This window comes from Pseudomonas sp. B21-047, assembly GCF_024748775.1.
GTDB classification, from domain to species: Bacteria; Pseudomonadota; Gammaproteobacteria; order Pseudomonadales; family Pseudomonadaceae; genus Aquipseudomonas; species Aquipseudomonas capeferrum.
Map to the genome: position 1 here is coordinate 412898 of NZ_CP087169.1, position 57671 is coordinate 470568.

48 protein-coding genes and 1 tRNA gene (2 of these 49 running past the window's edge) are annotated in these 57671 nt (G+C 59.5%); 12 read left to right on the top strand and 37 right to left on the bottom strand.

Annotated features, from left to right (window positions below):
- Positions 1–999, top strand: the 3' portion of a protein-coding gene (locus LOY26_RS01800) for a diguanylate cyclase (RefSeq protein WP_033703085.1). 285 nt of this gene lie to the left of the window's left edge; only the last 999 of its 1284 coding nucleotides appear in the window; the start codon falls outside the window, past its left edge; it ends in the stop codon at positions 997–999.
- A 123-nt stretch (positions 1000–1122) separates the two neighbouring features.
- Complete coding sequence (locus tag LOY26_RS01805; RefSeq protein ID WP_033703084.1) at positions 1123–2901, top strand: acyl-CoA dehydrogenase C-terminal domain-containing protein; 1779 nt, start codon at positions 1123–1125, stop codon at positions 2899–2901.
- A 300-nt stretch (positions 2902–3201) separates the two neighbouring features.
- Here the strand turns inward: LOY26_RS01805 and LOY26_RS01810 are convergent, their stop codons facing one another.
- Positions 3202–4125 (bottom strand): LysR family transcriptional regulator, encoded by a 924-nt coding sequence (locus tag LOY26_RS01810; protein WP_033703083.1) that lies wholly within the window; start codon positions 4123–4125, stop codon positions 3202–3204.
- A 209-nt stretch (positions 4126–4334) separates the two neighbouring features.
- Here LOY26_RS01810 and LOY26_RS01815 point away from each other — a divergent pair, with 209 nt between their 5' ends.
- Positions 4335–5615: an aspartate aminotransferase family protein gene (locus LOY26_RS01815; RefSeq protein WP_258714329.1), complete on the top strand. Its 1281-nt coding sequence runs from the start codon at positions 4335–4337 to the stop codon at positions 5613–5615.
- A gap of 151 nt (positions 5616–5766) precedes the next feature.
- Entirely contained in the window at positions 5767–5925 is a 159-nt protein-coding gene (locus LOY26_RS01820; protein ID WP_003177654.1) for a YqaE/Pmp3 family membrane protein, read from the top strand.
- A gap of 47 nt (positions 5926–5972) precedes the next feature.
- Here LOY26_RS01820 and LOY26_RS01825 read toward each other — a convergent pair whose 3' ends face one another.
- From LOY26_RS01825 to LOY26_RS01870, 10 genes are all read right to left on the bottom strand, one after another.
- Positions 5973–7805 (bottom strand): S9 family peptidase, encoded by a 1833-nt coding sequence (locus LOY26_RS01825; RefSeq protein WP_186658642.1) that lies wholly within the window; start codon positions 7803–7805, stop codon positions 5973–5975.
- Positions 7771–8931: a pyrroloquinoline quinone biosynthesis protein PqqE gene (gene pqqE, locus LOY26_RS01830; protein WP_033703079.1), complete on the bottom strand. Its 1161-nt coding sequence runs from the start codon at positions 8929–8931 to the stop codon at positions 7771–7773. The genes LOY26_RS01825 and pqqE overlap by 35 nt, the downstream gene beginning before the upstream one ends.
- Positions 8903–9178, bottom strand: a complete 276-nt coding sequence (pqqD, locus tag LOY26_RS01835) for a pyrroloquinoline quinone biosynthesis peptide chaperone PqqD (protein ID WP_033703078.1) — start codon at positions 9176–9178, stop codon at positions 8903–8905. Before pqqD ends, pqqE begins: the two co-directional genes overlap by 29 nt.
- On the bottom strand, positions 9175–9930 hold the full coding sequence (gene pqqC, locus LOY26_RS01840) for a pyrroloquinoline-quinone synthase PqqC (RefSeq protein ID WP_047583697.1): 756 nt from the start codon (positions 9928–9930) through the stop codon (positions 9175–9177). The genes pqqD and pqqC overlap by 4 nt, the downstream gene beginning before the upstream one ends.
- A gap of 9 nt (positions 9931–9939) precedes the next feature.
- Positions 9940–10851 carry a pyrroloquinoline quinone biosynthesis protein PqqB gene (gene pqqB / locus LOY26_RS01845; protein WP_258714330.1) on the bottom strand — a complete coding sequence of 304 codons (912 nt, stop codon included), beginning with the start codon at positions 10849–10851 and terminating at the stop codon, positions 9940–9942.
- Between the two features lie 78 nt (positions 10852–10929).
- The gene (pqqA, locus tag LOY26_RS01850) at positions 10930–11001 is read right to left on the bottom strand and encodes a pyrroloquinoline quinone precursor peptide PqqA (protein ID WP_003243383.1); all 72 of its coding nucleotides are present in this window, start codon (positions 10999–11001) and stop codon (positions 10930–10932) included.
- A 170-nt stretch (positions 11002–11171) separates the two neighbouring features.
- Complete coding sequence (pqqF, locus tag LOY26_RS01855; protein WP_258714331.1) at positions 11172–13448, bottom strand: pyrroloquinoline quinone biosynthesis protein PqqF; 2277 nt, start codon at positions 13446–13448, stop codon at positions 11172–11174.
- Positions 13449–13460: 12 nt separating this feature from the next.
- Positions 13461–14255: a carbon-nitrogen hydrolase family protein gene (locus tag LOY26_RS01860; protein ID WP_186658681.1), complete on the bottom strand. Its 795-nt coding sequence runs from the start codon at positions 14253–14255 to the stop codon at positions 13461–13463.
- Between the two features lie 14 nt (positions 14256–14269).
- Positions 14270–15952: an NAD(P)/FAD-dependent oxidoreductase gene (locus LOY26_RS01865; RefSeq protein WP_047583699.1), complete on the bottom strand. Its 1683-nt coding sequence runs from the start codon at positions 15950–15952 to the stop codon at positions 14270–14272.
- A 237-nt stretch (positions 15953–16189) separates the two neighbouring features.
- The gene (locus tag LOY26_RS01870; RefSeq protein ID WP_033703070.1) at positions 16190–16651 is read right to left on the bottom strand and encodes an Lrp/AsnC family transcriptional regulator; all 462 of its coding nucleotides are present in this window, start codon (positions 16649–16651) and stop codon (positions 16190–16192) included.
- Between the two features lie 114 nt (positions 16652–16765).
- Here LOY26_RS01870 and LOY26_RS01875 point away from each other — a divergent pair, with 114 nt between their 5' ends.
- The 5 genes from LOY26_RS01875 to LOY26_RS01895 all read left to right on the top strand — a co-directional run bounded on the left by LOY26_RS01875 (position 16766) and on the right by LOY26_RS01895 (position 24635).
- Complete coding sequence (locus tag LOY26_RS01875) at positions 16766–17320, top strand: serine acetyltransferase (protein ID WP_186658684.1); 555 nt, start codon at positions 16766–16768, stop codon at positions 17318–17320.
- Between the two features lie 128 nt (positions 17321–17448).
- Positions 17449–18120, top strand: coding sequence for a hypothetical protein (locus tag LOY26_RS01880; protein WP_033703068.1), 672 nt, complete (start codon positions 17449–17451; stop codon positions 18118–18120).
- A 350-nt stretch (positions 18121–18470) separates the two neighbouring features.
- The gene (locus tag LOY26_RS01885) at positions 18471–20903 is read left to right on the top strand and encodes a membrane-bound PQQ-dependent dehydrogenase, glucose/quinate/shikimate family (protein ID WP_186658756.1); all 2433 of its coding nucleotides are present in this window, start codon (positions 18471–18473) and stop codon (positions 20901–20903) included.
- Positions 20904–21020: 117 nt separating this feature from the next.
- On the top strand, positions 21021–22313 hold the full coding sequence (locus LOY26_RS01890; protein WP_186658687.1) for a carbohydrate porin: 1293 nt from the start codon (positions 21021–21023) through the stop codon (positions 22311–22313).
- 495 nt (positions 22314–22808) lie between these two features.
- Complete coding sequence (locus LOY26_RS01895; protein WP_258714332.1) at positions 22809–24635, top strand: retron Ec67 family RNA-directed DNA polymerase/endonuclease; 1827 nt, start codon at positions 22809–22811, stop codon at positions 24633–24635.
- A 143-nt stretch (positions 24636–24778) separates the two neighbouring features.
- On the opposite strand, the gene LOY26_RS01900 is transcribed toward LOY26_RS01895, so the two are convergent.
- From LOY26_RS01900 to rpsU, 14 genes are all read right to left on the bottom strand, one after another.
- Entirely contained in the window at positions 24779–26110 is a 1332-nt protein-coding gene (locus tag LOY26_RS01900) for a hypothetical protein (RefSeq protein WP_258714333.1), read from the bottom strand.
- Positions 26103–27161 carry a nucleoid-associated protein gene (locus LOY26_RS01905; protein WP_258714334.1) on the bottom strand — a complete coding sequence of 353 codons (1059 nt, stop codon included), beginning with the start codon at positions 27159–27161 and terminating at the stop codon, positions 26103–26105. Before LOY26_RS01905 ends, LOY26_RS01900 begins: the two co-directional genes overlap by 8 nt.
- 626 nt (positions 27162–27787) lie before the next feature.
- The gene (gene tnpC, locus LOY26_RS01910; RefSeq protein WP_258713658.1) at positions 27788–29344 is read right to left on the bottom strand and encodes an IS66 family transposase; all 1557 of its coding nucleotides are present in this window, start codon (positions 29342–29344) and stop codon (positions 27788–27790) included.
- 18 nt (positions 29345–29362) lie between these two features.
- Positions 29363–29722 (bottom strand): IS66 family insertion sequence element accessory protein TnpB, encoded by a 360-nt coding sequence (gene tnpB, locus LOY26_RS01915; RefSeq protein WP_009687920.1) that lies wholly within the window; start codon positions 29720–29722, stop codon positions 29363–29365.
- 618 nt (positions 29723–30340) lie between these two features.
- A complete protein-coding gene (locus LOY26_RS01920) occupies positions 30341–30646 on the bottom strand; it encodes a plasmid mobilization protein (protein WP_258714335.1) in 306 nt (101 codons plus the stop codon).
- 303 nt (positions 30647–30949) lie between these two features.
- Positions 30950–31192 carry a TraK family protein gene (locus LOY26_RS01925; protein WP_133214206.1) on the bottom strand — a complete coding sequence of 81 codons (243 nt, stop codon included), beginning with the start codon at positions 31190–31192 and terminating at the stop codon, positions 30950–30952.
- 17 nt (positions 31193–31209) lie between these two features.
- Positions 31210–31995, bottom strand: coding sequence for a helix-turn-helix domain-containing protein (locus LOY26_RS01930; protein ID WP_258714336.1), 786 nt, complete (start codon positions 31993–31995; stop codon positions 31210–31212).
- 113 nt (positions 31996–32108) lie between these two features.
- A complete protein-coding gene (locus tag LOY26_RS01935) occupies positions 32109–32327 on the bottom strand; it encodes a hypothetical protein (protein ID WP_028633554.1) in 219 nt (72 codons plus the stop codon).
- A gap of 206 nt (positions 32328–32533) precedes the next feature.
- Positions 32534–33625: a site-specific integrase gene (locus LOY26_RS01940; RefSeq protein WP_258714337.1), complete on the bottom strand. Its 1092-nt coding sequence runs from the start codon at positions 33623–33625 to the stop codon at positions 32534–32536.
- A gap of 126 nt (positions 33626–33751) precedes the next feature.
- Positions 33752–33828, bottom strand: a tRNA-Ile gene (locus tag LOY26_RS01945).
- Positions 33829–33843: 15 nt separating this feature from the next.
- The gene (locus LOY26_RS01950; protein WP_258714338.1) at positions 33844–37587 is read right to left on the bottom strand and encodes an EAL domain-containing protein; all 3744 of its coding nucleotides are present in this window, start codon (positions 37585–37587) and stop codon (positions 33844–33846) included.
- A 131-nt stretch (positions 37588–37718) separates the two neighbouring features.
- The gene (rpoD, locus tag LOY26_RS01955; RefSeq protein ID WP_033703065.1) at positions 37719–39566 is read right to left on the bottom strand and encodes an RNA polymerase sigma factor RpoD; all 1848 of its coding nucleotides are present in this window, start codon (positions 39564–39566) and stop codon (positions 37719–37721) included.
- A 67-nt stretch (positions 39567–39633) separates the two neighbouring features.
- The gene (dnaG, locus tag LOY26_RS01960; RefSeq protein ID WP_186658693.1) at positions 39634–41616 is read right to left on the bottom strand and encodes a DNA primase; all 1983 of its coding nucleotides are present in this window, start codon (positions 41614–41616) and stop codon (positions 39634–39636) included.
- Between the two features lie 310 nt (positions 41617–41926).
- A complete protein-coding gene (rpsU, locus tag LOY26_RS01965) occupies positions 41927–42142 on the bottom strand; it encodes a 30S ribosomal protein S21 (RefSeq protein ID WP_003255575.1) in 216 nt (71 codons plus the stop codon).
- A gap of 204 nt (positions 42143–42346) precedes the next feature.
- Here rpsU and tsaD point away from each other — a divergent pair, with 204 nt between their 5' ends.
- Entirely contained in the window at positions 42347–43372 is a 1026-nt protein-coding gene (gene tsaD / locus LOY26_RS01970; RefSeq protein ID WP_047583864.1) for a tRNA (adenosine(37)-N6)-threonylcarbamoyltransferase complex transferase subunit TsaD, read from the top strand.
- A gap of 6 nt (positions 43373–43378) precedes the next feature.
- Here tsaD and plsY read toward each other — a convergent pair whose 3' ends face one another.
- Entirely contained in the window at positions 43379–43948 is a 570-nt protein-coding gene (plsY, locus tag LOY26_RS01975; RefSeq protein WP_033703062.1) for a glycerol-3-phosphate 1-O-acyltransferase PlsY, read from the bottom strand.
- Positions 43949–44022: 74 nt separating this feature from the next.
- On the opposite strand from plsY, the gene folB reads away from it, so the two are divergent.
- On the top strand, positions 44023–44379 hold the full coding sequence (gene folB / locus LOY26_RS01980; RefSeq protein WP_033703061.1) for a dihydroneopterin aldolase: 357 nt from the start codon (positions 44023–44025) through the stop codon (positions 44377–44379).
- Positions 44370–44879 carry a 2-amino-4-hydroxy-6-hydroxymethyldihydropteridine diphosphokinase gene (gene folK, locus LOY26_RS01985; protein WP_033703059.1) on the top strand — a complete coding sequence of 170 codons (510 nt, stop codon included), beginning with the start codon at positions 44370–44372 and terminating at the stop codon, positions 44877–44879. The genes folB and folK overlap by 10 nt, the downstream gene beginning before the upstream one ends.
- Before the next feature lie 56 nt (positions 44880–44935).
- Here the strand turns inward: folK and LOY26_RS01990 are convergent, their stop codons facing one another.
- The 11 genes from LOY26_RS01990 to LOY26_RS02040 form a co-directional block, all read right to left on the bottom strand.
- The gene (locus tag LOY26_RS01990) at positions 44936–46054 is read right to left on the bottom strand and encodes a multifunctional CCA addition/repair protein (RefSeq protein WP_258714339.1); all 1119 of its coding nucleotides are present in this window, start codon (positions 46052–46054) and stop codon (positions 44936–44938) included.
- 60 nt (positions 46055–46114) lie between these two features.
- On the bottom strand, positions 46115–47683 hold the full coding sequence (locus LOY26_RS01995) for a SpoVR family protein (protein WP_033703057.1): 1569 nt from the start codon (positions 47681–47683) through the stop codon (positions 46115–46117).
- On the bottom strand, positions 47680–48951 hold the full coding sequence (locus LOY26_RS02000) for a YeaH/YhbH family protein (RefSeq protein WP_033703056.1): 1272 nt from the start codon (positions 48949–48951) through the stop codon (positions 47680–47682). Before LOY26_RS02000 ends, LOY26_RS01995 begins: the two co-directional genes overlap by 4 nt.
- Positions 48952–49092: 141 nt before the next feature.
- A complete protein-coding gene (locus LOY26_RS02005; protein ID WP_027594382.1) occupies positions 49093–51015 on the bottom strand; it encodes a PrkA family serine protein kinase in 1923 nt (640 codons plus the stop codon).
- Positions 51016–51298: 283 nt separating this feature from the next.
- Entirely contained in the window at positions 51299–51628 is a 330-nt protein-coding gene (gene glpE, locus LOY26_RS02010) for a thiosulfate sulfurtransferase GlpE (protein WP_047583863.1), read from the bottom strand.
- A gap of 14 nt (positions 51629–51642) precedes the next feature.
- Positions 51643–52509, bottom strand: coding sequence for a symmetrical bis(5'-nucleosyl)-tetraphosphatase (locus LOY26_RS02015; RefSeq protein ID WP_258714340.1), 867 nt, complete (start codon positions 52507–52509; stop codon positions 51643–51645).
- Positions 52509–52889 (bottom strand): Co2+/Mg2+ efflux protein ApaG, encoded by a 381-nt coding sequence (apaG, locus tag LOY26_RS02020; RefSeq protein ID WP_033703052.1) that lies wholly within the window; start codon positions 52887–52889, stop codon positions 52509–52511. Before apaG ends, LOY26_RS02015 begins: the two co-directional genes overlap by 1 nt.
- Positions 52890–53043: 154 nt before the next feature.
- A complete protein-coding gene (gene rsmA / locus LOY26_RS02025; protein WP_033703051.1) occupies positions 53044–53844 on the bottom strand; it encodes a 16S rRNA (adenine(1518)-N(6)/adenine(1519)-N(6))-dimethyltransferase RsmA in 801 nt (266 codons plus the stop codon).
- Positions 53841–54830 (bottom strand): 4-hydroxythreonine-4-phosphate dehydrogenase PdxA, encoded by a 990-nt coding sequence (gene pdxA, locus LOY26_RS02030; RefSeq protein WP_033703049.1) that lies wholly within the window; start codon positions 54828–54830, stop codon positions 53841–53843. Before pdxA ends, rsmA begins: the two co-directional genes overlap by 4 nt.
- On the bottom strand, positions 54827–56146 hold the full coding sequence (gene surA / locus LOY26_RS02035; RefSeq protein WP_033703048.1) for a peptidylprolyl isomerase SurA: 1320 nt from the start codon (positions 56144–56146) through the stop codon (positions 54827–54829). The genes pdxA and surA overlap by 4 nt, the downstream gene beginning before the upstream one ends.
- On the bottom strand, positions 56127–57671 hold the 3' portion of the coding sequence (locus tag LOY26_RS02040; RefSeq protein WP_186658704.1) for an LPS-assembly protein LptD. It continues 1296 nt past the right edge of the window; the window shows 1545 of its 2841 coding nt (coding positions 1297–2841); its start codon lies off the right edge, out of view; it ends in the stop codon at positions 56127–56129. The genes surA and LOY26_RS02040 overlap by 20 nt, the downstream gene beginning before the upstream one ends.

A 57671-nucleotide genomic window follows, 5' to 3' on the forward strand; every position in this document is an offset into this window, starting at 1 on the left:
ATCTTCCATCTGGTGTGCCTGCTGCTACCAGCCCTGTTCGCGCTGTATGGCGCCTGGCAGGAGCGCACCCACCTGCTGCAGGACCTGGTCGCGCGCTTCGCGGTGCTGTTTGCCGTTGCCAGCGTCGCTGTGGCCCTCGAGCAAAGCTACCCCGATACGCTGCTGACGTGGCTGGCGGAGATCCGCTGGCCGTCCTTGCATGGCCAGTGGATGAGCCTGATCCAGATGGCCTACCCGTTGTTCCTCGCGGTGTTCATCCTGCTGGTGGTGCAGTACCTGCGCGAGCCCAGGCCCTTGCACGCGGCGCAGGTGATTGGCCTGATCGGCGTCTTCTGGATGCTGCCGCAAACGTTCATCCTGCCCTTCACCCTGAACATCATGTGCAGCCAGGTGATGTTGATGATCGCCGCTGCCGTCGCGCACGAGGCTTATCAGATGGCCTTTCGCGATGAGCTTACCGGCCTGCCGGGGCGCCGCGCCTTGAACGAGCGCATGCAACGGCTGGGGCGCAACTATGTGATCGCCATGACCGACGTCGACCACTTCAAGAAATTCAACGATACCCACGGCCACGATGTCGGCGACCAGGTGCTACGGCTGGTGGCCAGCCGGTTGTCCAAGATCACCGGCGGCGGTAGGGCCTATCGCTATGGCGGCGAGGAATTTGCACTGGTCTTCGCGGGCAAGACGGCAGAAGAATGTGTGCCACACGTGCAAGCCGTGCGCGAGATGATTGCCAACTACGCCATGCAACTGCGTGACCCGAACAGCCGCCCGCAGGACGATTCGGCAGGGCGACAGCGCCGCGGTGGCAGCGGCGCCGGTACGGTTTCGGTAACCATCAGCATCGGCGTTGCCGAGCGCCAGGCCGATCACCGCAACCCGGAGGCCGTGCTCAAGTCTGCCGATCAGGCGCTGTATAGCGCCAAAGAGGCGGGGCGCAATTGTGTCATGGTGCATGGGCAACAATCGCAACGTGGAGCGGTGCGAATGGCATGACCAGATTAGACCATACGGTCAACTGATGACCCTATGTCTCGTAAAAGTTGTTCGGTTACACTGCCAGCAACCCAGTGTCGCGGTTCTCCGAGACCGCCCCGACCCTACTAGCGAGAGGTTGTCATGGCCGACTATAAAGCGCCCCTGCGCGACATGCGCTTCGTTCTGAATGAAGTCTTCAACGTGGCCGAGCAATGGGCACAGTTGCCCGCGCTGGCCGACGTGGTCGATGCCGAAACCGCCCTGGCTGTGCTGGAGGAGGCCGGCAAGGTCACCGCGCGGACCATCGCCCCGCTCAGCCGCGCCGCCGATGAAGAGGGCTGCCGCTGGGACAACGGTGCGGTGAGCACGCCCGCTGGCTTCATCGACGCTTACAACACTTATGCCGAAGGCGGCTGGGTGGGTGTGGGCGGTGACCCGCTGTTCGGCGGCATGGGTATGCCCAAGGTCATCTCGGCCCAGGTCGAGGAAATGGTCAACGCGTCGAGCCTGGCCTTCGGCCTGTACCCGATGCTGACTGCCGGCGCCTGCCTGTCGATCAATGCCCACGCCAGTGAAGCACTCAAGGCAGCCTACCTGCCCAACATGTACGCTGGCGTCTGGGCGGGCTCCATGTGCCTGACCGAGCCCCATGCCGGTACCGACCTCGGCATCATCCGCACCAAGGCGGAGCCCCAGGCCGATGGCAGCTACAAGGTCAGTGGCACCAAGATCTTCATCACCGGTGGCGAGCATGACCTGACCGAGAACATCATCCACCTGGTGCTGGCCAAGTTGCCGGATGCCCCGGCCGGGCCCAAAGGTATTTCGTTGTTCCTGGTGCCCAAGTTCCTGGTCAACCCGGACGGCAGCCTGGGCGCACGCAACCCCGCCACCTGTGGCTCGATCGAACACAAGATGGGTATCCAGGCATCAGCCACCTGCGTGATGAACTTCGACGAAGCGGTCGGTTACATTGTCGGTGAGCCGAACAAGGGTTTGGCGGCCATGTTCACCATGATGAACTATGAGCGCCTGGGCGTAGGCATCCAAGGCCTGGCATCGGCCGAACGTTCCTACCAGAACGCCGTGGAGTATGCCCGTGACCGCCTGCAGAGCCGCGCCCCGACCGGCCCGCAAGCCAAGGACAAGGCCGCAGACCCGATCATCGTCCACCCGGACGTACGGCGCATGCTGTTGACCATGAAGGCCTTGATCGAAGGCGGACGCGCCTTCTCCAGCTACGTGGCGATGCAGCTCGACAGTGCCAAGTACAGCGAAGACCCGACCACCCGCAAGCGCAGTGAAGAACTGGTGGCGCTGTTGACCCCGGTTGCCAAGGCCTTCCTCACCGACCTTGGCCTTGAGTGCACCGTGCATGGCCAGCAGGTGTTCGGCGGGCATGGCTACATCAGGGAGTGGGGGCAGGAGCAATTGGTACGTGATGTGCGGATTACGCAGATCTACGAAGGCACCAACGGCATCCAGGCCCTCGACCTGATGGGGCGCAAGGTGGTGGCCAGTGGGGGTGCGTACTACAAGCTGTTCTCCGACGAGATACGCCGGTTTGTCGCCGGTGCCGACAGTGAACTGGATGAGTTTGCCAAACCCTTGGGTGCTTACCTTGACCAGCTGGACGGGCTGACCGAGTGGGTACTGGAGCAGGCCAAGGGTAACCCCAATGAAATTGGCGCCGCTTCGGTCGAGTACCTGCAGGCGTTTGGTTACGTCGCCTATGGCTACATGTGGGCGTTGATGGCGCGGGCGGCCAAGGCTGGCGAGGGGGATGAAGCCTTCTACTCCGGCAAACTGGGGACGGCGCGGTTCTACTTTGCGCGTCTGTTGCCGCGGGTGCAGTCATTGGTGGCCTCGGTCAAGGCGGGGAGCGAGGCGCTGTATCTGCTGGAGGCTGAGCAGTTCTGATCGGTTGATGCTGGGGGGCGAAGCGCTCCCAATCTCCGGTATGACTAGCAATGAATCCTCTTTGTAAGCTTTTTCCTACACAACGTGGTGACTTTTCACCACTGTTCTCAGATTGGATCCACAGGTAATCTTTACCACATGGACGTTGCGCAGGAAGCGCAAAGGACAGATCAAGGAAGACGACGAAGGACTTCCTGCCAGGATGGCGGGGCGATACGGATGTCACAGGGAAACAGTCTGGGAAACCCCGCTTCGGCGGGGTTTTCTTTGTGCGCGTGTTTTGCAGCCGAGCACATCCTTTCAGCCGAGCACATCCAGTGGCGAGCCTCCCAGGTGGCGCGCGTCTGTCTCTTCTTCCAGCAATGTACGCAGCAGCTCGACCGACGCCTGCTGGCGCTGTGCATCGCGGAACACCAGCCCAACCTTGAGCGGCACCCGCGGCTCGCTCAATGGCTTCCACAGCAGGCCCTGGTCATCCTCGGCCGCGTCCTTGGCCCGGCCAGGCAGGATGGTGGCCAGCGCCGTGTGCGCCAGGCTGTCGAGAATCCCGGCCATGTTGTTCATTTCTGCCTGCACCTGCGGCCGACGCCCCTGGCTGGCCAACTGCGCCTGCCAGATCTGGCGAATCTGAAACTCCTCGCCCAGCATCAGCATGGGTAGCTCGGCTGCCTGACGGATCGACACCTTCTTGAAATCCTTCAAGGGGTGGGTATCGGGGATGACAAGCTGCAGTTCATCTTCGTACAGCAGCAGGCCATGCAGCCCAGGTTGGCGCGGCGGCAGGTAGCTGATGCCGATGTCCAGGCTGCCATTGAGCAAACGCCGTTCGATTTCCAGCCCCGACAGCTCGTAGATCTGCACCACAAGGTGCGGCTGTGCCTTGCGCAAGCGTTCGAGCAGCTGCGGCACCAGGCTTGGCCGCACGGTCTGCAGCACGCCGATGGCCAAGGTGCGCAGGGACTGGCCCTTGAAGTTGCGCATGGCCTCATGGGCCCGTTGCAAGCCATCGAGCAACGGCAGGGCATGGTTGTACAGCGTGTGTGCGGCCAAGGTCGGCAGCAGGCGCTTGTTGCTGCGCTCGAACAGGTTCAGGTCGAGGCTGTGTTCCAGTTGGCGTATCTGTTGGGAAAGCGCTGGCTGGGACAGTGACAGACGCTCGGCGGCGCGGCCTACGTGGCCTTCTTCGTACACCGCGACGAAATAACGCAGTTGGCGGAAATCCATAAGTAACACTTATCGAAAATGCTGGAAAAACGAAATGGTCGAAAACCGTTGCGAAGCCTAGTCTATCGCCGTATTCCAGAGGGTTACAGCGGTCATTGAGCTGATTGTTACCCCAGATGAAAAACACTTTTGATAGGCAAGGCTAAATATCAAGTGCCGGCATTCAGACCGCACATAGCCGCCCTTTACCGTGATTGGTTGGAGCCCTGATGAACCTGTTCAACCTGCGCCGGTCGGCAGCCGCCGCTGTCGCCGAGCCCAAGCGTGCGCCGGTGACCGTGGTGGATGCGCCGCAGTTGTCCCGCGAGCGCCTGATGCCGAGCACCGAACGCGCGCCGCAGATGTTCGTGCGTGGTCAGGGTTCGTGGTTGTGGGACAGCGAAGGGCATGCCTACCTGGATTTCACCCAGGGTGGTGCGGTAAACAGCCTTGGCCACAGCCCCAGCGTGCTGGTCAAGGCACTGGGTAACCAGGCCCAGGCACTGATCAACCCAGGTTCCGGTTATCACAGCCGCGCGCTGCTGGCACTGGTCGAACGCCTGTGCCAGAGCACCGGCAGCGACCAGGCCTACCTGCTCAACAGCGGCGCCGAAGCCTGCGAAGGGGCGATCAAGCTGGCGCGCAAATGGGGCCAGCTACACCGTAACGGCGCCTATCACATCATCACTGCCAGCCAGGCTTGCCATGGCCGCAGCCTGGGCGCGTTGTCGGCCTCCGACCCACTGCCGTGCAATCGTTGCGAACCGGGCCTGCCGGGTTTCAGCAAGGTGCCGTTCAATGACCTGGCGGCGCTGCATGCAGCAGTGGATTCGCGCACCGTCGCGATCATGCTCGAACCGATCCAGGGCGAGGCAGGTGTTATTCCGGCCACGCAGGCGTACCTGAAGGGCGTCGAAACACTGTGCCGCGAGCTGGGCATCCTGTTGATCCTCGATGAGGTGCAGACCGGCATCGGCCGTTGTGGCGCCCTGCTCGCCGAGCAGAGCTACGGCGTGCGGGCCGACATCATCACCCTGGGCAAGGGCCTGGGTGGTGGTGTGCCGCTGGCGGCCTTGCTGGCGCGCGGTAGCGCTTGCTGCGCCGAGCCGGGTGAGCTGGAAGGCAGCCACCATGGCAACGCGCTGATGAGCGCTGCGGGCCTGGCAGTGCTCGATACCGTGCTGGAGCCTGGCTTTTTCGAGCATGTACAGGACAGCGGTCGCCACCTGCGCGATGGCCTTTGCCGCTTGGCGGGGCGATATGGCCAGGGCGAGGCGCGCGGCCAAGGCCTGCTGTGGGCCTTGCAACTGCAGGAGCGCGTCGCTCAGGACTTGGTCAAGGCTGCTCTGCATGAAGGCCTGCTGCTCAATGCCCCGCAGGCCGATGTGGTGCGCTTCTCGCCCGCGCTGACCGTGAGCAAGGGCAACATCGACGAAATGCTCCTGCGCCTGGCCCGCGCCTTTGCTCGTCTGCATGCACAGCAGCAGGCCCGCCGGGAAATGCCGGCATAACCGAATTCAACGAACCGTCTGGCGTTTCTGCGCATCGCCCTTGGCCTGTTTCATTTGGCCAGGGGCGTTTTTTTTTGCCCGGTATTGCAGGGGTGTGGAACCTCTGCGAAGCGCGGCTAGTCTTTGTTGAGACCCTTCAGGAGAGACTCGCATGGACTTCATTCGTATCATCATCGCCATCCTGCTGCCGCCACTTGGGGTGTTTCTGCAGGTGGGCTTCGGCGGGGCATTCTGGCTGAATATTCTGCTGACCCTGCTGGGGTACATTCCGGGGATCGTGCATGCGGTGTATATCATCGCCAAGCGATGAGCGCATTGGGGCCGCGTTGCGGCCCTTTTCGCGACGAAAGGCCAGATTCAGTGAGGGACCTGGCCTAACACCCGGCAATAGAACTTCCACTCCTCTTCCAGCGCATGCGCCAGGTTCTCTGCCTGGCGGAACCCGTGTCGCTCCCCCGCATAAAAGTGCCCTTCGGCTTCTATGCCATTTGCCTTCAGTGCATCGAGCATCAGGCGCGTCTGCTCCGGCACCACCACAGCATCCAGTTCACCCTGGAAGAAAATCACCGGCACCTTGATCTGCGCGGCATGCAGCAGTGGCGTGCGTGCGTGATAGCGCTCGGCATCTTGCAGTGGGTCGCCGATCAACCAGTCCAGGTAATCCCCTTCGAACTTGTGCGTGGCGCGGCTCAGGGCAATAGGGTCACTGACCCCGTAGAGGCTGGCCCCCGCTCGGAACACGTCGTGGAACGCCAGGGCGCACAGCGTGGTGTAACCGCCCGCGCTGCCACCGCGGATGAAGGCCTTGTGCGGGTCGATCAGCCCCAGCCCGGCCAGGTGCGTGACCGCTGCGCAAGCATCCTCGACATCCCGCTCGCCCCAGTGCAGGTGCAGGGCCTGGCGATAGTCCCGGCCATAGCCGGTACTGCCCCGGTAATTCAGGTCGGCGACGGCGAAGCCGCGCTGGGTCCAGTACTGGATGCGGGGGTCGAGCGCCGGGTAGCAGGCCGACGTCGGCCCGCCATGGATAAACACCACCAGGGGCGCGGGCGCCTTGGCGTGCATGGCCGGGTAGAAGAAGCCATGGGCGAGGCCGTTGCCACTGGTGTAGCGAATGGACTGCGGCATGCTGATGGCTTCGGCGGGCAGTACCTCGGCCCCCCCTGCCAGCACGCGTACCTCGTGATTGCTGCGGTCGATGGCAATGACTGCCGCCGGGCTGACGGGGGATGCGGCGATGGCATAGAGGTGCCCGTCATCCATGGCCAGGCTGCGAAAGCGCGTGTAGGCACTGGCGAAACGTTCTACCGGTTGCTCGGTGGTGCGCAGCCCCAACTGCCCAAAACCGCCCTCGAACCAACTGGCCACATAGCTTTGCGGCCCCAGGGCCAGCCAACTGCTGGCGCCAAGTTGCCAGGGCGCCGAGGCATGGTCGGCGGGTTCGGCGGGCAGGGCCTGCCAGTGCCCGTTGACTTCCCCCCAGGGCTGCCAGAAACCGTCGTGATCAGACAGGCAATACAAGCGGCCCTGCGCGTCGAAACGCGGTTGTTGCAGAGACTCGTCCTGGCCTGCCACGCAACACGCAGGCCCCCATGCGCCGCTGCTGTCGCGTTGGCGAAGTAGCAGGCGCGTGTGTGTCCAGGGTTGTGCCGGGCGGTCCCATTCGACCCACGCCAGGCGCTGCCCATCACTGCTCACGGTGGGTGATGCGTAGAAGTCGGCGCCTTCAGCCAGCACCTCGCGCGAGCCTTCGCGCAGGGCAACCAGGCGATGCTCCACGGTTTGCCCATGGCGCTCTTCGACCGCCAGCACTTGGCCGTCGTGCCAGTGCACATCGCCGTAGCGGCACTGCTGGTCGTCGGTAAGCCGCTTGGGTACGGCGCCGTCCAGCGTCTGGGTATAGAGCTGCTGATCGTTCTCGTTGACGAAGACCAGCCCTTCACCGCCGAGGCAAAAGCTGCCCCCGCCATATTCGTAAACCCGGCTGCGCACGCTGAAACCATCCGGCGTCAGGCACTGGGCCTGGTGTTGATGCCAGTGCCAGATTCGGCAGGCACCGTCGGCCGGGCGAAACTCGTTCCAGAACAACCCGGTGGGGCCGACCTTGAGCTCGGCGAAGTCGGTACCAGCGGCGACGGCCTGGGCTGCGCTGAATTCAGCCGCGGGCGATGACACGGGAGTTTCGATCATTGCGGAAGGTCATCTCTTCAATGGCGAGTTGGGCGGTTTCTGCCTCCTCGCGGGCCTTGAGGATGATGCCGTGATCCGCCGATTTTGCGCACACCGGGTCGGCGTTGCTGGCATCGCCGGTGAGCATGAAGGCCTGGCAACGGCAGCCGCCGAAGTCCTTTTCCTTCTCGTCGCAGGAGCGGCAGGGCTCAGGCATCCATTGGTAACCGCGAAAGCGGTTGAAACCGAACGAGTCGTACCAGATGTGGTGCAGGTCGTGGTCACGCACGTTGGGGAACTGCACCGGCAGTTGGCGGGCGCCGTGGCAGGGCAGGGCGGTGCCGTCCGGGGTGATGGTGAGGAACAGGTTGCCCCAGCCATTCATGCAGGCCTTGGGGCGTTCTTCGTAGTAGTCAGGGGTGACGAAGATCAGCTTGCACGGGTTGCCTTCGGCCTTGAGCTTGTCACGGTATTCATTGGTGATGCGTTCGGCCCGCTGCAGCTGTGCGCGAGTCGGCAGCAGGCCCAGGCGGTTGAGGTGCGCCCAGCCATAGAACTGGCAAGTGGCAAGCTCGACGAAGTCGGCCTCGAGCGCGATGCACAGCTCGATGATGCGGTCGATCTTGTCGATGTTGTGCCGATGGGTAACGAAGTTGAGCACCATCGGGTAGCCGTGGGCTTTTACGGCACGGGCCATCTCCAGCTTCTGCGCGAAGGCCTTCTTCGAGCCGGCCAGCAGGTTGTTGACCTGCTCGTCGCTGGCCTGGAAGCTGATCTGGATGTGGTCCAGGCCGGCGGTCTTGAACTCGGCGATGCGCGCTTCGGTGAGGCCAATGCCCGAGGTGATCAGGTTGGTGTAGTAGCCCAGCCGGCGCGCCTCGCCGATCAGCGCGGCGAGGTCCTGGCGCACCAGCGGTTCGCCACCGGAAAAACCGATCTGCGCGGCGCCCATTTCGCGCGCCTCGGCCATCACCTTGAACCACTGCGCGGTGCTCAGCTCCTGGCCCTGGGCTGCGAAGTCCAGCGGGTTGGAGCAGTACGGGCATTGCAGCGGGCAGCGGTAGGTCAGCTCGGCCAGCAACCACAGCGGCAGGCCGACCTCGGGCGTGGCCGGCAGGTCAGGCGAGGACGATCCAGTGTTCGCCACGGGCCACCTCCATGAACTGCTCGATGTCGTCGGCCACTTCCGGGACATCCGGGAACTGCTGGGCCAGTACGGCAATGATCGCCGCGACGTCGCGTTGGCCGTCGATCAGGCCGCCGATCAGCGCGGCGCTGTCGTTGAGCTTGATCATGCCCTCGGGGTACAGCAGCACATGGCCTTTCTGGGCCGGCTCGTACTGGAAGCGGTAGCCGGGGCGCCAGTTCGGCACCTGCTTGCGATCGAAACTCATAGGGCGATCCCCTTGTGCCAGACCCGTTCCTGGGTGACCGAATGATAAGGCGGGCGGTTCAGCTCGTAGGCCATGCTCATGGCATCGAGCATGCTCCAGAGGATATCCAGCTTGAACTGCAGGATCTCCAGCATACGCTCCTGGCCCGCGCGGGTGGTGTAGTGCTGCAAGGTAATCGCCAGCCCGTGCTCGACATCACGCCGGGCCTGGCCCAGGCGGGTGCGGAAGTATTCGTAGCCGGCCGGGTCGATCCAGGGGTAGTGCTGTGGCCAGCTGTCCAGGCGCGACTGGTGGATCTGCGGGGCGAACAGCTCGGTCAGCGAGCTGCTGGCCGCCTCTTGCCAGCTGGCGCGACGGGCAAAATTGACGTAGGCGTCTACGGCAAAGCGCACGCCGGGCAGCACAAGCTCCTGGGAGCGCAGTTGCTCAGGGTCCAGGCCAACGGCCTGGCCAAGGCGCAGCCAGGCTTCGATACCCCCGTCTTCGCCAGGGGCGCCATCGTGGTCGAGCAGGCGCTGGATCCACTCGCGGCGCACTTCGCGGTCCGGGCAGTTGGCCAGGATCGCGGCATCCTTCATCGGGATGTTGACCTGGTAGTAGAAGCGGTTGGCTACCCAGCCCTGTATTTGCTCACGGGTGGCGCGGCCCTGGTACATCGCCACGTGATAGGGGTGATGAATGTGGTAGTAGGCGCCTTTGGCGCGCAGGGCCTGCTCGAACTCGGCAGGGGACATCGGCAATGGGTCGCTCATCAGGCCTCCTTACAACGTGATGCTCATGCCATCGAAGGCGACTTCTACGCCCCGACGCTGGACCTCGGCCCGTTCAGGCGAGTCTTCATCGAGAATCGGGTTGGTGTTGTTGATGTGGATAAGTACCTTGCGCTGGCGCGGGAAGCCATCGAGCACTTCGAGCATGCCGCCTGGCCCGTTCTGCGCCAGGTGGCCCATCTCGCGGCCGGTGCGGGTGCCGACGCCACGGCGCTGCATTTCATCGTCCTCCCACAAGGTGCCGTCGACCAGCAGGCAGTCGGCACCGTGCATCATCGCCAGCAGCTTGTCGTCGACCTGGCCAAGGCCTGGGGCGTAGAACAGCTTGCCGCCGGTGCGGGTGTCTTCGACCAGCAGGCCCAGGTTGTCGCCCGGGTGAGGGTCGAAGCGGTGCGGTGAATAGGGCGGCGCGGCGCTGCGCAGGGGGAAGGGGGTGAACCGGAGGTTGGGGCAGGCGTCGATGACGAAGCTGCCTTCCAGCTCGATGCGGTTCCACTGCAGGCCGCCGTTCCAGTGGCTGAGCATGTTGAACAGTGGGAAGCCGGTGGTCAGGTCCTGGTGGACCATGTCGGTGCACCAGACCTGATGCGGGCAGCCTTCGCGCATGCTGAGCAGGCCGGTGGTGTGGTCGATCTGGCTGTCGAGCAAGACGATGGCATTGATGCCGGTATCGCGCAGGGCGCGGGCCGGTTGCATCGGCGCAAAGGCCTGAAGCTGGGCGCGGATATCGGGCGAGGCGTTGCACAGGACCCAGTGCTCGCCGTCGTCGGACAGCGCGATGGACGACTGGGTGCGCGCCGTGGCACGCAGGCTGCCGTCGCGATAGCCCTTGCAGTTGACGCAGTTGCAGTTCCACTGGGGGAAGCCGCCGCCGGCGGCGGAACCGAGAATCTGGATGTACATGGCCACTCTCTATCGGAAAACCGTATCCGAAAAACACAAACGCCCCGGCGGGCCGAGGCGTCGAACCGTAAGCAGAGCTTAGCGGTTGGCGAAGTACATGGTGACTTCGAAGCCGATACGCAGATCAGTGTATGCAGGTTTGGTCCACATGGGATGACTCCTTCCGAACGGGTTGGGTTGGTCAGCTACTTGTTGGGTACCGCCGGGCGCCGGAGGTTCCCTTGACTGAGATTGCGCTATCTTACAAGAAAAATTTGTACTGAAAGGTTAATTATTGGAAAAGCGCCCTTGCAGTTCACGTAACAATACTCCTTTGCTCTTCACCAAGCCGGGCCTGGTGCGGCCGCATTGGCCAGGCAGAGCCAAGGGGCGCGGTGGGCAAGAAGGCTGCCTAGCAGCACGTCCAGATCGGCCTGTTGCGTCATCAGGATAGACCGGTGCAGGTCATTCAGCCTGTCGGATTGTATCGCCATGTGTGCCTGCCATGCCCATTCGGCCACCTCGGCATTGGCCATGGCCGACTCGACGAATTGCTCGGCCAAGGCTTGCCGGGCGGTGCAGTCCAGTGTCACGCCCTGGCTTAGCAACGCATGCAGGTGGGCGAGTATTTCGGCATGGCTGGCATGGGGCGACTGCACGCCGAACAGCAGGCCATTGCAGCCTTCTATCTGACGGAAGGCGCTGAAAACGGCGTAGCCCAATTGCAGTTCCACCCGTAGGCGTTGGTACACCGGCCCTTGCAACAACTGGGCGAGCAGGCGGCCGCTGGCTTGCTGGTTGGCCGCCACCGGGCAGAACAGCAGCAGGGCGTTTTCGCTGCCGGCGAGCGCAGTGTCAACCCAGCGACGGCCCTGCCAAATGGGCAGTGGCGTCGCTGTGGCGCCCTGGCCTGGGCAGGCGCCCAGCACGGCGCCAAGGGCGGCCAATTCATCAACGCCCAGCGCCAGGCCGTGCCAGCGGGCAGTTGCCCATACCTGGTCAAGCAGTGGCTGGTCGAGTGTGCAAGGCGGCAACGGCTCGGCATTGCTGCCAAGAATGGCGTCAGGCAGTTGCTTGAGCAGGGCTCTGATCGGGATCTGCGCGGGTTCTGGGTTCGGCTGCCCTTGCCAGCTATCGTGTGAGGGCGCGTTCAGCAAGGCGAGGGCTTCATCGACGGCGCGGAGCACCGCTGAGGGTTGGCCGGCGCAACGTAGCTGCCAATACTCGCCAGCTTCGCTGAACTGCAGTTGCAACGCCGCCTGTTCGGCGCGTTCCTGCAAGGGACGCAAGGCCTTGCCCAGGATGGGAAACAGCGCACGTCGAAGAGGTGAAGGCAGGTGCCAGCGCAGGTACAGCGCCGCGTACTCGCGTGTCGGTGGCAGCGCGTCGCTGATGGCCAATGCCACGGGTAACGGTGCCTTTGCGGCGAGCGGCTCGGCCGTCAGCAGAGGGTCGGCGGCGGGTATCTGCCATTGACCAAGGCTGGCGTAAGGGAGGCTGGCAAGCAGCGCCTCCAGTGAGCGTAAAGCTTGCTTGTCGAGTGCTGAGAAAGGCTGGTCTGCGCTGTCCCGTCGTGCCAGTTCAAGCGGGCTGGCGGCCCGCTCGCGGCTGCGTTGCAGTTGGCCGAACTGGGCATTGAGGTGCTGCAGGTCGCTCTGGCGAATAAAGCCGAACCAGCCGTGCAGCAATGCGATAGCTTCGTCGACAGAGGCGTCGGTACCGAGCTGCAAGTCGATGTGCCAGAGCATCTGCCCGGCGAAAGCATACAGCGGTTCGGCTTTGACTCCCCGCAGCCAGCCGCGCTGGCGAAGCGCGTTCAGCCATCCGCCCGGGCGGCTGTCGCCTAGCAGGTCGATCAGTAAGCCAAGCGCGCGGTCGCCACCTTCGGGCAGGCCTTCATGGGCGAAGATGAACGGCTGATCGGCCGCCAGCAGCGGCGGCGGCATTGCTTGCTCGACACGCCCACCCGCCGGGAACAGGCTGCCAAATTGCCGGCCCAGGCGCTCCAGTGCATCCAAGGGTTGTGGGCCGCACAGGCTCAGGGTGACCTGCCCGCCCTGGTAGAAGCGTTGGTGAAACACCCCGAGAGCCCGTTGGAACGCGGGGTCCTGCAGGGCAAGGGTAAACCGGTTGCCGGCATGAAAGCCGCTTAATGGATGCTGCGGCGAAACCGACTGCAGCAAGGCGAACTGCTGTTGTGCCTGCGGGTTACGTGACCAGGCGATGAACTCGGCGTGAATCACCTCACGCTCTTGGCGCTGGCGCTCGATGCCAAGGTCGGGCTCGACCAGCATCTGGCACAGGCGCTCCAGCCCTCCGGCCAGCGCCGCCGGTGGGACTTCGAAGAAGAAGTCGGTGGTGCGCTCACGGGTGCTGGCGTTGACCTGGCCGCCGAGGGACTGGACGTAGCGCATCAACCCATGCTGCTGCGCGAATGTACGGGTGCCGAGAAAGAACAGGTGTTCAAGGAAGTGGGCCAGCCCAGGCCATTGCGCCGGGGCATCGTGGCTACCCGCGTGCACCCGCAACGCCGCCGCCGCGCGCTTGAGGCGCGGGGCATGGCGCAGGGTCAGCTGCAGGCCGTTGGCGAGGGTGAGGTGGCGCGTAGCGTCAGGCATGAGGGGTTCCGGTCAGCCTTTACTCAGATGCAGCTCCTGGCGCAAATCGGTCAGGTAGGGAAATGCCTTGCGCCCCTCTATCACGCGCTCATGCGCAAGCTCCGCCAGCAACTGGCATTCATCCCGCCCGGCCATGGCCAGCAGGCTGCCATCCGGGCCGATGATGCTGCTCTGCCCGCAATACTGGATTTCATCCTCGGCCCCGCAGTAGTTCGCATACACCAGGTAGCACTGGTTCTCCTGTGCGCGTGCCCGTACCGTCACCTGGCAGATGAAATCGTAGGGCGTCATGTTTGCCGTCGGCACCAGGATCAGTTCCGCGCCCGCCAGCGCCAGGCGCCGGGCGTTCTCCGGGAACTCGATGTCATAGCAGATCAGCATGCCGACTTTCCAGCCATCCAGTTCCACAACCGGGAAGTGATCGGGGCCTGCGCTGAACATCGACCGGTCAAGCTCCCCGAACAGATGCGTCTTGCGGTAGTTGCACAGGCTGCGACCCTGGGCATCGATCAGTTGCACGCTGTTATAGATCGCGCCGTCATCGCCCCGCTCCGGGTAGCCATAGACGATCGCGATGCGATGGGCCTGGGCGATTTCCACCACATCCATGGCCGCTAGGCCATCACTGGCCTCGGCCAGGCGTTCGACCTGGGCCAGGCCGATGTTGTAGCCGGTCAGGAACATCTCCGGGCACACCAGCAGTTGAGCGCCGCGCTCAGCCGCCAGTTGGGCCTGGTGCTGCAGCCGTTGCAGGTTGCCTGGCACGTCCAGTGGGTTGGGTGCGCCTTGGAACAGAGCGATGCGCATGGCGCCTCCTTGTTTCAGTCGGCCAGCGCGATAGGGCCGATTTCATCGAACACATCGCCTGGGCCTGGGTTGTCCGGGTGGGTCTGGCCACCGAAGTGGTTCATGATACCCCACACGGCATTGAGCGAAGTCTGCACCGCGCCTTCTACCCAGGCCGGCGTCCACGACACGTCGTCACCGGCGATGAACATGCCGCGTTGTTCGGCGGGCATGTCCTGCTGCATGAAGTGCGCGTACATGCGCTGGTTGTAGCGGTAATGGCCCGGCAGCGCGCCCTTGAAGGCGCCGAGGAAGTGCGGGTCGGCCTCCCAGGAAATGGTGATCGGGTCGCCGATGATGTGCCCGGCGATATCGGTCTTCGGGTAGATTTTCTTCAAGGCGTCGAGGGCCAGTTGCACGCGCTTTTCGACCGGGTGCGGGAGCATTTTCAGCGCATCGCTCATCCACGCGTAGGACAGGCAGATCACCCCGGGTTTGTCGTCGCCGTTATCGAACAGATAGGTCCCCCGGGTGAGGCGGTCGGTGAGGGTCATGCTCATCAGGTCGCGGCCGGTTTGCGGGTCTTTGTCCTTCCAGAACGGGCGGTCGACCATGACGAAGGTTTTCGACGATTGCATGTAGCGGGTGCGGTCCAGGGCCATCCACATCTTCTGCGAGAACAGCGATTCTTCGCAGTCGATCTGGGTGGTCAGCAGCCAGGTCTGGCAGGTGGCGAGCACGGCGGCGTAATGGCGGGTATCACCCCAGTTGTCGGTGACCGCAAGCCGGCCATCGGCGGCACGGGCGATGCGTTTGACCCCGGTGCGTGGCGCACCCCCGTGTAACGAGCTGAGGCTGGTGCCTTCAGGCCAGTGGGCGCAGCGCTCTGGCGCATGCCGCCAGATACCTTGCGGCACCTGCTCCACGCCGCCCACCACCAGGTGCTGGTGATCGTCGCAGTTGGTCATCACCACGCGAAAGATTTCCAGCATCGAATTGGGGAAGTCCGAGTCCCAGCCACCGGTGCCGAAGCCGACCTGGCCGAACACCTCCCGGTGCTGGAAGCTCAGCTTGGCGAATGAGCGCGAAGTGGCGACGAAGTCGTAGAAGGTGCGGTCGTCCCACAGGGGCACCAGCGTGTTCCACAGTTCTTTGAGGCGCGGTACGTCACGGTCGCGGATCGCCTGCTGGATGTCGGCAAATTGAGCGCCGCTCTCCAGCGCGTCGGCCCAGGCGTTGGCCACTTCATGGAACAGCTCAGGCAGGTCGGCGACTTTCTCGGCGTAGTAGGTCTGGCCTTCCAGGTCGATCACCGTGCTGCCGGAGGCCGGCGTCAGCGGGTTGGGGAAGGGTTTGGTCTCCAGGCCCAGCTTGTCCACATAGTGGTAGAAGGCCGTTGAAGAAACCGGAAAGCGCATGCCGCCGAGCTCGGCGATGATTCCGTCGGTGCCGTTGAAGGCTTGCGAGCGCAACCGGCCACCGAGCTTCGAGGCCTCATAGACCACCGGTTTGAGGCCCAGCTTCATCAGCTCGTAGGCCGCCACCAGGCCGGCGATACCGGCACCCACGATCGCCACTTCTTCGCCATGCCGCTGGGCAGGAATGCTGCCCAGGCCAGCCGGGTGTTCCAGCCAGTCATCGAAGGCGAAGGGGAAGTCCGGGCCGAAGATGGTGATGGGTTTTTTGCCGTCGGCGGGGTGGCGGTTCTTGTTGTTCATGAAGTGACCTTGCCAGAGGGGCTGCGCGGAGGGCGGAGCCTGAGTATAGGAGATGCCTGGGGGTCATTTTAGGGAGCGGGGTGTTCGTAATTAAGGTGCAGAGTGTTGGAGGAATGTAGTGGTTTTAGTCGAAATGTATCCAATTAAAGTCATTATGACGAATCAGGCCAGCGTGGCGGGAGAATCCACGGTTTAGGAGGCATACTCGCCAGTCAGTAAGCCTGATCGCCAGCCACTTCAGAGCGGCTGCCCGCGGTCGACCTTGCTGCTCAAGATGATCGACGTAGTGGTTTTTTCCACCCCGTCGACACTGCCGATCTGGTCGAGCATCTGGTCCAGTTGTTCTGGCGAATCGGTCCGCAGCCAGGCCACATAATCGAATTCGCCACTCACCGCGCACAATTGCTGCACCTGCCCCATGGCACTCAAGCGCCGCACCACTTCCTTGCCGGAGCGGGGCTGCACCTTAATCCCGACATACGCCTGCAAACCACCCCCGATCACGTGCTGGCCAAGGCGCACGCCGTAGCCTGAGATCACCTTGTTCTTCTCCAGCCGCTCCAGGCGCGAGTTGACCGTGGTGCGCGCAATACCGAGCAGGCGGGCGAGGGTGGCAACGCTTTCGCGGGCATTGATCTGCAGCAGGGCGATCAGCTGGCGATCGATTTCATCCAGCGTGATGGGGCGGGCATCCGACATGGCAAGTCTCTACAGTGGGCCCGCTAGCCTAGCCAGCCAGTGGCCGCCAGGGCAAGGCTGCGTCGCTGGCTTTCTTTCGGCATCATGGCAGGCCGTACGCAGTGGAGCCATGCCATGAACCTCGCAAACCTGCTCGAATGCTGGCGACTGGAAGTCTCCAACAAGAAAAAGCCCGGGCGCCGTATCAGCCTGCTGTTCAACGTGCTGCGCCGTGCCCGCAAGGACAACAAGCTGCGCTTTCTCTTCGCCTTCCGCCTGGCCCAGTATCTGGATGCACGAGGCGGCCTGGCCCGGCGGCACGCCAAGCGCATGCAGCAGCGGCTTAATCTGAAGTATGCCGTGGACATCGACATCGGCGCACAGATCGCGCCCGGGCTGCGCATCGCCCACCTGCCTGGCGTGGTGATTACCCGTCACGTGAGCATCGGGCGCAATTTCTTCATTCGGCAGAATTGCTCGATCGGCATCAAGACCCTTGGGCTGCAGGCGTATGCGCTGCGCATTGGCGATAACGTCAGCTTGGGCGCCAACAGCTGCATTGTTGCCGACCGGATCAGCATTGGCGATAACGTGGTGATTGGGGCCATGTCGCTGGTGATGCGCGATATTCCGGCTGACACCACGTTCTACAACCCCCGCCAAGCAGAAATGCGCGGAACCACCCTGTAATACTTGGTCGTTGATCTTCAGCAAACTTGCCGGCCGGTTGATCTGCGTGGACGGAATGGTGGCCGATTGATATCTTCCGCCGCCCCGCTCACTGCGATTTAACCTCACGTCATGCAAGGATTCGCGCTATGAACAAGATGACAGTCAGCCCCTGGTTGATGGTCTCACCGGATGGGCCGCTGACCTATGCTCGTGGCGGTCAGTTGGTGCATTTGCGCCAAGGTGGACTGGACGGTGCGTGTGGCCCATACAGTGTGGTGATGGCCCTGATTACCCTGGGCGTCATGGGTTATGGCGAAGCCAGGAACATGTATCTCTGGCATGGCAACAGCCGCGAAGGGCGTTTTCGTTCCGAAATACGTAGTTTGGGCGCACTGGTTTCAGAGGGCACCGACCACAAGGACATGCTGAGGCTGGTCGAGTGCTTCAGTGGTGTGGGGGTGGGCGCTGAGTACGTTACCGGCAGTAAAAAAGACATTGTTCAACAGGTCCAGGATTCAATCGACTGCATGTCTGCCCCGATTATCGGGGTGCGCTGGCCTGGTGGCAGTGGCCACTGGATGATGGTGGTCGGTTATCAGGGTTATGAAAACGAGGGTGATTTCCAGATCACTCACTTGTTATGCCTGGACCCCGGCAGCGAAACACCTCGCACAAGTTTGTGGAACGCGGTTATTGAAGTGTTCAACGAGGATGGCAGTTCTGTGGCAAGCGGCCCGCTCCCCTCCATTCATTGGGGGTATGACGGTAAACAGGAAAGCTGCCGTATCGAAGATGCAATCTTGATCTGCAAAGCCTGACCAAGTTGAAATGACAAAGCCGCGCGATGGCGCGGCTTTGTCATTGTTACAGGTTCGTATAAAAGCTGTTGCAGACGCGTTGGTTTATCCTGGCGATAGTCGGACTTATCCTTTAAGCAACGTCAAACCTCGGTATTCAGGTTGCTGACGTTGAATAATTGTTCGTTTTACAAAGTTTCGTGCCAACAGGGCCTTTCTAGCGGCCTGCCTGAATAACTGACCTCTCATCCAACGCTGATGATCTTGGCGATTCTTGCTACTGGCAGGCTGCGCAGCCTGACTTCTCTGGCGGCGTGCTTGCGCCCTGATGGAACAACCATGCATATACCCACAGAGCTTACACAACCATGATGGATGACACGTGTTCCAACGCGGGGAGGCGCTCGTTAAGCAGTGCCGCTCGATTGCTATTTGCGCTACTTGTAATGTGTGTGGCGCTGGGTTTGATTTACGGCGGTTGCAAACTATTGGCACTGGGCGGGTCAAGTTACTACCTGCTGGCGGGGCTTGCCTACGCCGTGCTGGCCGTAGCCGTGTGCTTGCGCAAGCGTATCAGTATTGTACTTTCGATCCTGATATTCCTGGCCACCTGCGCCTGGGCATTTTACGAAGTGGGGCAACTTAGTTACTGGCCACTGCTGCCGCGTCTGGTGGTCCCGGCCATCATCCTGACCCTGAGCCTGTGGGTGGGCGCTGCACTGCCCACTACCTCTTCGCGCACACGCCGAACCGCCAATCGCTCCGGGTTTGCCCTGTTGCTGGCATTGATCGCCACGTTCATCGCCGCCTTCTTCCCACATGGCGGCATCTCGAACCCCATCGCAGCAGGTAGCCTGACAACCCCAGACGCTGCCTCCACAGCCCCGGAAAACTGGGAGTTCTTCGGGCGCAGCGCCTCGGGCACGCGCTTCGCGCCCTACACGCAAATCACCCCGGAAAACGTCAAGGACCTGCAAGTTGCCTGGACCTACCGGACCGGCCGCAGAACCAGCGGCCCAGGTGCGGGTGTCGACGAGAACACGCCATTGCAGATCGGCAACGTCCTGTACTCGTGCACGCCGGAAAACCTGATCACCGCGCTTGATGGCGATACCGGCAAACCTCTCTGGAAGTTCGACCCTCACGCCAAAAGCGAAGAGCACGTGACCTGCCGTGGCGTGGGCTATTACGACATCGACCGGGACGACAGCCTGAGCGCCGAGGTAAAAGCCTCTCACGCCAGCGAGCAGCAATGCCGCCAGCGCATCCTGGTATCGTCGGTCGATGCCCGGCTGTTTGCCCTGGATGCACACACCGGCACCCTTTGCCCCAACTTCGGCGAGGACGGTTACGTTGACCTCAAGAAGGGCATGGGGCCAACGGAAAACAGCAAGCGCTACCACCCGACGTCTCTGCCTGTGGTCATGGGCCACCTCACGGTGGTGGGTGGCTGGGTACGTGACATCGTGGCCGGCGAGCCTTCTGGTGCCGTGCGTGCCTTCGATGTGCTGAGCGGTTCGTTGGTATGGGCCTGGGATGTAGGTGCGCCTGAGGGCACCGACACTGCGGCGGCTGACCATCAGTTCGCGCTTGAAACACCAAACGTATGGACCATTCCCACCTACGACAAAGAACTGAATCTGGTCTACCTGCCTACCGGCAATGGCCCACCTGACTATTGGGGTGGCGACCGTAACCAGGTGAAAGAAAAGTTCGGCACAGCCATTGTCGCGGTCGATGCATCGACGGGTAAGGCCAAGTGGGTTTTCCAGACTGTCCATCATGATGTCTGGGACTACGACCTGCCTTCGCAACCCGTGCTGTACGAGATGAAAAACGCCCAAGGCACCAAGACCCCGGTGCTGATCCAGACCACCAAGACCGGCCATATCTTCGTGCTGGATCGCCGCACTGGCCAGCCGGTCACTGAAGTTCAGGAGCGCCCTGTTCCCACTTCACCGGCCGCAGAAGGCGAACACCTGTCACCGACCCAGCCGTACTCGGCGGGTATGCCCGTCATTGGCGCGGACCCGCTGACCGAGCAATCGATGTGGGGTGTGTCCACTTTCGACCAGCTCTACTGCCGGATCATGTTCAAGGACTCGGTGTATGTCGGCCCGTTCACACCGCCCTCTGAAAAGCCGTACATCGAATGGCCAGGGCTGTTGGGTGGCATGAACTGGGGTGGCATTTCTATTGATGAAAACACCGGCATGATGTTCGTCAACGACATGCGCATGCCACTGCGCATGTCGTTGGTAACCCAGGAAAACACCCGCAAGTACAAAGTGTCGACCGATGAGGTGCCTGGCTTCATGGGCACTATTCGGCCGCAGGTCGCGGGCATCTATGGCGGTGTGAAGATCGACATCCTCCAGTCGCCGCTGGGCGTACCGTGCAATACGCCACCGTTTGGCAGCATGAGCGCGATTGACCTCAACACCCAGAAACTGGTGTGGCAGGTGCCACTGGGCACGGTTCAGGATACCGGCCCACTGGGCATCAAGACGCACCTGCAGATCCCTTTGGGTATGCCGACACTCGGCGGCCCTACTTCGACGGCATCCGGCCTGGTGTTCTTCGCGGGCACCCAGGACTACTACCTGCGTGGGCTCGACTCGGCAACCGGCAAAGAAGTGTGGAAGGCCCGCTTGCCAGTAGGTGCCGTAGCAGCGCCGCTGATCTACAAGTCCCCCACGACCGGCAAGCAGTATGTGGTGATTTCCGCTGGCGGCATGAGCCACTCGCCAGATGTGGGCGATTACATCATCGCTTACGCATTGCCTGACGGCAGCAAGCCGTAACGGCTCTGGTGCACTACGAAAAATCCCCGCTCGCGGGGATTTTTTTTCCCGCCAGTCAGCCCATCACGCAAAAGCCAGAACTGTTCAACGACTTCTCAAGCAAGGAACCCGCGCAAAATGTCATTACCCCTCCGCGCCGTGCTGGCCGGCAGCCTGTGCAGCGGTTTATCGCTTTGCCTTCTGCCACTGCCCTGCGCATTGGCCGATACTGCCCACCTGATGACCCAACCTACACTCACCGGTAACTGGGGCGGGCAGCGTCAGAGGCTGGAAGACCAGGGTATCAAGCTGACGGGCGACTACACCTCGGAAACCATTTCCAACCTGCATGGCGGTATCAAACGCGGTACTCGCTATGCACAACAGATACGTTTGGGCGCTCAGTTTGATTTGAGCAAACTGCTCGATACCCCAGATGCCGGGCGCGTGCAAGTACTGCTCAACGATCGTCGCGGCCACAGCGCCACCGAAGACCTGATTGGCAACCGCATGTCCGCGCAAGAGGTCTACGGGGGCGAATATACGCGGCTGACCGAGTTGAGTTACCAGCGCACGCTGTTCTCGCCCGACCTGTCCACCAAGCTCGGTTACATGGTCATGGGCACCGATTTCGGCGGCATGCCGATCCTGGCCAACTTTGTCAGTGCAGGCTTTTGTGCGCATCCGCTGACCATGTCCAGCGGCAGTGGCTGGGGCAACTACCCGACCGCACATTGGGGGGGCGAGTTGCGCTATGACGTCAACCCGTCGCTGACGCTGCAAACGGCACTGTTCCAGGTCAACCCGGGGTACAACGCGCGCGTCTCCAAAGCGTTCGCTATGCCCAGCAACGGCACGACGGGCGCTATCTTGCCGCTGGAGGCGATCATCAATAACCGTGCATTTCTCAATGGCCAATACAAAGTTGGCTGGTACTACGACACGTCCGATTACGCCAAGATTGGCGGCACCGGCAAAAGCAGCAGCCGTACTGGCGCTTACCTGCTGGTGGATCAGGCGATCTGGCGCGACGAGCAAGACCCGGCCAGTGTGCTGAGGTTGTTCGGGCAAGCAGCCACCAGCAACGCCGCGACCTCGCCAATGCGCCGCTGGTACTCGCTGGGCCTGGTTAAACAAAAGCCGTTTGCCAGCCGCCCGCAAGACTCCATTTCCTTTGGCTATGGCCGCGCCGTTATCAACCCGCGCACGCGGGGTGTGCAGGAAGCTGCTGCAGCCTACCCAGAAGACGCTGCCGTCATTACCGGGCTCGATAGCGGGGAGCAAGTACTGGAACTCAACTACGGTGCGCAAGTGACACCATGGCTACTGCTGCGCCCGGACGTGCAGTACTACATCGAGCCTGGGGCTTTCTTTGGCAAGCAAAGAGGCAATGCGCTAGCGGCTGGGTTGCAGGTGAAGATGACGTTTTAATCGTCAACCTTCGGACCCAACCTAGGACTGATACGGGTGCGAAAAACCCGAAAAGCAGAAAGCCGCGCAATGCGCGGCTTTGAGTTTGGTGGGCCCACACGGACTCGAACCGTGGACCAAAGGATTATGAGTTGCCGAGCTAAGTAGGATGTCTAGCGAAACCACTTAAAGCTGGGTGAAGGTTAACATAGCTGGAGGCCGCGAGATACAAGGGTTTGGCGAAAAAAAGCGAATGCTTTCAAAGCTCATGGCTGTACTGCAGTTGTACCGTTTTATTTCTTCCTATGCAGAAACTCATGGATCAAGCATTGAAACAGTGATGTCACTTTGATAGTGTCGGCTCAGGCTTATGGGCAGATTTTGGATCGCGGATCGCGATCAGTGGGAAAAACGTCCGAAAGGACTGCCTTATGAGACTTGTCAACTTTTGACGGTCCCTCCAGTTTGCGTAGGAGTGCCCATAAGCCACCCCCTCTTCCCAGCTCAGTGCGTATTATGAGAAAAATCGATGCTCTTCGGGCAGTTCGGACGAAGCCTGAACTCGCGCTGCTTTTAGGAGTTAAAGCCTCCGCGCTTACATATCTGCTGTATAAGCTAAAACCATCGACTCAGTATCATAGCTTCGAGATTCCCAAGAAAAGCGGGGGGACTCGTACGATTAATTCACCGTCTGAACGACTAAAAGCAGTTCAGTCGTCACTGTCTAATCTTCTGCAAGACTGCATTGAAGATATAAATAAGGCAAAGCCTGCACGAGCTCCGAAAGGAAGGTTTGCAAAACTTTTTAAATCCTTGAGAGGTAAACGTGGAAAGCATATTGCCTATGTTTTCACTTCTACCCTGTCTCATGGATTTGTACGTGATCGGTCAATTATCACAAATGCATTGATGCATTTTGGTAAAAAGAATGTACTAAATATTGATATCAAAGATTTTTTTGATAGCTTCAACTTTGGGCGTGTTAGAGGGTTTTTCATATCTAATAAGAATTTCCGCCTCGATCCGGAGATTGCTACTGTTATTGCTCAGATAGCCTGTTATGACAATAAACTTCCTCAAGGTAGCCCCTGCTCGCCAGTTATCACAAACTTGATAGCACACAGTTTGGATGTAAGGTTGGCCGCGCTTGCAAAAAAATACTCCTGTACATATTCACGCTATGCTGATGATCTGACTATTTCCACGCGTGAAAAACTGTTCCCTCCAAATATTATGAAGGAGGATGCGGGTACCTATGTTTGTGGACGCGATCTGATCAATGAGATTTCTAGAGCTGGATTTACCCTCAACCAAAAAAAGACCCGCATACAATATAAAGACTCTCGCCAAGATGTCACAGGGTTGGTGGTAAATAAAAAGCCAAATGTCAAGAGTGAGTATTGGCGAACAGTTAAATCCCAATGCCATTTGCTTTTCAGGACTGGAAAGTTTTTGACTAAAATTGGCGATGAGGTTAAAGACGGAAATATTTTTGAGTTGGAAGGCCGTCTTAATTTTATTGATCAGGTTGATTATTATAATCGACTGCGGCAGAAGCCGCCGTTGAATACAGAGTATGCTTTATCTAAGCATGGCTTAAAAACGCGTGAGCTTCTTAGTGGCAGAGAACGCACATTCAGCCGATTTCTTTATTATCGACACTTTTATGCGAATGAAAAGCCTATCATTCTGTGTGAGGGAAAGACCGATAATATTTACATTAAATCAGCAATCAATAGGCTCGCTGTTGCATACCCGAGGTTAGCAAAGCTTAAGACTGCGAACTCTGCCTATGAGCTGTTGGTTTCGATGTTCAATTATACTGAGCGGACTAGGTTTTTACTTCAGCTATATGGTGGGACATCGTATTTGAAGGATTTCATTGAAACCTTTAAGAAACACTACGATTTCTATAAGGCACCGAAGCCGTCCAATCCTGTTGTCATATTATTGGATAATGATACGGGTTTTGATAGTATATTTTCTCTCTTGAAGGGAAAAAACTTCGGTGCGGAAGCTTATCCAACCGGGTTGGCGATTGATAATTGCCGCGACGCAGAATTTATACATGTTGGTCTTAACCTGTATGTTGTCCTGACACCGCTGGGTGGTGCGAAATATTCAGCAATCGAGGATATGTTTACTAAGGCAACACTGGGGGAGATTGTAGGTGGGAAGAATTTCAATCCATCCAATAAAATGGATAGCTCAAAAGAATATGGAAAGGAAATTTTTGCCAAGAAAGTAGTGCTCGCCAAAAAAGGTAGCATTGATTTTTCTGGTTTCAAGGTCGTATTAAATCGTATTGTGCAGTGTATAGAGCACTACGATAAAATAAAGTGATTTGATTGACTTAAGGTAATCAGTAGATTAGCCTTCCATGTCTCAAGCTAGGCCGAATCGATGAGTTTGATCTATCTACCCCTCGCGATATAAGGCGCATGAAGTTTGATTTGGTTTTTTGCTCAATATTGGCTGTAGTGCTTCTATCCAAGCACTAGTAGGCATAGAATTATAAATATGAGTATCGCATAAATGAAATCTATGACTTTCTTTATTCTCCCATAGTTTTCAATAGCTTCCCTGATAGGACGCCTTGATATCTTCTTTAACTCGTCCTCTGAAATCAATGCGCTCAGGCCCTTACTCCAGTTTCGACGGAATCTTATTTGAGATCGGATGAACATTTTATTTTGATAGCCTGTTAGTAAAATGCTAGTCGCAAGCCAGGCTGCCGTTGCTATTAGCAGGAAATGTGCGCTCTCCTTGGTAATTATGTTTTTTGCAATCAATGTCTGCCTTAATGCGGCAATGATGAACGTTATACTCGCGTCGCGAAGAAGGCTGGACGTAAGTGCGCTTGTTTTGTCAATGATTTTGCTTGTCTCGTCTGATACTGTCTTTCGAATATCAGTAATGGCCTTTAATAATTCTCCAGTCTTGACTAGTAAATGGCTTCTGTAGTCTTCACGGGCACTGGATAGGGAAGGCCTGAGCACTCTCGATATATATTTCGTCCAGCGTTCAGATTGCTTTAGATCATTATTTGAAAGCCGCTGGGACAGCAGGGTGTGTCGCACCTCTGTTTCTCTTGATGTTTCAAAAACCCAGTATAGAGCTTCGTGAATACTTGAGTGTGTTTCTTTAGTAATCGAAGTGAATTCCACCTCATTAGGTATGTTTAATGTTTTGCTTCCCTTTATAGTATGGTATTGGACGCCTTCTGTAGAGGAAATTTCTGAAGCCAAAAGTAGGGCCGCTTTAGGGGTGGCGATATCTAGCCACTTTGAGAACAAGTCATCAGGAGTATCAGGTTCGGTAGGAGTCACCCAAAACAGTTGGTTTGAAGTGACTTGAGCACCGGTGTAATCCTTAAGGATCTTTCGAGGGTCTGCAGTTTCTATGTTTTTTTGATGTTCCTGTACTTTGTCACTATCAAAATCCCACTTCCTGAAACGGCAAGTTAAAGTCGAGAACTCGCTGAAATCCTCATGGATAAAGATATTCTGAGATTTACTAATTTCGCTTGATTCAAGGTTTTTTAAAAAGCCTTCCTTCGTGAAAAAATATATATCATCAAGGGTTCTTGATTTATTGAATGCTATTAGTTCGATCTCAAAGTTTAAGTGGCTATCAGATGTCGGAAGACTTATTTTTTCGTCAAATGTATCGCTGATTTGAATTGAGAAATCAATACCGCTATTCGCAAGTGTGTTCAAGTCGCTAGATAAAGACTCATCTGTGCGATCCTTCGGGCGGTAGAATGCCGTATCCAAAGACTCACTTACGAAAAAAAGTCTAGATAGAATTTCAATCATCTGACTCGTCTTCCAGGACGTATTGATCTGTGACAATCCGAATGATTTTTTTTGCACCGTCCTCTTCAAAAAAAATGTTCTTATTTACGTCGTCGCTTGTATAGGTTACTCGAACTCCTTCATACGTTTGCTTTATCCTCTTGGAGCCTTGCTTGATCGCTTCAGAAGATATTTCAAATTTTTCGCTTGATATTTTTTGCTTTTTCAAAGATGCTGCAAAGGCTTTTTTTATCTTGTCTTCTTTGTGGGCCTCGCCAAATGCAGCCGTGAGAATTTGCTCGTGATTTTCAGGGTCGAATTCCACCGTGTCTTTGACCGCCTGTCGTATCTTGCTTTTTAGTCTTTTTCTAATTTCAGGAGGAATTAAAGTTGGTTGACTTTTAGCTGTTTCCTCTAGGGCTGTAATAAGCCTTTCTGTCAGTAGAGTACTGGAGAAAAGTCGATCAGCTTGCAAGAAATCTTTTAATTTTTCTGTTATATCACCTTTGCTACCACTTCTGTCTGTACATATTATGCTGGAATTAGGGCATGAAATATCAAAGAGTACTGACTTTTGAATGGCTTTTTTATCTTGGACAAAATTGTTTAAGAACTGATTAAGAATAGGCTTCGCTTTCCCGTCGTTTAGCACCTCGGTGGTGTACGATATCACTGTCATGTCGTCATATTTTATTATTGCTCCATAGGTTTTGTCTTTGTTCTTTATTTTAAGAAGCATAAGTGCGCCAGGTATCAGTCGTTTGTCTGACTGAAACAGCTCCTGGAATTTTTCGGCGAGGCGTTCTGATGTGTCAACAAACGCGTGTTGACTTGTCAGTGCGGTTCTTACTTGATCTTTTATCCAAGAGTTATCTTGGAATCGATATTTGGTTCCCTTTATCGTTTCTCTCAATCGGTCGATGAAGAACGTTGAGTAGTCTTCGGGCGTTTCTACCTCCATCAATATCTTCGGTGTGCTTAACTCGGGGCTGACTATATGGAATATGATGCGGTCTAGTTCCGCATCATCTTCAATATGATATTCAGTATCAGCTAGAATTTCTTCAGACATAGTTTTCTCTAACGTTTTAGTTTGATGCTTGGAGGCCGCTAGTGAGCAGCTTACGACTTTAGATTTAGGCGCTGCGGAGCAGCTCCTTGAGCTTGCTGAGCTTCGTGACGCGGTCGGAGAGAGAGGATCAATCGGAGACGGCGAATCTTCTCTGCTCTGAATTACCCCTGGATCATTGAAGATCCAATCACTCAACGTTTGCATCTTCATTGTTACGAAGCAGCACCCCGAGACATACGGGACGGCAAGGCATGTAGATTGGGATGGAGCACCGACAGTAACCGGGACGGCGATGCATAAGCAGATGCATGAGGGCATTGCCAGGAACACCTTTGTGCCGCGACGGCAGGTGCAGGTTTGGCCGGCAGGTCGGATGAAATGAACCTGTTGGACATGCGCCAAGCTTTGAGGGCGGGAGTAGAATCCATTCTCTGACCTTCAGCGTTCCTGAGTTAGCTGAATATGACCGAAACCTACCGTAATGGCACGATAATACTGCAATCGACGAAGTTTTTTTTGCGCACCGATGCAGGAAACCTGTTCCTTGGCTGCTCACTACTGAGGAAATGGGTAAAAAAAGGGAGTGCGATCCATGAACCCCACCTACCGCCAGATGGAGCTTCGATTTACCGTTGCATCTCCGGTGAGCAGTTCCACGGCAGCAGCGCTTCGTAGTCCTCTACCGACGAGGCATGCGGCAACCGCTCCAGTACGTGGCGCAGCCACGTATAGGGCTCTTGGCCGTTGGCCTTCGCGGTCTCGACCAGGCTGTAGATCTGTGCACTGGCCGCAGCACCCTTGGGCGTGTCGCTGAACAACCAGGCCTTGCGCCCGATGACAAACGGCTTTATCGCACGCTCTGCCAGGTTATTGTCGATCGGCAAATGGCCGGCCTCGACGTAGCGCTCCAACCGACTCCAGTTGTTCGCTAGATAGTGCACCGCCTTGCCCAGCACGCTTTGCGGTGTGACTTGGGACTGCGTCTTGTCCAGCCAGCTTTTCAACTGGCCGAGGATCGGCAGGCTTCGTTCCTGGCGACCGATGAACCGCTGGTCATCGCTGACATCCTTGAGTTCACGCTCGATGCCATACAGCTTGTTGATCATCGCCAGCGCCACATCGGCACGTCCCGTCTTGCCTTTGGGCTGCACCTTTTGCGCCTCGACAAACTTGCGTCGTGCATGAACCATGCACGCCAACCGTTCGACACCGGGCTGTAATGCCAACGCGTTGTAACCGGCGTAATCATCGGTCATGACATAACCGCGATAGCCCTCCAGCAGGCGCAACGGTACCTCCTGCGCACGGCTGGTGGTGTAGTCGAACAACACGACTTGTCGATCAGGTGGCCCGCTGGCCTGCACCCACATCCAGGACTGGCTGGTCGGGTCGCGATCCGGTTCCTTGAGCACCTGCACCCGCGTTTCATCGCAGTGAATCACCGGGCTTTCCAACAACCGCTCACGCATCAGGTTCAGCAGCGGCTGGAAGTGTTCGCTGCACTGGATTACCCAGCGGGCCAAGGTTTGCCGGGGGATTTCGATGCCATGCCGGGACAGTACGCTTTCAAAACGATGTAGCGGCAGACCATCGACATACTTGGTGGTCAGCAGCATGGCCAGCACGCTGGGGCTGGCCATGCTCTTCTCGATCAGCTGTGCCGGTTTGTCGGCGGTGACCGGCGCCGCTTCACAACCACGGCAGCCGTAGACCTTGCGCACATGTTTGAGCACGCGGATCTGCATCGGCACGATATCGAGCTGCTCGCTGGTTTCCTCGCCAACCACATGCTTGCGGCAACCGCAGACGCAGGTCAGCTCGTGCTCGGGCAAGTCGTGGATGACTTCGACACGTGGCAGCTCAGCCGACAACGGTTTGCGCTTGCCACGACGTTTGACTGGGGCAACGACTTCTTCGTCCGCATCCTCAACCACGGCCAGCAACGGCTCGCTTTCCGGCTCGTTGAACATTGCCAGTTGCGGCGTATTGGGATCGACCGTCTGCTCGGATTTGCGGTTGAACAGGCGATCACGCAGCAGCTTGATCTGTTCTTTCAGGTCGACGATGTGGGTGGCATAGGCTTCGTTGACTTCCTGCTCGCGCAAGCGTGCTTCGTAGGCCTCAAGCAACATCTGCTTGAGTAGTACGGGATCGTCTGGAAGGTTGTCGGGCAAGGAAATCATGCCCCGGATTATACCGGGTCAGGCAACGAAACGGGGTGTCAGAACCTGATGTGGACGGTTGCGCCAGAGGTCGAAGCCGTCGAGTAACCAGTTAAGTTCCTGGACGGTCAGGACGATGGCTTCGTCGGTGGCGTCGGGGGAAGTTTTGAAACGTTCGGCTTCGAGGCGCTTGAGCCAAAGGCAGAAGCCGTTGCGCTCCCAGTACAACACCTTGATGCGGTTACGGGCTTTATTGAGGAAGACGAAAAGTACGGGGTCGAACACGGCGACTTTGATGTCCAGCTCGACCAGGGCGGTGAGGCCGTCGATGGATTTTCGAAAATCCACAGGCTTGGGGTAGAGGTAAACTTTTTCGACTTTGCTGTCGGGACGCATCATGGCGGACTGGCTCCAGAAAGAAATCGGGAGCGCAGCATCGGGCTTCAGGTAGTCGCTTGGAATGTGGGCTTCATGGAGCGGACACAAAAAAGGGCCTACTGCGACCCCTCTGCTCTCACTCCAGCCCAGCAAAACCTCCATTGATGCTCAGTGCTCTAGACAGGCTCGCACCACGTTGGTCGCGACAGCAGTATGCCTGCCGATTAAGCGCCTCGATCCTCTGTATGGTATCGGCACCGACAGGCGCGATGTTTTAGCCGAGCTACATCGTAACGACCGCAGTCGTAGGGATTTGAGCGCGTCGACGACCTATGGGGGGCTCATCCTGGTACACCCCTAGCGCGTGTTCGTGAAGACCTGGACTTCGTCACCGCAGCGACATTTTAGATCGCGCTGACAGTCGTCTGGCTCAGATTCACTCCATCCACTACAGGGATTCCGGCGAATGAAAGGTAAAAGGGCAGGGCTCTGGCTACCGCGAAAATCCACCGCTGTTTCTTCGATTTTTTAATAGGGACTTCAGAGGTGAAGGCTCGACTTTTTTAGCCGCTAAAATTTCAGTGCCTGGACCAGCCGAAGCATTTCGTCTTGGTTGGCCTCAATGCGTTTCAGCAGCGCTCATACCATGCCTGGTGTTAGCGGAGTACCGCAGGCCGTCAATTTGGCGTCATCGGTTAGCCATAGCTTCAGAAGCCCACCAAGGCGGCCTTGGTCAGCGTTGATCTTTACGATCTGCGCTACGTACTGCGAGTCGAGCGTGCTTGTAATCTCATAGCCGAGGCTCAGGCGCCGCAGGTACTCAGCGACCGTCAGGCTCGCGTTGGATGCGTTTTCTTTAATGGTTAGCTCCTCACTCGGTAATACCGGCACACGTAAATGCTTTCCGTGTTTACGTGTATCTCTCTCAGCTTCATTTCGGTTCATGGTCTGACCTCTCTTTGGTGTTCACAGAGTCGCGGCAGCGACTGCCTCGCTGAGCAAGACAGCATTGAGCGCCGAAGGCGCGAATACGCGAGAGTGAAATTAGATAGCCGACTTGTCGGTTAGCTAACTTCACCTGTCTTGCCCTGAATATTCGTGTGGCTGGCATGAATGTCAGCAGTGATCTCGGGTAAACAATAGGGTTGCTACAGCGTTCAGTTATGAGGTGATCGCTGAAACAATGGTATTGATCGAATATTGAACGCCTGGGCAACGTTTGTTCGGCTCAGCAACGGTGTGCAATAGCTATTGAACGCCGCAGTGTACGGGTAGCAATCGCTTGGCGTAGCGACGAAACGCTTGATAGCCAAAGTCGATAGATCCCTCATCATGCAAGGTCGTCCATATCCCTAACAAAGACCAACCACCTTCAATCGCTTGCAGAATATCCTCGCGTAGCAGGATGAACTTGGCCAAGTTGGTAGCAGGGCTTGAGGGCGGATAGGTTGCAGCTACTCGTTCCGCGATCCGTACAGTAAGTGGTTTCATTTCAACCTCTTGGACGACTATGTCTCAGAGTTAGGCTCTGGACCCTCAACTGTCAAAATCCGAACTGGTGATAAACCAGAGCTAGACCTGTTTACCTTTAACTTCTTTAAATACTCCTTTCCTACGGTAGACCGACTCTCGTTCTTGACAGTTGAGGGGCTTTCTTTCGGACTTGCTGTCGGGGTCCTTGGAGGCGCGTTATCGGAACTCGCTGGCCCCCATAAAGATGATTGGTCCTTGAAGTTATAACTGCCGTCTCGGTAGCGCTTGATCACTCCGTGGAACCACCTGATCGCTGTGGTTTTGATCGATCCTGCTTTGATTGCAGCTGACAGCTCGTTCAGCATCCGCTGCTGGTCAATGGGCGCAACCTGCTCCAGCGCCTTGAAAATTTGGCTCTTGGTTTCCGCGGAGACCAATGCCGCCAACCGTAGCGGAGGATCCCCGGCCGCCGGAGCTGGGTTGGGCGACGTAGTAGTTTTTTTATTTTTTGGTTTTATTGTTTGTTTAGTATTTATATGTGCTTGTTTATCCGGGTGCGGCTGATCCGTCTTCGGTTTATCCACGTTTGGGTTTTCGCAATATGGTGCAGAGTCGGCCCTTTCAGACGGTTCGTCAGAGATATGCCACACCGTCTTTGCGAATCGACCTCGGGAGTCGTGGGTGCGCTCGATGCTCAAATAGCCTGCGGTCTCAAGCTCTTGCAGTCCGCTCCTGGTTGCGGCTGCACCAGTGCCATTTTTCTTGGCTAGCGATTCCATTGTCAGATACGGATAGCCTGGGGGTAGGGAAAGCAATTTCACCAATAGTCCTAACGATTTCCAACTCAAGTTTTGGTCACTTATTACATCGTTAGGGATGATTGTGAAATGACTGGATACCTTCCTTTTTACAATTAGGGATATAGACATCGTCGTCAGCCCTGCTCGAGAACCTTGGCTACATCTGCGGTTCTAAAGTAAATCCTTCTGCCAATTCTGACCTTGCAAGGAAGAAATTTCCTCGATACCTCATTGTCGCCACTCAGGCTGATTCTCAGGCCGTCCTTGCTTCTATGTAATACCTCTGCAAGCTGCTCAAGGGACAAAAGTGGAGCCCCAGAGAATAAGTCGCGTATGTATTCTTCCGTGGTCATGTTAGGTGTCCTCCGCTTAATTTCGGATATCCTATGACACCTAACGCGATTTTTAAAAGTATTTTTTCAAACTCCACTTGACGGTGAAAAAGTTTAGCTATAGTGCCTCTTAGTTGTTTGGTTAAACTTTTCCAGGGTTGTGGTTTTTTAGCGGCTAAAATTTATTTTCAGCTTGTGGGTCGCGATAAAAGTGCTAAGGGCTTTAGCTAAACTACCTTTTGGGGTTTAGCTAAACTTTTCTTTCTTTTTGACATGCTATCTAGTCGGGCAACTAGATCCTCGGAGCGTAAGTGCGTATATCTTTTCAACATTTGCATTGATTTGTGGCCGCTGATGCTCGATACCTCTTGGTCGGAGAGACCGCCCTCCACAAGGCGGCTTACCGCTTCATGTCTCAAGTCGTGAAATCTGAAGTCGGATAGCTGTAGCTTCTTGACCAGTAGCCCCCAGATTTTTGTGAACGCGTAGGGGCGACGTTTCCCGTCCTTCCCAGGTTCACCAAAAAACACTAGATTGCAATCGCTAGGGCGAGCGGGATTCATCATCGCGGCTTTGAAAAGCGCAGTCGCTCGCTTGCTCAGTGGCACAGTTCGTTGACCATCATTTTTCGTGTCAACGAGTCTTACGATGCGTCGCTCTGTATCCACCTGAGGTCTGCGTAGCGACGCGATTTCACCTGAGCGCATACCAGTTTCCAGAGCGATGCCAACGATCCACCCAAGCATTGGATTGCTATGCCGATTCACCTCTGCGAACAGCCGCCGTTCCTCATCCGGCGAGAGTCTACGATTGCGACCCTCCCCGGGGCTTGGCTTGCGTATATTCAACACGGGGTTAAACGTCAGGCCCAGCCCCCATTCTTGGATCGCGACCGTGAAAACGTGGCTCAGTAGAGCCAGCTCCAGGCGAACGGTGTTGTTGCTGGTCGTGCCTGCGCGGCCTGGCTCGTTAAGGCGCTTGTCGCGATAGTTGGCAATGGTTTCAGCGGAAAGGGCTGCGAGAGAATACTTGCCCAGATGCTCCGTTAGCTTTTTAGCCTTGGAGATCTCACCGCGTTGAGTCGTAGGCTTCTTTGCAGGTGTAATGTCGGTCAGGTAGCGCTTGAGCGCTATTTCAAGCGTCATGCGCTCGGAGCCGCTGCGCTGGATGTACACACCGCGCACCATCTCGTCTTCGGTGCGTCGTGACCAATCCTCAGCGTCGCGTTTAGTGCGGAAGGTTTTGGCGTTGGTCGGCCATCCGGTCTTGCGGATAACGGCCTTCCAGGTGCCGGCAGGGGTTTTGACGATTGTAGCCATCTGAAGGACTCCAAAGGCGTGCAAGCGAAGCCGCACTGTACCTAATTTGTACCTTTAGACCATAGGACTGTATCTGAGGTGGTTCCGCCAAAAACACGAAAGCCGCGCAGTGCGCGGCTTTGAGTATGGTGGGCCCACACGGACTCGAACCGTGGACCAAAGGATTATGAGTCCTCTGCTCTAACCAACTGAGCTATAGGCCCTCAGAGGTGGCCGGATTATAACGAGGGTTTTGAAAGGGTGCCATCCGAAAGATCGGTTAGTGCTATACGAAGAAACGCCGCAGCGAATTCCTCCGCCGGCAGGGGCAGGCTGACGATGTAGCCTTGGATCTGCTCGCAGCCTTCGGCGGCCAGGAAGCGCTGTTGGGCCTGGTTCTCCACGCCTTCGGCAATGATGGTGAACTGCATGCTGCGGCCCAGGGCAATGATTGCGCGGGCGATGGCGGCGTCGTGGGGGTCCTCGGGCAGGCCGCGGATGAACGACTTGTCGATCTTGAGGATGTCCAGCGGCAGGCGTTTGAGGTAGCTGAGCGACGAATAGCCGGTGCCGAAATCGTCGATGGCCAATTGCACGCCCAGTTTTTTCAACTGGTGCAGCACGGCCAGGGCTTCCTCGGCCTGGCTCATGATGAAGTTCTCGGTGATCTCCAACTGCAGGTCACCCGCCTTCAGTTGATAGGTCTTGAGCAACTGTTCGATGCGCCGCGCCAGGTGCGGGTGACGCAGTTGGGCGCCGGCCAGGTTGATCGACAGGGGGCCGAAGTCTTCGTAGTGCATCTTCCAGAGGTGCATCTGCCGGCAGGCCTGCTCCAGCACCCAGTCGCCCAACTGAAGAATGGTGCCGTTCTCTTCTGCCAGGTGAATGAAATGCTCTGGCGGCACCTCGCCAAAGGTCGGGTGGCTCCAGCGGATCAGCGCTTCGGCACCGACCAGGCTCTGGGTCTTGAGGCTGAGCTTGGGCTGGAAGCACAGGCTCATCTCGTTGCGCTCGACGGCGCGGCGCAACTCATGTTCGAGGGCGATGCGTTCGCTGGCCTGGGCGGTGAGGTCGCGGGTGTAGGCTTCTACACGGTTGCGGCCTTTGGCCTTGGAGCGGTACATGGCAGCGTCGGCATTGCGAATCAGCGTCGAGACGTCGCTGCCGTCCTGGGGGTACAGGCTGATGCCGATGCTGGCGCTGGTGAAGAACTCGTGCTCGCCGGCCTGGAACGGCGCGCTGAAGCAGGCCAGCAACTTGCCGGCGATGCTGTTGGCGTCGCTGGGCCTGTGCAGGCCGGGCAGAAGGATGATGAACTCGTCACCGCCCAGGCGGGCCACGGTGTCGACGTCACGCACCTGCTCTTTCAGGCGCTGGGCGATCCCCTTGAGCAACAGGTCGCCGACCGGGTGGCCAAGGCTGTCGTTGATGTGCTTGAAGCGGTCGAGGTCGAGGAACAGGACCGCGCCCTGGCGGTTGGAGACCTGGGCGCAGGTGAGCACCGCCTGCAGGCGATTCTCGAACAACGCGCGGTTGGGCAGGCCGGTCAGTGGGTCGTGGTGGGCCTGGTAGTCGAGCTTGGCCTGGGCGTGCTTGAGGCTGGAGATGTCGGCGAACACGGCGACGAAGTGGGTGATTTCATGCTCGCTGTTGCGCACCGCGCTGATGGTCAGCCAGCCAGGGTAGAACTCGCCATTCTTGCGCCTGTTGTAGATCTCGCCCTGCCAATGGCCCTCGGCGGTCAGTTGGTGCCACATGGCGGCATAGAAGGCGCTGTCGTGCTGGCCAGAGGCAAGCAGGCGCGGGGTCTGGCCGAGCGCTTCGATCTCGCTGTAGCCCGTGATTTCGCTGAAGGCGCGGTTGACCGCGCTGATGCGCTGGTCGATATCGGTGATCAGCACGCCCTCGGCGGTGTTCTCGAACACGGTAGCGGCCAGTTGCAGTTTTTCCTGCATCAGGTGGCGCTCGGTGATATCGCGGGCGATGGTCAGCATGCAGTCGACACCGCCGATCGGCAGGGGCCGGGCAGACAGCTCGCACAGGCGGATCTGCCCATCGCTGCGGCGGATGTGGCAGCTGAAATCACGCACGAAGCCATCACGCTTGAGCTGGTCGACCAGGCGCTTGCGTTCGTTCAGGTCAACCCAGATGCCGAGGTCGAGGGAGGTCTGGTCGATGCTCGGGTTCAGGTCATAGCCGGTGAGGCGGCAGAAGCCCTCGTTCACTTCAATCAGCAGCCCATCACTCTGGCGTGACAGCAGCAGGCCATCGGGCGAGGCGTGGAACGCCTTGGCGAACTTCTCTTCCGAGGTTTGCAGTTGCTCCTGGGTTTCCTTGAGCTGGCTGATGTCGCGCACGGCCACCACCAGCGCCGGTGTGCCATCGAGTTCGAAGGTTTCTGCCGAGGTCAGGCCCGTGAACAGTTGGCCGTTGCTGCGCCGGAAGCTCATTTCGAGGTTGCGGATGCCGCCTTGGTGCAGGCGTTCGAGCAAACGTGGGCCGCTGCCTTCTACGGCCCACAGGTCCAGCTCGGTGGCGGTGCGGCCGATGACTTGGCCCGGGGTCAGGCCGATCTGCTCCTCGAAGGCCTCGTTGACCTCCAGCAGGCAGCCGTCGCTGTGGCGGGCGATCAGCAGGATGTCCGGGCACTGCTGGAACACCGAAGCGAATTTCTGCTCCGACAGGCGCAGGGCATCCTCGGTGCGTTTGGTCTCGCTGATGTCGATCATCAGCCCGCGCATCACCGGCCGATGCCCATGCTCGATCAGGCTGACGATGTTGCGCACCCAGAGCGGTTGGCCATCGGCGCGGATCACCCGGTAGTCGAGGCTGTGATCACGCCTGGCGGCGGTCTCGCTGTCGCAGTAGGCCTGGGCCCAGAGCGCGTCCTCGGGGTGCAGGATGCTCCGCCAGAAGCCCGGTTTGAGCCAATCATGCAGCGGGTAGCCGAGCAGGTCCTCGGCGTGGGGCGAGACATAGCTGTAGGTAAAGTCGTTGGCGTCCGCCTCCCAGGCGATTGCCGACAGGCTTTCGACCAGGCCGCGGTAGTGATACTCGCTGCTGCGCAGTTCTTGTTCCAGGGCGATGCGACGGGAAATTTCCGAGCTGAGCCGACGGTTGATACGAATGACTACTGCGAGAATCGCCACCAGTAGCAGCACTGCAGGCAAGCCATAGATGAGCATGTCGGACCAGAACATGCGCTGGTCCACCACGTTGCCGACCCAGCGCTGCTGAATATGGCTGACTTCGGCGCTGGTCATGTCGGCCATGACCTTATCGAGAATGCCCACCAGCACTTTGTTATCCCGCGGTGCGGCCATGGCCAGCTGGTAGCGGTAGGGCGTTTCGCCGCTGACGTAGAGGCCGTCGAGCTTGAGCTGGCGCAAGCTCCAGATGCTCGAGGCGAGGTCGCCGACCACGGCATCGACCTCGTCTGTGGCCAGGGCTTGCAGCGTTGAACTGACATTGGGCATGGCCACCAGGTTGAGGTCCGGGTGGTGGGTGCGCAGTAGTTCGTGTGGGGCGTAATCCTCGACCACGGCGATTTTCAGGCCGTACAGGTCTTTCAATGAACGGGGTTGTGCACCGCCTTTGTGGGCAAGGATGACAATGGGGAAGTCGAGGTAGGGGCGGGTGAAGGCCAGATAACCCTGACGCTCTGGGGTCGACATGATGCCGGGGAGCAGGTCGAGCTTGCCATCGCGCGCTTGCGCCAACACCTCGGTCCAGCTCTTTGGCTCGACCGGTTTTAGCGTCACACCCAGGCGTTCCTGGATCATGGCGATGTAGTCGGCGGCCAATCCCTGGTACCGGCCCTCCTGGTCGCGAAACTCGAACGGTGGCCAAGAGGCGTCTACGCCCAGGCTCAACTGCGGGTGGGCAGCCAGCCAGGCTTTTTCCTCGTCTGTCAGGGTCAGGGCGCCGGCCGTTGTGGTCCACAGAATCAGGAGCAGCAACAGGATGGCCGGCATCAGGGGCATAGCGGCCTCGCGATCAGAGTGTCTGACGACGAGTGTAGACCGGCATTCAGGGGGATGTGGGGCGGAAGTCGGGCATTGTGTCGCAGCCGGGGCCGTAAAAGAAAAACCCCGGCCTGGGCCGGGGTTTGTCATCACTCGTCGAGGAAGGAGCGCAGATGCTCGCTGCGAGTTGGGTGGCGCAATTTGCGCAACGCCTTCGCCTCGATCTGACGGATCCGTTCACGGGTCACGTCGAACTGCTTGCCCACCTCTTCGAGGGTGTGGTCGGTGTTCATGTCGATGCCGAAGCGCATACGCAGCACTTTGGCTTCGCGGGCGGTCAGGCCCGAGAGCACGTCGCGGGTGGCTTCCTTGAGGCTTTCGACCGTGGCTACATCGATCGGGGACTGCATGGTCGAGTCCTCGATGAAGTCGCCCAGGTGCGAGTCTTCGTCGTCACCGATCGGGGTTTCCATGGAGATCGGCTCTTTGGCGATCTTCAGTACCTTGCGGATCTTGTCCTCAGGCATTTCCATGCGCTCGCCCAGCTCTTCCGGGGTCGGTTCACGACCCATTTCCTGCAACATCTGCCGGGAAATACGGTTGAGCTTGTTGATCGTCTCGATCATGTGCACCGGAATACGGATGGTGCGCGCCTGGTCGGCGATCGAGCGGGTGATCGCCTGGCGAATCCACCAGGTGGCATATGTCGAGAACTTGTAGCCGCGACGGTATTCGAACTTGTCCACCGCTTTCATCAAGCCGATGTTGCCTTCCTGGATCAGATCGAGGAACTGCAGGCCACGGTTGGTGTACTTCTTGGCGATGGAGATCACCAGACGCAGGTTCGCCTCGACCATTTCTTTCTTGGCGCGGCGGGCCTTGGCTTCACCGATCGACATGCGACGGTTGATTTCCTTGATCTCGGCGACGGTCAGGCCAGTCTCGGTCTCAAGGTCGATCAGCTTCTGTTGGCAAGCGACGATGGCAGCGTCTTTTTCACCCAGGGCGGCAGCCCACTTGGTGCTACGCTTGGCCAGGTCACCGCTCCAGGTCTGGTCGGTTTCGTTGCTTGGGAACATGCGCAGGAAGTCGGCACGCGGCATGCGGGCGTCACGGACGCACAGTTGCATGATGGCGCGTTCTTGCTGACGCAGGCGGCTCAGTGCATCACGCACGCGCTCGACCAGTACCTCGAACTGCTTGGGTACCAGCTTGATCGGCATGAACAGGTCAGCCAGGGCCTGAAGGGCCGCGATGCTTTCCTTGGCGCTGCGACCGCTCTTCTTCAGCACCTTGTTGGTGACTTGAAGCTGATCGGCAACGGCACCGAAACGCTGAGCTGCTACGACGGGGTCCGGGCCACTTTCGGCCTCTTCCTCGTCATCGCTCTCTTCGCTTTCTTCTTCGTCGTCTGTTTCTTCCTTGGTAGCCGCGGCCTTGGCGCCTGGAACAGGCACTTCTTCGGTCGGGGCAGCGATGTTGTCATCAGGGTCGATGTAACCGCTGAGCACATCGGACAGACGGCCACCTTCGGTGGTGACACGATCGTATTCGCTGAGAATGTAGTCGACAGTACCCGGGAAGTGAGCGATGGCGCCCATGACTTCACGGATGCCTTCCTCGATACGCTTGGCGATTTCGATCTCGCCTTCGCGGGTCAGCAGCTCGACAGTACCCATTTCACGCATGTACATGCGCACCGGGTCGGTCGTGCGGCCGATATCGGTTTCAACTGCCGCCAACGCAGCAGCGGCTTCTTCGGCCGCGGCTTCGTCGGTGTCGGCTTCCGCCAACAGAAGGGCATCCGCATCCGGAGCACTCTCGAATACGTTGATCCCCATGTCGTTGATCATGCGGATGATGTCTTCCACCTGTTCAGGATCTGAAATATCCTCAGGCAGGTGGTCGTTGACCTCCGCGTAAGTCAGGTAGCCCTGCTCACGACCGCGGGTGATCAACTCTTTGATACGAGACTGCTGTTGCGCTTTTCCGGACATAACACCCTATCCACTGAAGGTCTTGGCGGGCAAAAAACAAGCCGAGGATTATACCCGAGCATGGGCCTCACGCGCCAGATGAGGTCGGCGTTTGTGCGGGAACATTCCTGCTAAGCAGGGCGAGAAGCTGAGATTTTTCCTCACTGCTCAACTCGCTTTGACGTGCTTTCCTGAGCAGATGTTCCAGGCTGCGCTCGCGTTGGCGGGCGGACAAGCTAGTTATAGTGTCGAAAAACTGTTGTTCAAGGTTGTCGGCCACGATCAGCCATTCCTTCTCAGCCAATGCCCGCAGTAAACGGCCCTGTTCGGTGCCGTGCCAGCGTGCAATCAGCTGCATTGAGCTTAGCCCAGGATTCTTCTGCGCGGCTTCGATCAATGCCACCAGCAACTGGCTGTAGAGGTGCTCTTCGTCGGCGAAGTGGCTGGCATCTTCCACCTTTCCGGCCAGCAGCGGGTGGTGCAGCAGGGTGCGCAGGGCGGCCAGCGTAGGCGGCTCCACGGGGGCTGGCGTGCGCGGTGGCGCCTCATCGCGTTGCTGCCAGGGCTTGCCGCCTTTGCGGTTTTTGTCCCAGGGCTTGTCGCTCCACGGTTTCTTGCCGCCACCCTTGTTCGGCTTCCATTGCTGCTCTTGCTGCGCCGGGGCGTAGTCGTGCTGCGGCATGTCGCCGAAGTCCGGGGTGTAGCTGGCCATGGCGTCGTAGTCATAGCCCGGGTCGTAGTCCGGTACGCTGCTGTTGGCAGCCGGCTGTTGGGCCAGTTGCTCTACTTGCTGCGGGTCGAGGCCGGTAATTTCTTTCAGGCGGTTACGCATCAGCTGGCGCAGGTTGGCGCCCGGGATTTTTTCGACCAGCGGTGCAGCCAGGGTGGCCAGATGCGCTTTGCCTTCCAGCGAGCGCGGGTCGGCCTCAATGCTCAATTGCTCGAAAAAGTAATCCGCCAGTGGCTGGGCGTGCTGGTTGATGCGTGCCATGAAGGCGTCGGTGCCTTCGGCGCGCACCAGGCTGTCCGGGTCTTCGCCTTCGGGCAGGAACAAAAAGCGTGCGCGGCGGCCGTCCTGCAGCGCCGACAGGGTCGACTCCAGTGCGCGCCAGGCGGCTTTGCGCCCGGCTTGGTCGCCGTCAAAACAGAACAATACGCTGGGCACCACACGGAACAGGCGCTTGAGGTGTTCTTCGCTGGTGGCGGTGCCGAGGGTGGCGACGGCATTGCGCAGGCCTTGCTGGGCCAGTGCGATAACGTCCATGTAGCCCTCGACGACAATGATTTCATCGAGGTTGCGGTTGTGCTTGCGTGCCTCGTAAAGCCCGTAGAGCTCTTGGCCCTTGTGGAAAACCGGGGTTTCCGGGGAGTTGAGGTACTTGGGCTTGTCGTCCCCCAGCACGCGGCCACCGAAGGCGATCACCCGGCCACGGCTGTCGCGGATCGGGAACATCACACGGTCGCGGAAGCGGTCATAGCGCTTGCCGCTCTCGGCGTTCTCGATCAGCAGGCCGGCGTCGATCATCACCTTTTGCTGCAGGCTGTCGGCGCCCAGGTGCTTGAGCAGGTTGTCCCAGCCTGGCGGGGCAAAGCCCAGGCCGAAGTCGCGGGCAATCTCACCGGACAGGCCGCGCCCCTTGAGGTAATCCACCGCCGCCTTGCGGGTCGGGTGGCTGCGCAGGGCCTGGCGATAGAATTCGGTGGCAGCATCCAGTAGCGGGTACAGCGGCGAATCTGTCGGCTGGCGTGGCTTCTGCGCGCGCCGGCCTTCCTCGCGTGGCACTTCCATGCCGGCGGCACGGGCCAGCTCCTCGACTGCCTGGGGGAAGTCCAGGTTGTCGTGGTCCATGACGAAGCCAAGGGCGTTGCCGCCGGCGCCGCAGCCGAAGCAGTAGTAGAACTGCTTGTCGGGGCTGACCGTGAAGGAAGGGGTTTTTTCCTTGTGGAACGGGCAGCAGGCGGAGTAGTTCTTGCCGGTTTTTTTCAGCTGGACGCGCGAACTCACCACGTCGACAATGTCGAGGCGGTTGATAAGGTCGTCAATGAAACTCTGGGGAATCAGCCCGGCCATGGCAGTCTCGTCATCTGGCAACTGGCAAGTCTAATCGCTCACGCGCCGGTTGGGGCGAATGCTGCAAGGGGAAGTGCGAGGGAGGTATGTGCTCGTCGCCAGCCAATGAAGGCTCGTCAGACAGGACGTGCACGCCTGGTCAAGGACCAGCTCTGACGTTTCAGGCAGGTTGCCCTGCTGCAGTTCGCATGACGCGAGTGCGTAGGGGCCTTGAGCTAGCTGCCCAAGTTTGAAGCAATTGTGTAGCAACCGCTGCCATCGGCCCGGCGGTGAGCCGGGCAGGGCAGAAGCTTTGCGTAGAACGTCTGTATTAGTACAGACGAACGGCGCGGCGCTGTTCGCGCTGAACTTTCTTGGCGTGACGCTTAACAGCGGCAGCTGCTTTACGCTTACGCTCTGCGGTCGGCTTCTCGTAAAACTCGCGGCTACGAACTTCAGCCAGTACACCGGCTTTTTCGCAGGAGCGCTTGAAACGACGCAGAGCTACGTCGAAGGGTTCGTTCTCTTTAACTTTGACGGCTGGCATCCAGGGCTACCTTAATTCATTACCGGGGTAGACGTGCTCCTGGCAAAACAAAGGTGTGCTGGAGAACGTCGGTTTTCAAGGGTTGCGGATGTTAACCCTTAGCTGGCCGGAATGCAAAGCCTCTGATCGAAAACCGCTGGTCGGCACCCGACACGGCGACTATCATGCGCGGCTTCGAATTCAGCCCCCACAAGGGACGAACCCATGCTAGTACTGGGATTGGAAACATCCTGCGACGAAACTGGCGTCGCATTATATGACAGCGAACGCGGCTTGTTGGCCGACGCGCTGTTCAGCCAGATCGACCTGCACCGCGTGTTCGGCGGTGTGGTCCCCGAGCTTGCCTCACGCGATCACGTCAAGCGCATGCTGCCGCTGATCCGCCAGGTGCTGGACGAGGCTGGCTGCGTGGCCACCGAGATCGACGCCATCGCCTACACCGCGGGTCCTGGGCTGGTCGGCGCGTTGCTGGTCGGGGCTTCCTGCGCCCAGGCGCTGGCGTTTGCCTGGGACATTCCGGCCATTGGTGTGCACCACATGGAAGGCCATCTTCTGGCGCCCATGCTGGAAGAAACCCCACCCGAATTCCCGTTCGTCGCTTTGTTGGTGTCGGGCGGCCATACCCAGCTGGTACGGGTCGATGGCATCGGCCATTACCAACTGTTGGGCGAGAGCCTGGATGACGCGGCCGGTGAGGCCTTCGACAAAACCGCCAAGCTGATCGGCCTGAACTACCCAGGCGGCCCTGAAATCGCCCGGCTGGCCGAGCAGGGCGTACCGGGGCGCTTTGTCTTCCCGCGGCCGATGACTGATCGCCCAGGCCTGGAATTCAGTTTCAGCGGCCTCAAGACGTTCGCCCTGAACACCTGGCAGCAATGCCGCGATGCTGGCGACGACGGTGAGCAAACCCGTTGCGACGTGTCCCTGGCATTCCAGCAGGCGGTGGTGGAGACTTTGACCATCAAGTGCAAGCGGGCCCTGAAGCAGACTGGCCTGAAGCGGCTGGTGATCGCCGGTGGCGTCAGCGCCAACAAGGCTTTGCGCGCGTCCCTCGAGGACATGCTGGGCAGCATGAAGGGCAACGTGTACTACGCGCGCCCGCAGTTCTGCACCGACAACGGCGCCATGATCGCCTATGCCGGCTGCCAGCGCCTGTTGGCGGGGCAGCAGCAGGACCTGGCGATCAGTGTGCAGGCGCGTTGGCCGATGGAGCAGTTACCGCCGGTCTGAAAGGTGTCAGAAGTGGCGTTCGCGCCCGGCGAACAGGTCGCGCAGGTTGTTGCGATGACGCCAGACGATCATCACCGTGAGTACGCTGATCGGTAGCAAGGCCTCTGGCTCGCGCCAGGCGAGCAGGGGCAGGGTCAGCGGCGTGGCGATCAGCGCCGCCAGCGAGCTGGTGCGGGTGAGGTAGAAGGTCAGTAGCCAGGCGGCGATGGCCAGCAGTGCGGCTGGGAAGTACAGGGCCATGAGCAGGCCGGCGGCAGTCGCCACGCCCTTGCCGCCCTGGAAGCGAAAGTACAGCGGGAACAGGTGGCCCAGCACCGCGCATACGCCAACCCAGGCCTGTGCGTGCAGGTCGAGCCCGGCAAGGCGGGCGAGCAATACTGGCAACAAGCCCTTGCACAGGTCGCCAAGCAGGGTCAGGATCGCCAGCTTGCGGCCTGCCAGGCGTAGCATGTTGGTGGCCCCGGCATTGCCCGAACCGCTGGAACGGGGGTCCGGGCTACCGAACAGGCGGCTGAGGACGATGGCGAAGGACAGCGAGCCGAGCAGGTAGGCGAGCAGCGCCAATAACCAAAACATGCTAACTATTCCGGGCGAGGACGCCCTGATTCTAACGGCGCCAGTCGCCCTTGTCGTGCTGTGGAGAGAAGTGCTTGGACAGAGTGTTCATCGAAGGCCTGGAAGTCGATACCGTCATCGGTGCCTATGACTGGGAGCGGGATATTCGCCAGTGCTTGCGCCTGGACCTGAGTTTCGCCTGGGATAACCGCCCGGCAGCGGCCGGCGACGATCTCAGCCTGGCGCTGGACTACGCCAGTGTTTCGGCGCGTATCCAGGCATTTTCCGAGCAGGCGCGCTTCGAACTGGTGGAAACCTTCGCCGAGCGCCTGGTCGCGGTGCTGATGGAAGAATTCCAGATCCCGTGGGTGCGGCTGAAACTGACCAAGCCAGGCGCGGTCCCCGCTGCCCGTGGCGGTGTTGGCGTGGAGATCGAGCGCGGATGTCTCTGAACACGGTTTATCTGGGCCTGGGCAGCAACATCGACCGCGAGGCGCACCTGTGCGCGGGTCTCGATGCCTTGGCGGGCATCCTCACCGACATGCGTTGTTCGCCGGCGTTCGAGAGCCAGGCGGTGGGTATCAAGAGTGGCCCGTTCATCAACTTCGTGGTGACCGGCAAGACCGATCTGCCACTGATGGAGCTGGACCGCCGGCTCAAGTTCATCGAAGCCGACAACGGCCGCTACGCGCCCGAGCGCAAAGGGCTGCCGCTGGATATCGACGTGTTGATGTATGACGACCTGCACGGCACGTTCGATGGGTTGGTGCTGCCGCGGGCCGAGATTCTGAAAAACGCGTTCGTGTTGTGGCCATTGTCGCTCTTGGCGCCCGAGCTGGTGCACCCTGGGGTGGGCAAGCCCATGGCGCAGGTGTGGCAGGAGGCGCGGATTGATCAGGTGCTGGCCCCGGTCGCCTTCGAGTGGCGAGGGTTGCAGCTGACGCCGGCCTGAGCCTTGCCCTTTCGGTGCCTTGCCGGGCCTCTTCGCGGTGCCCGGCAATCGCGAAATCAGCCTTCTGCAGCGCCTTTGTAGGCCGTCAGCGCCTTTAACCGCTCACCTTTAAGCGACTCGCCCAACGCCTGCCCGGTCAGCCCAGCCTGCACCAGCGGCTTCACATCCACAGCCCTTGCCGCCGCCGCTGCCCCTCGCAGGTAGTCAGCCTGTGGATAAGCCAGATTGCCCTGGCGCGCGCGCGCATCCATCTCGCAGGCGCTGATGAAGTCGTCGAAACGCTGTGGCCGCCGATACACATCGAACTTCTGCAACAGCTCCAGCAATGCCGTGGGCGGCAACTCAAGGGCCTGGTTGCATTGAGACAGGCACTCACCCACCAGTATGGCCAGCTCCTGGCAGTCTCGCGGCGCCTTGAAGCGCTGGCTGACCGCCTTGATCGTTGCTGGCTGCAGCTCGCGCAGCAGGCAAGCCCAGCGCACATGCAGTGGTTGATCATGCTGCGCGGCCTGCTCCAGGCCCGCCAAGGCGTGGGGGCTATCCTCAAGCTCTGGCAACAGTGCCTGCAAGGCATCGCAAGCGCGCAAGACCTCGAAGAACACCTGGGGTTGCGGCTCCATCAGCGCGCGCTCGATCTCTTTCCAGCTGCGTTCGGCGGTGAGCGCCTGCAGTTCGCCAGAGGCACTGATCTGACGCATCAGCGCCAGGGTTTCGTCAGCCACCTTGAAGCCCAGTGGCGCGTAGCGTGCGGCAAAGCGGGCAACCCTGAGTACCCGCAGGGGGTCTTCGGCGAACGCGGGGGATACGTGGCGTAAAAGGCGCCTTTCGAGGTCCTCTTTGCCGTGATAGGGGTCGTAAAGCGTGCCGTCGTCGTCCTCCGCCATCGCATTGATGGTCAGGTCGCGGCGGATCAGGTCTTCTTCGAGGGTGACGTCGGGGCTGGCATGGAAGGTAAACCCGCCATAGCCACGGCCACTTTTGCGCTCGGTGCGCGCCAGGGCGTATTCCTCACCGCTTCGGGGGTGAATGAACACCGGGAAATCAGCGCCTACCGGGCGGTAGCCCAGGGCCTGCATCTGTTCGACGGTGGCGCCAACCACCAGCCAGTCGATGTCGCTGACGGGGCGCCCGAGCAAGCGGTCGCGCACGGCGCCGCCAACTTTGTAGATGTGCATGTACAGCCTCCATAACTGCCCACAGGATAACCTGTTGGCAGTTATGCGGGGGCGTCGCTGCTAGAGGTGGTGGATGACGGCCAGGTCCATGCGGCCATAGTCGGCGCTTTCGCCATGCTCACCGCGCGGAGGCATGTGATGGGTCTTCATGACCTGGTCGCCTTGTACGGTCTCCAGGTGAATGTCGAAGCCCCACAGGCGGTGCAGGTGCTTGAGCACTTCCTCGGTCGAGTCGCCCAGCGGTTTGCGGTTGTGTTGTTGGTGGCGCAGGGTCAGCGAGCGGTCGCCGCGGCGGTCGATGCTCCAGATCTGTACGTTGGGTTCACGGTTGCCCAGGTTGTATTGGGCCGCCAGTTGTTCGCGGATGAACCGGTACCCTGCCTCGTCATGGATAGCGGGTACCAGCAGGTCATCACGCTGGTCGTCGTCAAGAATGCTGAACAGCTTGAGGTCGCGGATCACCTTGGGCGACAGGTACTGCAGGATGAAGCTCTCGTCCTTGAAGCTGCTCATGGCGAACTTGATGGTCGAGAGCCAGTCGCTGCCGGCAATGTCGGGGAACCAGTGGCGATCTTCTTCGGTTGGGTTTTCGCAGATGCGGCGGATGTCGGTGTACATCGCAAAGCCGAGTGCATAGGGGTTGATGCCGTTGTAGTACGGGCTGTCGAAACCTGGCTGGAACACCACGCTGGTGTGCGACTGCAGGAACTCCATGATGAAACCGTCGGTGACCAGGCCCTCGTCGTACAGGTCGTTCATCAGCGTGTAGTGCCAGAAGGTGGCCCACCCTTCGTTCATCACCTGGGTCTGGCGCTGCGGATAGAAGTACTGCGCTATCTTGCGCACGATGCGCACCACTTCGCGCTGCCAGGGTTCGAGCAGGGGGGCGTGCTTTTCGATGAAGTACAGGATGTTTTCCTGAGGTTCGGCGGGGAAGCGCGCATCATCACGCTCACCACCCTTCTCCGCGCCCTTGGGGATGGTGCGCCACAGGTCGTTGATCTGCCGTTGCAGGTGCTCTTCACGCTCCTTCTGCCGGCGCCGCTCCTCCTCGGCAGAAATGGGGTAGGGGCGCTTGTAGCGGTCGACACCGTAATTCATCAGCGCGTGGCAGGAGTCGATGAGGTCTTCGACGGCATCGATGCCGTGGCGCTCTTCACACTGGGCGATGTACTGCTTGGCAAACACCAGGTAGTCGATGATCGAACTGGCATCGGTCCAGGTGCGGAACAGGTAGTTGCCCTTGAAAAAGCTGTTGTGGCCATAGCAGGCATGGGCGATCACCAGTGCCTGCATGCACATGGTGTTTTCTTCCATCAGGTAGGCGATGCACGGGTCGGAGTTGATCACGATCTCGTACGCCAGGCCCATCTGGCCCCTACTGTAGGACTTTTCGGTACTGAGGAACTGCTTGCCATAGGACCAGTGGTGGTAGCCCAGCGGCATGCCTACCGAGGCATAGGCATCCATCATCTGTTCGGCGGTAATCACTTCGATCTGGTTGGGATAGGTGTCCAGGGCGTAACGCTCGGCCAGGCGGCTGATTTCCCGGTCGTAGGTCTGGATCAGGTCGAACGTCCATTCGGACCCGGTGGAAATAGGTTGGCGTTTCTGAGCTCTGGCGGTCATGTGGCTAACCTGCGCTGGAAGAGTTCACGGAAGACCGGGTAGATGTCGCCGGCCGATACCAACTGCTGCTGGGCGAACGTGTCGGGAAAGCCTTCGCCGATTCGCTCGTACTCGTACCACAGCGCCTGATGCTCACGGGGGGTGATCTCGACGTAAGTGTAGTACTGCACGTGCGGCATGATCTGCTTGGAGAGGATCTCGCGGCAGATCGGCGAGTCGTCGTTCCAGTTGTCGCCGTCGGAGGCCTGGGCGGCATAGATGTTCCAGTCACTGGCCGGGTAGCGCTCGGCCATGATTTCCTGCATCAGCTTGAGCGCGCTGGAGACGATGGTGCCGCCGGTCTCCCGCGAATAGAAGAACTCTTCCTCGTCCACTTCCCGCGCACTGGTGTGATGGCGGATGAAGACCACTTCGATGCGGTCGTAATTACGCTTGAGGAACAGGTACAGGAGGATGAAGAAGCGCTTGGCGATGTCCTTGGTGGCCTGGGTCATGGAGCCGGAGACGTCCATCAGGCAGAACATCACCGCTTTCGAACTGGGGTTGGGCTGCTTGACCAGCAGGTTGTACTTGAGGTCGAAGGTGTCGAGGAAGGGCAGGCGGTTGATGCGTGCCTTGAGCCGTTCGATTTCTTGCTCGACTTCCTGGATGTCGGTGAAGTTGTCAGGTTCCTCGACCTTCAGGCGGTCGAGTTCTTTCTGCGCTTCGCGCAACAAGGCACGGCTGCTGCCGGTCAGGGCAATACGCCGGGCATGGGCCGAACGCAGGGTGCGAACGATGTTGATGCGTGATGGGTTGCCTTCGTTAGCAATACCGGCACGTACAGTCTTGAAGGTGTCGGCACCGGTCAGGTGGCGTTTGACCAGGTTGGGCAGTTCGAGGTCTTCGAACATGAATTCGAGAAACTCTTCCTGGGTGATCTGGAAGACGAACTCATCCATGCCCTCGCCAGAGTTGCCGGCCTTGCCGCGGCCACCGCCGCCGCCGCCACCCTGGGGCCTGGGGATGTGTTCGCCGGCGGTGAATTCCTTGTTGCCAGGGTGCACGATGGTCTGCTTGCCGCCACGACCGTGGTGCAACACCGGTTCATCGATGTCCCGTCCCGGAATGCTGATCTGCTCGCCATGCTCCATGTCCATGATGGAGCGGCGGCTCACGGCCTCTTCGACGGCCTTTTTGATGTGCTCACGGTAGCGCCGCAGAAAACGCTGGCGGTTGACCGTGCTCTTGTTCTTGCCGTTCAGGCGTCGGTCGATTACGTAGCTCATGGTCCCTCCGGTGACTGGATGCAGCTACAAGCCACGAGCTTCAAGCTGCAAGAAAGAGCAGCCACCGCGGCTGCAAGCTGTGGCGTAGACAGAAGCGCCGACGCCGGGCAGCTTGCAGCTTGCGGCTAGAAGCTTGCCGCTTTATTGCGATTTCCTGACCCGCAGGTACCATTCCGACAGCAAGCGCACCTGCTTGTCGGTGTAACCACGCTCCACCATCCGGGTGACGAAGTCGTTGTGTTTCTTCTGGTCTTCCTTGCTGGCCTTGGCATTGAAGCTGATGACCGGCAGCAGGTCTTCGGTGTTGGAGAACATTTTCTTCTCGATCACCACCCGCAGTTTTTCATAGCTCAGCCAGCTCGGGTTCTTGCCGTTGTTGTTGGCGCGTGCGCGCAGTACGAAGTTGACGATCTCGTTGCGGAAGTCTTTCGGGTTGCTGATGCCGGCAGGCTTCTCGATCTTCTCCAGTTCTTCGTTGAGGGCAATACGGTTGAGGATCTCGCCGGTTTCCGGGTCGCGGTATTCCTGGTCCTGAATCCAGAAGTCGGCGTACAGCACATAGCGGTCGAAGATGTTCTGGCCGTACTCGCTGTAAGACTCGAGGTAGGCGGTCTGGATCTCCTTGCCGATGAACTCGATGTAGCGCGGTGCCAGGTATTCCTTCAGGTAGCGCAGGTAGCGTTCGCGCACTTCGGCCGGGAACTGTTCCTGTTCGATCTGCTGTTCGAGCACATACAGCAGGTGAACCGGGTTGGCTGCGATCTCGTGCGGGTCGAAGTTGAAGACCTTGGACAGGATCTTGAAGGCGAAGCGGGTCGACAGGCCGTTCATGCCCTCGTCGACGCCTGCCGAGTCCCGGTATTCCTGGATCGACTTGGCCTTAGGATCGGTGTCCTTGAGGTTTTCACCGTCGTAGACACGCATCTTCGAATAGATGTTGGAGTTTTCGGGCTCCTTGAGGCGCGAGAGCACGGTGAACTGGGCCAGCATCTTGAGGGTGTCGGGCGCGCAATGGGCCTTGGCCAGCGAGCTGTTGACCAGCAGTTTGTCGTAGATCTTGATTTCGTCACTGACGCGCAGGCAGTAGGGCACCTTGACGATGTAGATCCGGTCGATGAACGCTTCGTTGTTTTTGTTGTTGCGGAAGGTGTGCCACTCCGATTCGTTGGAGTGGGCCAGCAGGATGCCGGTGTAGGGGATCGCCCCCAGCCCCTCGGTACTGTTGTAGTTACCTTCCTGGGTCGCCGTCAGCAGGGGGTGCAGGACCTTGATCGGCGCCTTGAACATCTCGACGAATTCCATCAGGCCCTGGTTGGCCCGGCACAGCGCACCCGAATAGCTGTAGGCGTCGGCGTCGTTCTGTGGGTATTCCTCGAGTTTGCGGATGTCCACCTTGCCCACCAGGGCAGAAATGTCCTGGTTGTTCTCATCGCCGGGTTCGGTCTTGGCGATGGCGATCTGGTTAAGGATCGAGGGGTAGAGTTTGACCACCTTGAACTTGGAGATATCGCCGCCGAACTCCTGCAGGCGCTTGGTGGCCCAGGGCGACATGATGGTGTTCAGGTAGCGCCGTGGGATCCCAAACTCTTCCTCGAGAATGGCCCCATCTTCGGTGGCGTTGAACAAACCCAGTGGTGATTCGAATACAGGCGAGCCCTTGATGGCGTAGAAGGGCACTTTCTCCATCAGCTGCTTGAGCTTCTCGGCCAGCGACGACTTGCCGCCGCCTACCGGGCCCAGCAGGTAGAGGATTTGCTTCTTCTCTTCCAGGCCCTGCGCCGCGTGGCGGAAGTACGAAACGATCTGGTCGATGCATTCTTCCATGCCATGGAAGTCTTCAAAGGCCGGATAGCGCCGAATGACCTTGTTCGAGAAGATCCGCGAAAGCCTGGAATTGTTGGAGGTGTCGACAAGCTCCGGTTCGCCGATGGCCAGCAACAGCCGTTCTGCCGCCGAAGCGTAGGCGCTGCGATCCTGCTTGCACAGCTCGAGGTACTCCTGCAGCGAAAGTTCTTCCTGGCGGGTGGACTCGAAACGTTGTTGGAAGTGGCTAAAAATGCTCATGACGTCACCTCGCTCGATACGTGGAGACGACGCCGGATCAGTCAGCTGATGCTGGCATGCAACCGGGTTCGCCGATTGCTGTATACCCCCCAGAACACCCTTGAAACGCTACCGATGACCCGCACGCCGATGTACCGGCTCTCCCCTTTTTTGGATGGCCTGGGCTTAAGGATAGTTGGTAATACGCAAGGTCAAGGGCGCGAGGCCGAGAAGTTGCTCGCGACCGTTCGTCAGGTGAGCCGCAAGCCCGCATAGGGCGCGGGCTGCAGTAAAAATGAAAAAATTATTCAGCAGCGCCTTGGGCAGTCTCGCCTGGGTAGGTGGCGCGCCACAGCTCAAAGCCGCCATCGACGCTGTACACCTCCGAGAAGCCCTGGCCGGCCAGGTAGGCGGCGGCGCTCTGGCTGGAATTGCCGTGGTAGCAGACCACCAGGGTCGGTGCATCGAGGTCGGCATTGCGGATGAAATCGGCGACCGAATGGTTATCCAGGTGGGTGGCGCCGCTGATGTGGCCGGCGGCAAAAGCCTGTGGGTCGCGAATATCGACCACTACCGCACCTTGCGCGCGCAGGGCCAGGGCCTGCTCGGGAGGGATGCGCTTGAATTCGCTCATGGGTACGGTTTCCTTCAGGGCTGATCGTTGAGTCTAGTGGGTTGTGCCGGCGTGCGTATGGTGCCGTCGTCGGCGCAGTCGCAGCGATGGTATTCACCGCTGTCGACGTTATAGAGGGTCATGGCACCGCCCCACACGCAACCGGTATCCAGGGCGATGATGCCGGGCTCGTCGACGCGCCCTTCAAGGGCGGCCCAGTGGCCGAAGATGATCTTCACATGCCGCGAGCGGCGGTCCTTGTGCGCAAACCAGGGCTTGTAGCCTTTGGGGGCTGCGCCCAAGCCTTCCTTGCTCTTGAGGTCGAGCTTGCCCTCGGGGGTGCAGAAGCGCATGCGCGTGAGGTAGTTGGTGATCACCCGCAGGCGCTCGATACCTGTGAGGTTCTTGCTCCACTTGTTCGGCTCGTTGCCGTACATGCCATCGAGGTAGAGCTTGAGGCGCCCGTCGTCCCGCAGCACTTCCTCGACTTCGGCGGCAAGCTCAAGGGCTCGGCCCAGGGTCCACTGTGGCGGTATGCCGGCATGTACCATGGCGATACCGCGGGGCTCGTCGTAATGCAGCAGTTTTTGCCGGCGCAGCCAGTCGAACAGCAGGTCGGCGTCTGGCGCTTCGAGGATAGCGCCCAGGGTGTCGCTCTTTTTCAGGCGTTCGACGTTGTGCCAGGCGGCCAGCAGGTGCAGGTCATGGTTGCCCAGCACGCACACCAGCGAGTCACGGATCGAGTAAAGGAAGCGCAGGGTTTCCAGCGACTCGGGGCCGCGGTTGACCAGGTCACCGACCAACCAGAGGCGGTCGACGGCGGGGTTGAAGCGCACGCGTTCGAGCAGGCATTTGAGCGGTTGCAGGCAGCCTTGCAGGTCACCGACGGCGTAGGTCGCCATCAGTGCAGGGCTCCGGGTACCGCCAGGCGGAAGGGCGCGATCTGGGCATCGAAGCGTTTACCGTCTTCGGCGAACATCTGGTAGCTGCCCTGCATGGTGCCGACGCGGGTGCTGATGACCGCGCCACTGCTGTAGGTATGGCTCTGGCCCGGGTCGATGTTCGGTTGCTGGCCGACCACGCCGGCGCCGCGCACTTCCTCGACTTCGCCATCACCGTTGGTGATCAGCCAGTGTCGGGACAGCAACTTGGCCGTGACCGAGCCGTTGTTCTGCACGGTAATGGTGTAGGCGAAAGCGAAACGACTGTTTTCGGGGTCGGATTGTTCTTTGAGGTAGCGGGTCACGACGCTGACGTCGATCTGATAGCGGGGATCGGACATGCAAAGGCCTTGGGCGAACTGACGCAATAATGCAGTCTAGGCCATTGGCGGGGGGGAGGGCCAGCGGTGTGGTCGCGGGCAGGCATGTCAGCAGGGGTGGGGGTGGTGCCGGCCTCTTCACGGGTGAACCGCGAAGAGGCCGGTGCAGGCGCTATCAGGCTTGTTGGTCAGCCAACTGGTCTGCCAGGCGCACGAAGGCCGCCAGGTCCAGCTGCTCAGGCCTCAGGCTGCCATCAACACCAGCGGCTTCGATCGCCTGGCTGTCGAGCAGGCCTTTGAGGGTGTTGCGCAGTGTCTTGCGACGCTGATTGAAGGCTTCGCGAACGACCCGCTCCAGCAGCAGGTGGTCCTTGGCTGGGAACGGCAGCACTTCGTGTGGCACCAGGCGCACGATGGCCGAGTCCACCTTTGGCGGCGGGTTGAACGCGCCAGGGCCGACGTTGAACAGGTGTTCGACCCGGCAGTGGTACTGCACCATGATCGACAGGCGGCCCCAGTCACCGCCACCCGGGCCTGCGGCCATGCGCTCGACCACTTCCTTCTGCAGCATGAAGTGCATGTCGCGGATCAGCCCGGCGTGGCTGAGCAGGTGGAAGATCAGCGGGGTGGAAATGTTGTAGGGCAGGTTGCCGACCACCTTGAGGCTGCGCGGTGGCACGCCGAGCTGGTTGAAGTCGAACTTCAGGGCGTCGCCTTGGTGCAGGCGGAAGTTGTCACGGCCGGCGAATTTGTGCTGAAGGATCGGCACCAGGTCCTTGTCCAGTTCCACCACGTCCAGCTGTGCACCGCTGCCCAGCAGGCCCTCGGTGAGGGCGCCCTGGCCTGGGCCGATTTCCAGCAGGTGTTCACCCGCCTTGGCGTGGATGGCGCGCAGGATGCGGTCGATGATGCCGGCGTCGTGCAGGAAGTTCTGACCGAAGCGCTTGCGCGCCCGGTGTTGGTATTGCTCGTTCATGGTCGGTTCTCGGCCATCTGGTAGGCGGTTTCCAGGGCAACCCGCAGGCTGCCGGTATCAACCTTGCCGGTGCCGGCCAGGTCCAGGGCGGTGCCGTGGTCGACCGACGTGCGGATGATCGGCAGGCCCAGCGTCACATTGACGGCGGCGCCGAAGCCTTTGTACTTGAGTACGGGCAGGCCCTGGTCGTGGTACATCGCCAGCACTGCGTCGCAGTGCTCCAGATATTTGGGGGTAAACAGGGTATCGGCCGGCAGCGGTCCGCGCAGGTCCATGCCTTCGGTGCGCAGGCGGGCCAGTGTCGGTTCGATGATGTCGATTTCTTCGCGGCCCAGATGGCCGCCTTCTCCGGCGTGCGGGTTGAGGCCGCAGACCAGGATGCGAGGGTTGGCAATGCCGAACTTGTCGCGCATATCGGCGTGCAGGATGCGGGTGACACGCTCGACGCGTTCAGCGGTGATCGCGTCGGCAATCTCGCGCAGCGGCAGGTGAGTGGTCACCAGGGCCACGCGCAGGCCGCGGGTCGCGAGCATCATCACCACTTGCGCGGTGTGGGTCAGCTCGGCGAGGAACTCGGTATGCCCGGAAAAGGCAATGCCGCTCTCGTTGATCACGCCCTTGTGCACAGGGGCGGTGATCATCCCGGCGAAATGCCCGTCCAGGCAGCCAGTGCCTGCGCGGGTCAGGGTTTGCAGGACGAAGGCGGCATTGGCCTTGTCCAGCTGGCCTGCCGTCACGGCGGTGGCCAGGGGTGTATCCCAGACATACAGGCTGCCCGCAGGCGCTGGCTGGTCGGGCCAGTGATCTGGCGCTACCGGCAGCAGGTTGACGGCCAGCCCCAGCTGCGTGGCCCGCTCGGCGAGCAGGTCACGGCTGGTGATGGCAATCAGGGGGTGGGGCTGGGCGTCTGCGGCGAGCAGCAGGCACAGGTCGGGACCTATGCCGGCTGGTTCACCGGGGGTGACGGCGAAGCGCAGGGGCTTCACTGTGCAGCCTGGTCGGCGCCAGGCAGCTTGATTTCAACGTAGGCTTCGTCGCGGATCTGGCGCAGCCAGGTCTGCAGCTCTTCGTCGTACTTGCGGTTGCGCAGCACGTTCAATGCCTGCTGTTCACGCGCCTGTTCGGTGCTGTCGGTGGCGCGGCGGCCTAGCACTTCCAGGACGTGCCAGCCGTACTGGGTCTTGAACGGTTTGGTGACTTCGCCTTGGGCTGCGTTGGCCATCTGCTCACGGAACTCAGGCACCAGGCTGTTTGGGTCGACCCAGTTTAGGTCGCCGCCGTTAAGCGCCGAGCCCGGGTCTTCCGAGAAGCTCTTGGCCAGCTCGCCGAAGTCTTCGCCGTTCTTGATGCGGTCGTACAGGCGTTCGGCCAATTGCTCGGTGGCTGCGTCGCTGCGGATTTCGCTCGGCTTGATCAGGATGTGGCGTACATGCACTTCGTCACGCAGCACGTTCTCGCTGCCACCACGCTTCTCCTCGAGCTTGAGGATGATGAAGCCGTTGGGGATACGGATTGGCTGGGTGACATCGCCAGTGGCCATGTTGCTGAGCATCTTGGCGAAGTCAGGTGGCAACTGGCCGGCTTTACGCCAGCCCATCTCGCCGCCTTCCAGGGCGTTCTCGCTGGCGGAACGGGCGATGGCCAACTGGCCGAAGTCCGCGCCTTGCTTGAGCTGCTGGTAGACATCGCCGGCCTGCCGGGCGGCCGCCTGGATGGCGTCGGAGTTGGCGCTTTCCGGGGTCGGGATAAGGATGTTGGCCAGGCGGTACTCTTCCGAGAGCTGCATCTTGCCCAGGTCCGAGTTGAGGAAGTTTTTCACTTCCTGCTCGGAAACCTGAATGCGCTCGGCCACACGGCGCTGGCGCACGCGGCTGATGATCATCTCGCGCTTGACCTGCTCGCGAGCGTCGTCGAACGACAGGCCATCATGGGCCAGGGCCGCGCGGAACTGGTCCAGCGACATGCCGTTGCGCTGGGCAATGGTGCCGATGGCCTGGTTCAGCTCCTCATCGGTGATGCGGATGCCGGAACGCTCGCCGATCTGCAGTTGCAGGTTTTCGACGATCAGGCGCTCGAGCACCTGCTGTTCCAGGGCGCTGGTCGGTGGCGCGCCGGCGCCACGTTTGGCGATGGTTTGCTGAACTTCATGGACGCGCTGGTCCAGTTGGCTCTGCATGACCACGTCGTTGTCGACGATGGCCACCACGCGGTCCAGGGGTTGTACCGCGGCATGCACCGCGCCACTCAGCAAAGCGGCGCCCAGCAACACTGGGCGCAGACGATCAATAAGCTTGGTCTTCACGTGTACGGTAACCTTGAATGCCTTCGTCGAGGAAAGATTCGACCTTGTTGCCCACTACACCACCGAGGCCTTTCAGCACGATCTGCAGGAAGATACCGTGGTCGCCTTTTTCGTTCGCTGGAAGGGCTTGGCTGAAGTCGTCGTAGTCGATCCAGTAACGGTTGATCAGGCGCAGCTTCCAGCAGCAGTTGTCATACTCGAAACCGCCCATGGCTTCCAGGGTGCGGTTGCGGTTGTAGTCATGCTGCCAGCGAGCGATGACGCTCCACTGCGGAACGATCGGCCAGATGACCGAGAAGTCATGCTGCTGGATCTTGTAGTAGTCCTTGATGTAGTTCTCGCTGCCTGGCACACCGTAGTCGCCGCCGCCCACTTTCCAGGTACCGGTCTGGGAGTCGTAGGAGATGGTGTCGTTGCGGTAGCGATAACCGAGGTTGACCACCTTGTTCGGGTTGTCTTCAGGCTGGTAGTGGAACATCGCGCTGCCCGAGCGGGTGCTGCGGCTGTCCGGGTCCCAGTTGAAGTCCGAATTGAAGCGCCAGTCGCGGTTGAACGCATAGTTGTACACCAGGGCGTACGGCGAAACGTCGGCCTGCGAGTCGGCGCGGGTCTTGTAGTTGATACCCGGCAACTGGACCTTGCGATCCTTGAAGTAGTAGGCCTGGCCGATGCTGAAGCTCTGCCGCTCGAAGCCGTCGTCCTCGATCCAGCGCGTGGTCACGCCCAGCGACAGTTTGTTCTCGTCGCCGATGCGGTCGGTGCCGCTGAAGCGGTTGTCGCGGAACAGCGAGTCGTAGCTGAACAGCGTTTCACCCGAGTCGAACAGCGGGATGTCCTTCTGGTCCTTGTACGGGACGTAGAGGTAGAACAGGCGCGGTTCAAGGGTTTGCTTGTAATTGGTGCCGAACATCGAGGTGTTGCGGTCGAAATACAACCCGCTGTCCACGCTGAAGATTGGCACGTCACGGTTCACCGTGCCGCTGTAGCTGCCGTAAGCTACCGGATCAGCTGCCTGCAGCCTGATAGCGTCGGCCTTGCCTTTGCTGTCCAGGTCGAGATCGTAATGGGTGTAGGCGTACTTCAGTTTCGGCGTCAGGTAGCCGTAGCTGGCTTCCATCGGCAGGCTGATCGATGGCGCGAAGTTCAGGCGCGTACCGTTGGCACGGGCGATACCGGCAATGTTCTGGTCAAGCCGTCGGCCGCCCAGCACTTCTCCGGTAATCGGGTCCGTTACAACGCCAGCAGTTCTGTCTGGCACGCCGTCCTTGTTGAATACCAGGTCGTCTTTCAGATCCCGATCAAAGCGAACCGCTTCAGTCTCATAAGCAAGGTTCAGCCCACCCGGCTCGAACGGCAGTTTACCGTTGAAGGTGATCTGCGGCAGGCGGTCATACGGCGTGATCTGCGAGATGGTCGCCATCTCGTAGGCATGCACGTTCAACCGCGCGGTGTAGCTGTCGCCACGGTAGGTCAGGGCGCCCTGCTGGTTGAGCAGGTCCTGGGTCTCTACGCCGATCTGGTCGGA

Excerpts from the sequence above, each read along its gene's own strand:
- pqqF (WP_258714331.1), bottom strand. The coding sequence starts at position 13,448 with ATGCCTGACGCTACGCGCCACCTCACCCTCGCCAACGGCCTGCAGCTG.
- pqqC (WP_047583697.1), bottom strand. The coding sequence starts at position 9,930 with ATGAGCGACCCATTGCCGATGTCCCCTGCCGAGTTCGAGCAGGCCCTG.
- glpE (WP_047583863.1), bottom strand. The coding sequence starts at position 51,628 with ATGAGCGAATTCAAGCGCATCCCTCCCGAGCAGGCCCTGGCCCTGCGC.
- LOY26_RS01995 (WP_033703057.1), bottom strand. The coding sequence starts at position 47,683 with ATGACCGCCAGAGCTCAGAAACGCCAACCTATTTCCACCGGGTCCGAA.
- LOY26_RS01900 (WP_258714333.1), bottom strand. The coding sequence starts at position 26,110 with ATGATTGAAATTCTATCTAGACTTTTTTTCGTAAGTGAGTCTTTGGAT.
- LOY26_RS01820 (WP_003177654.1), top strand. The coding sequence starts at position 5,767 with ATGGACTTCATTCGTATCATCATCGCCATCCTGCTGCCGCCACTTGGG.
- plsY (WP_033703062.1), bottom strand. The coding sequence starts at position 43,948 with ATGTTTTGGTTATTGGCGCTGCTCGCCTACCTGCTCGGCTCGCTGTCC.
- LOY26_RS01825 (WP_186658642.1), bottom strand. The coding sequence starts at position 7,805 with ATGATCGAAACTCCCGTGTCATCGCCCGCGGCTGAATTCAGCGCAGCC.
- LOY26_RS01860 (WP_186658681.1), bottom strand. The coding sequence starts at position 14,255 with ATGCGCATCGCTCTGTTCCAAGGCGCACCCAACCCACTGGACGTGCCA.
- LOY26_RS02000 (WP_033703056.1), bottom strand. The coding sequence starts at position 48,951 with ATGAGCTACGTAATCGACCGACGCCTGAACGGCAAGAACAAGAGCACG.
- LOY26_RS01895 (WP_258714332.1), top strand. The coding sequence starts at position 22,809 with ATGAGAAAAATCGATGCTCTTCGGGCAGTTCGGACGAAGCCTGAACTC.
- LOY26_RS01990 (WP_258714339.1), bottom strand. The coding sequence starts at position 46,054 with ATGCACATCTACAAAGTTGGCGGCGCCGTGCGCGACCGCTTGCTCGGG.
- LOY26_RS02015 (WP_258714340.1), bottom strand. The coding sequence starts at position 52,509 with ATGGCGACCTACGCCGTCGGTGACCTGCAAGGCTGCCTGCAACCGCTC.
- LOY26_RS01940 (WP_258714337.1), bottom strand. The coding sequence starts at position 33,625 with ATGGCTACAATCGTCAAAACCCCTGCCGGCACCTGGAAGGCCGTTATC.
- rsmA (WP_033703051.1), bottom strand. The coding sequence starts at position 53,844 with ATGAACGAGCAATACCAACACCGGGCGCGCAAGCGCTTCGGTCAGAAC.
- tsaD (WP_047583864.1), top strand. The coding sequence starts at position 42,347 with ATGCTAGTACTGGGATTGGAAACATCCTGCGACGAAACTGGCGTCGCA.
- LOY26_RS01890 (WP_186658687.1), top strand. The coding sequence starts at position 21,021 with ATGTCATTACCCCTCCGCGCCGTGCTGGCCGGCAGCCTGTGCAGCGGT.
- LOY26_RS01925 (WP_133214206.1), bottom strand. The coding sequence starts at position 31,192 with ATGAAACCACTTACTGTACGGATCGCGGAACGAGTAGCTGCAACCTAT.
- pqqB (WP_258714330.1), bottom strand. The coding sequence starts at position 10,851 with ATGTACATCCAGATTCTCGGTTCCGCCGCCGGCGGCGGCTTCCCCCAG.
- folK (WP_033703059.1), top strand. The coding sequence starts at position 44,370 with ATGTCTCTGAACACGGTTTATCTGGGCCTGGGCAGCAACATCGACCGC.
- dnaG (WP_186658693.1), bottom strand. The coding sequence starts at position 41,616 with ATGGCCGGGCTGATTCCCCAGAGTTTCATTGACGACCTTATCAACCGC.
- apaG (WP_033703052.1), bottom strand. The coding sequence starts at position 52,889 with ATGTCCGATCCCCGCTATCAGATCGACGTCAGCGTCGTGACCCGCTAC.
- LOY26_RS01865 (WP_047583699.1), bottom strand. The coding sequence starts at position 15,952 with ATGAACAACAAGAACCGCCACCCCGCCGACGGCAAAAAACCCATCACC.
- rpsU (WP_003255575.1), bottom strand. The coding sequence starts at position 42,142 with ATGCCAGCCGTCAAAGTTAAAGAGAACGAACCCTTCGACGTAGCTCTG.
- LOY26_RS01935 (WP_028633554.1), bottom strand. The coding sequence starts at position 32,327 with ATGACCACGGAAGAATACATACGCGACTTATTCTCTGGGGCTCCACTT.
- tnpB (WP_009687920.1), bottom strand. The coding sequence starts at position 29,722 with ATGATGCGTCCCGACAGCAAAGTCGAAAAAGTTTACCTCTACCCCAAG.
- LOY26_RS01815 (WP_258714329.1), top strand. The coding sequence starts at position 4,335 with ATGAACCTGTTCAACCTGCGCCGGTCGGCAGCCGCCGCTGTCGCCGAG.
- tnpC (WP_258713658.1), bottom strand. The coding sequence starts at position 29,344 with ATGATTTCCTTGCCCGACAACCTTCCAGACGATCCCGTACTACTCAAG.
- LOY26_RS01870 (WP_033703070.1), bottom strand. The coding sequence starts at position 16,651 with ATGTCGGATGCCCGCCCCATCACGCTGGATGAAATCGATCGCCAGCTG.
- LOY26_RS02005 (WP_027594382.1), bottom strand. The coding sequence starts at position 51,015 with ATGAGCATTTTTAGCCACTTCCAACAACGTTTCGAGTCCACCCGCCAG.
- LOY26_RS01905 (WP_258714334.1), bottom strand. The coding sequence starts at position 27,161 with ATGTCTGAAGAAATTCTAGCTGATACTGAATATCATATTGAAGATGAT.
- LOY26_RS01805 (WP_033703084.1), top strand. The coding sequence starts at position 1,123 with ATGGCCGACTATAAAGCGCCCCTGCGCGACATGCGCTTCGTTCTGAAT.
- rpoD (WP_033703065.1), bottom strand. The coding sequence starts at position 39,566 with ATGTCCGGAAAAGCGCAACAGCAGTCTCGTATCAAAGAGTTGATCACC.
- LOY26_RS01950 (WP_258714338.1), bottom strand. The coding sequence starts at position 37,587 with ATGCCCCTGATGCCGGCCATCCTGTTGCTGCTCCTGATTCTGTGGACC.
- LOY26_RS01875 (WP_186658684.1), top strand. The coding sequence starts at position 16,766 with ATGAACCTCGCAAACCTGCTCGAATGCTGGCGACTGGAAGTCTCCAAC.
- LOY26_RS01810 (WP_033703083.1), bottom strand. The coding sequence starts at position 4,125 with ATGGATTTCCGCCAACTGCGTTATTTCGTCGCGGTGTACGAAGAAGGC.
- LOY26_RS01885 (WP_186658756.1), top strand. The coding sequence starts at position 18,471 with ATGGATGACACGTGTTCCAACGCGGGGAGGCGCTCGTTAAGCAGTGCC.
- LOY26_RS01920 (WP_258714335.1), bottom strand. The coding sequence starts at position 30,646 with ATGAACCGAAATGAAGCTGAGAGAGATACACGTAAACACGGAAAGCAT.
- LOY26_RS01880 (WP_033703068.1), top strand. The coding sequence starts at position 17,449 with ATGAACAAGATGACAGTCAGCCCCTGGTTGATGGTCTCACCGGATGGG.
- pqqD (WP_033703078.1), bottom strand. The coding sequence starts at position 9,178 with ATGAGTTTCGATCGCAAGCAGGTGCCGAACTGGCGCCCCGGCTACCGC.